We start from the raw sequence: 57671 nt of genomic DNA, 5'->3' as shown, positions 1-57671 counted from the left end.
GCCGAAGAGCAGTCCACCCAGCGCGGGCGGCAGGCACTGATCGAATCGGTGGCCGGGCTCACCGGGATCACCGTCGACCACTACGCCGAGGTCTCCCTGCTCGGTTTCGTCCTGCTCACCGACGCGGTCGGCGGGGTGGACGTCTGCCTGCGCCATGCGGTCGACGAACCGCTCTCGGGGGCGTATTTCCCGGGCGGGCGGCAGAAGCTCGACGGGCCCCAGGCGCTGAGCTTCGTGCGGCAACGCCACAATCTCGAACGCGGCGACCTGGACCGCATCGTGCGGCAGCAGGTGTTCATGGCCCAGCTGGTCCATCAGGTCGTGAGCGCCGACACGCTGAGCAATCCGAGCCGGTTGCGCGAACTCAGCGACGCCGTGGGGCGCACCGTGGTACTCGACGAGGGCTGGGATCTGATCGGTTTCCTGAACCAGCTCCAGGACCTGGCCGCCGGGGAGGTCACCTTCGAGACGGTTCCGGTCGCCGATCTCAACGGCACCACCACCAACGGAGAATCGGTGGTCCGCGTCGATCCCGACGAGGTGCACGACTATGTCGCCGCCCTGGTCGGCGAGGAACCGACCCGCCGGCCCGAGACCGAGACCACCACCCCCGCGGTGAACCCGGGCAACGTCGAGGTCTCGGTGTACAACTCCAGCACGATCTCGGGCCTGGCGAACGCGGTCGCCCAGGAACTCCTCGGTCTCGGTTACACCCAGGGGTCGGTGGGTAACTATTCCGGTGGGCCGGTGTCGCAGAGCCAGGTGCGCGCCCCCTCGGCGTCGGATCCGGGCGCGAAGGCGGTCGCGGCCGCGCTGGGCGGGGTGCCCGTCGTCTCGGATCCGTCGATTGCGACGGGAGCGGTGAGCGTGGTGCTGACGAGCGACTACGCTGGCCCCGGATCCGGTAGCGGAGACGTGATCGATTTCGGCTCTACGTCGACCTCGGCCACTCCGGTGCCGCCCGCGCCGCCGATCGCGGCGGCCGAAGACGGACCCACCTGTGTGAATTGAGCGCCGAAAGCAGACGATGCGTGACATAGACCAGGCAACAACCCTTCCCGAAGCGGTGCTCGAGCCGATTCTGGACCGCGAACCGGCCGCCCCCCGCGTCACCTGGTACGACGACGCGACCGGCGCCCGGATCGAGCTGTCCGGGCTCACCCTCGCCAACTGGGCCGCCAAAACCGGCAATCTGATCCGCGACGAGTTCGGGCTCACCCCGGGCGCCCGGGTCGCGGTGCTGCTGCCCGCGCACTGGCAGACCGCGGCGGTCCTGCTCGGCTGCTGGTGGGCGGGAACCGAAGTGGTACTGCACGCCGACCCCGACGCGGAACTCGTTTTCGCCGCGGCGGACCGGCTGGCCGAAACCGAGGACGCGCCCGAGGTGGCGGCGTTGTCGCTGGACCCGATGGGTGGGCCGGTCCGGGATCTGCCGATCGGGGTCACCGACTACGCGACCGCGGTCCGCGTGCACGGAGATCAGTTCCTGCCCGGTGGCACCGGTGCGGCCCTCGACGGTATGCCGGTATCGGAGGTGCTCGCCGAGGCCCGGAAATCCGCTGCCCGGCAAGGTTTCGCCGAAGGTGACCGGGTGCTCTCCAGCGCCTCCTGGGATACGCCCGCCGAATTGATCGACGGTTACCTCGCGGTGCTCACCGCGGGCGCCTCCCTGGTTCAGGTGGCCAATCCCGATCCGGCGCTGCGGGAGCGGCGGGTGGAAAGCGAACGGGTCACCTGCGTTCTGTGAGAGGTCCTCTCCTACCACGGTAGGGCCGAGGTTTCCGACTCCGGCAGGTTCCCCGGCCGCCGCGCGTTCCGTAGCGTTCGTAGCGGTGGTCCTCCGGTGCCGGTGGACGAGCAACGCGACCGGGCCGACCAGGCCACCGTGCGCGCCGCCCGGGCCGCCGGGCGGGCCAGGCACGCAGGACGCGGTCGGCACGACAGGAGTGGGTGGGAATGAAACCGGAATACGTGTTCCGCTGGGTGAATCAGCACGGGCTGATCCGCGTCGCGAAGAAGGCGCAGCTGCGCCGGGGGGATCTGTTCGCCCGCCTCAACGGCGGCCCCGAGGGGATCACGAACCCGTACCCGTTGCTCGAGGAACTACGCGGGGAGGGCGGAGTGCATCGCGCCGGACCCCTGTGGATCACCATGGATCATGCGGTGGTCCGGGAAGTCCTGCGGGACAACCGCTTCGGAGTGGGCATGCCCGCGCTCGTCCGCCTGCCCGGGTTCGCCCGCCGTGCGCTGGCGCGGCGCCCGATCCCGGCCAATCCCGTCGATCCGCCCTCCATGTTGATGATCGACCAGCCCGAACACACCCGGATGCGCAAACCGGTCGCCGCGGCCTTCACCCCGCGGGCCATCGGCCGCCTCCGGGACCGGGTCGTCACGGTCACCGACGAACTGCTCGCCGCCCTGCCCGAGGACGCTCCCGCCGACCTGGTCGGCCAGTTCGCGTCGCAGGTGCCGATCGCCATCATCTCCGAAATGCTCGGGTTTCCCGACCGCGATCGGCAGATGTTCCTGAGCTGGGGTGATGCCATCAGCCCGCTGCTGGATATCGGCATCTCCTGGCGCGCCCACGACCGCGCCATGCGCTCCTCGGAAGCGGTACAGGACTATCTGCTCGACCATATCGACCGGCTGCGCGCCGAACCCGGCGACGATATCCTCAGCAGCCTGGTCCGCCAGGGAGAACTGTCCACCTACGAACTCTGCGCCTCGGCGACCCTGCTGATGGGTGCGGGTTTCGAGACCACCGTCAACCTCATCTCCAAGGGGATCGTGCTGCTGCTCGAACATCCCGAGCAGCTCGCCCGCCTCCGGGCCGAGCCGGAGCTGTGGCCCGGCGCGGTGGAGGAGATCCTGCGTTTCGATCCCCCGGTGCAGACCACCGCGCGGCTGGCGCACACCGAGGTGGACATCGCGGGCCGCCGGTTGCGCAAAGGCGCGACCCTGGTGCTGTCGCTGGCCGGCGCCAACCGCGACCCGGCGATGTTCCCCGACCCGGCCCGCTTCGACATCACCCGCCCCAACGCCAAGGAACACCTCGGCTTCAGCAGCGGTATCCACGCCTGTCTCGGCGCCAGCCTCGCCCGGATGGAGGCGGCCCACGCGTTGCGCGCTCTCTTCGAACAGTTCCCCGACCTCCGGCTCGGCGGCACGCCGCGGCGACGGCAGCTGTACACCCTGCACGGCTACGAGACCCTGCCGGTCCACACCGGTCCCCGCGCCCGGGCCAGGCAGCCCATCGCCTGATCCGCGGTGGTGATGTCACAGTCGGCGCGCACGAATCGTCGGATCACTGTCGACAGTCAGCACACCGAGGAGATCTGGTATGTCCATCGAGATAAGCAACCCGCCGGCTCTGCACGATCCGGTCCCGTTCGGCTACAGCCATGTGGCCGTCACCCGTGGTGAACTGGTCTTCATAGCCGGTCAATACGATTCCGACGCAGCGGGCGCCACCACAACCGACGATTTCGCCGGTCAGGTGGAGCGGGCGTTCGCCAACCTGGGCGTCGCGTTGCGTTCGGCGAGCCTGGATTTCGCCGATATCGCCCAGTTGCGCACCCATATCGTCGACCACGGCCCGGAAAAACTGGCCGTGGTCGGCGCGAAGATCGCCGAGATCTGGGGTGATCGGCCACCGGTCCAGACGCTGATCGGCGTCGCGGCCCTCGCGCTACCGGCAATGCAGTTCGAGGTGGATGCGGTGGCTGTCCGACCCTGAACCGTCCGAGAAGGCAGAATCGGGGGATGGCGGATGTCGTAGTGGTAGGTTCCGGCCCCAACGGCCTCGCGGCGGCGGTGACCATGGCCGCCGCGGGCCTCGAGGTCGAGGTGTACGAGGCCGCGGACACTCTGGGCGGCGGTTGCCGGACCGCGGAAACGACCCTGCCCGGGTTCCGGCACGACGAATGCGCGGGCGCCCATCCCATGGCCCTGGCCTCCCCCTTCTTCCAGGCGTTCGATCTCGCCGCGCACGGGGTCGAACTGCTCACCCCGGTGGCCTCCTACGCCCATCCGCTGGACGGCGGCACTGCCGGGATCGCATGGCGGGACCTGGAACAGACAGCCGACGGCCTGGGGGCCGACGGCAAGGCCTGGCGCTCGCTGTTCGGACCGCTGGTCCGGGACTGGCAGCACGTCGTACGCACGGCGATGTCGGATATGCGGCGCATCCCCTTCAGTTCCGCCACCATCCGGTTCGGCCTGCGCATGCTCGAACAGGGCTCCCCGCTGTGGAACACCCGTTTCCGCGGCGGGGTCGCGCCCGCGTTGTTCACCGGGGTCGCCGAACACGTCATCATCCCGCCCCGGCAGCTCCCCGCGGTGGGCGCCGGACTGCTGCTGGCCACCCTCGCCCACGCGGGCGGCTGGCCCGTGCCGCGCGGCGGCAGCCAGGCGATCATGGACGCGCTGGCCGCCGACCTGCGCCGGCGCGGCGGGCGGCTGCACACCGGTCACCGGGTGGACTCCTTGGCGGAATTCCCGGACGCGCGCGCGGTGCTCTGCGATATCGCGCCGGCCGAACTGGTCCGGATCGCCGGCGACCGGCTACCCGCCGGATATCGCCGCCGGCTCGACCGATACCGCTACGGCGGCGGCTCCTGCAAAGTGGATTTCGCGCTATCGGGACCGGTGCCATGGCAGGCGCCCGGATGCGCCGAAGCCGGCACCCTGCACCTGGTCGGCAGCCGGGCCGAAGCGATGGCCGCCGAACACGCGGTAGCCGCCGGAATCCACACCGACCGCCCCTTCACCATGGTCATCCAGCCCGGCGTGGTCGACCCGACCCGGGCCCCCGCCGGACAGCACACTCTCTACACCTACGCCCACGTACCGCACGGCTCCGACCGGGACGTCAGTGAACTCGTCGCCGACCAGATCGAACGATTCGCCCCCGGCTTCCGCGACCTCGTCCTCGCGAAACATGTGCGGACGGCCGCCGAAATGCCCGCCTACAACGCGAACTATGTCGGCGGCGATATCAACGCGGGAGCGATGACCCTCGCGCAGACCGTTTTCCGCCCGGTACCGCGCTGGAATCCGTACAGCACCGGGCTGCCCGGCGTCTACCTGTGCTCCTCGGCCACCCCGCCCGGCGGCGGTGTCCACGGAATGAGCGGTGTACACGCCGCCCGGCACGTACTGCGCACGGTCTTCGGCAACCGCGCCGATCCCTACCGGCTGCTCACCGCGGACACCGCACCGGACCCGGCACCCTAGGCTTCGCGCGCGGTCTCGCGATACAGGTCCGGTTCCAGATAGATGATCCGCGCGGCCGGGACCGCCGCCCGCACCCGGCTCTCCGCCGCATCGATACCCGCCGCGATCCGGTCGATATCCAGCCCCGGCGTCACCGCGACCTTCGCCGCCACCAGCAGCTCCTCCGGGCCCAGATACTGGGTCTTGATATGGATCAGGCGGTCGATCGTGATCCCGTCCACCAGGTTCTCGCGAATCGCCCGGTCCTCCGCGGGAGTCGCACCCTCACCGATCAGCAGACTCTGCATCTCGATGATCAACACGATCGCGATCACGCCCAGCAGGCCACCGATCGCCAGCGTGCCCACCCCGTCCCACACCGGATCGCCGGTCACCATCGTGAGCCCCACACCACCGAGCGCGAAAACCAGACCGATCAACGCGCCGGTGTCCTCCAGCAGCACCACCGGCAATTCCGGACTCCGCGAATTACGAATGAACTGCCACCAGCTCGCCCGCCCCTTCAGCGGCGCCGACTCCTTCACCGCGGTGCGGAAACTGTAGCTCTCCAACCCGATAGCGATCACCAGGATCACCACGGCCACGATCGGCGAACTCAACTCCTCGGGATGCTGGATCTTGTGCACACCCTCGTACAGCGCATACACCGAACCCAGTGTGAACAGCACCAGCGCCACCACGAACGAATAGAAATAACGGCTACGCCCGTACCCGAACGGATGCAGTTCATCGGCCTGCTGCTCGGCCCGATTCTGCCCGAACAACAACAAACCCTGGTTGGCGGTATCGGCCACCGAGTGCACACCCTCCGCCAGCATCGACGCCGACCCGGTGATCGCCGCACCGACGAACTTGGCCACCGCGATCCCGGCATTCGCCGACAACGCGGCAAGAATCGCCCTCTTACTTCCACCAGCCGACATCCGCCACCCTCCTGCTACTCCGATGCCCGAACCATTGGTCCGATGCGACAGCCGCGCAACAGCCTATGCTGTGTTGGATGGCGCCGCCTCCGGCGGCGCGGGGTCGAGGCCCCGTGACGCCGGAAACGCCGCCAATTAGACAGCGCCGACGCAGGCGCAGAACAGCGTGGCCGGTTCGCCCGTGGCCTGGGCGCGGATGTCCTTGTCCGCCGCCGAAATCCACGCGGCCGAGCCGCGGGTCAGCGTGACCTTCGAGTCGCCATCGAGTAAGCGGGCCGAACCGGCTGTGCAGAGCACGATGCCCGGGCCCGCGTCGGTCAGGGGTACCAGGGCGGATCCGGCGGTGAGGTCGAAGCGGCGCAGCGCGAATTCGGGAGCGGGGGTGGGGTAGCGGACGGAGCCGTCGCCGGCGGGCCGGGGGAGGACCAGGGGCAGGTCGATCGGTTCGAAATCCAGCACTTTCAGCAGTTCCGGGACATCGACGTGTTTGGGCGTGAGACCGCCGCGCAGCACGTTGTCGGAGTTGGCCATGATCTCCACGGCCACGCCGTGCAGGTAGGCGTGCAGATTCCCGGCGGCGAGGAACAGTCCTTGACCGGGTTGCAGGGTGATCCGGTTCAGCAGCATCGCGGCCAGCACACCGGCGTCACCGGGATAGGCTTCGGCCAGTTCCAGGGTGGTGCGGGCTTCGGCGGCGAATTCGCGTTCGGAACCGGACAGATACCGCACGCAGCCGTCCAGCACGGTCGGCAGCAGGGTGTCCAATACGGTCGGCGGGAGGGTGATCCAGCTGGTGAACAGAGTTCGCAGGCCGTCGGAATCGGGTTGCGCGGCAAGTAGGCCGGCATACTGGGCGAGTTCGGCGACATCCAGAGCCCGGAACAGGTCCACAGTGCGCAACGGGTCACGGAAACCGGCGAGTGCCTCGAACCTCTCCAGCGCGACCACCAGTTCGGGTTTGTGGCTGTCGTCGCGGTAATTGCGCATCGGGGAATCGAGCGGCACCTGGGTGCGGTTCTCCCGGGCGAAACCGGACCGTGCCTGTTCCGCGCTCGGATGGGCCTGCAGCGACAGCGGTTCCTCGGCGGCCAAAATCTTCAACAGGAACGGCAGCCGGTCACCGAACCGCGTGGCGGCGGCACCGAGTTCCTCGCCCGGATTCTCCGACACCACCTCCAGCAACGACCGGGTGCCGTCGTCGGTGCGCAGGTAGGCGGGGTCGGCGGGATGGGCACCGAACCACAATTCCGCTTCCGGATGCGCCGACGGGACCTGGCGTCCGCAGAGTTCGGCGAGCGCGGTGCGTGAGCCCCAGGCATACGAGCGCAGCGCACCCACGAGTTCGTGCACTAGTAGTGTCCCCCGTCGTAGCTGTCCGGATCGCTCGCCGCGACCGCCCGGCCACCGATGAGCCGCAGATAGGCCGCTGCCATCTCCCAGCGCAGCGCGAGTACCGCCAGACGTTCCAGTTCACCGCCGATCGGTGCGGTTACCGGTTGGGGCTCCGCCGATCCGGCGCGGGCGGGGTCGGCGGGGATCGCTTCGAGCTCCGCGGTGACCAGGTCGGCGTCCACGGTGCCGCCACCCGCCCCACCGAATACCGCGATCCGGCGGCGCGCCGCGACGAGATCGGAGTCGGTACTGCACACGAAGATCCGCTTCTTCTCCACCGGCGGCGGTCCGTCGAGTTGCTCGTCGTGGAACAGCGGATCGTAGTCCGGCGCGGCCGCGGTGGCGGCGTTCACCAGACGGGGTAGCGCCGTCACGGCGACGGTGAGGTCCACCGCGGTCGCGGTGCGGCCCGCCGATTGCAGCAGCACCTCGGCCGCGTGCACCGCCAGCCCGGTGGTGGCTTCGGTGTCACCGGCGAGGATGAGTCCGCGCTGCTGGGTCCGCGCGGCCAGATTCTTGGCGGGATTGTGGAAGACCTCGTGCTGCGGACCGTCGCGCAGGGCCTCGGTGTCGAGCACATCGGCCAGTTCGGCCAGTTCGGGCAGGAAGGTGGCGCTGCGGTGCCCGTCGATGGTTCGCAGCACCGCGATGCCGATGCCGAGGTAGCGCAGCAGCCGGTTCTCGTCGAGTACCGGGATGCGGGGCGCGAGCAGCGCGGCCCGCCCGGCCGCGGCGGCACGCAGCGGACCTTCGTCCGGTGCCGCCACGACCACCTCCGCGCCGCGGCGCAGCGCGCGGTCGACCGCATCGATGAGCCGTGGATCGCCGGCGTCGTCGCCGGCCACCAGCACCACGTCCAGCGGACCGGCCCACGAGGGCACGGTGGTGACCTGGACCAGCGGCAGACCGGTCCGGTCACCGAGCGCCGCGACGAGCAGCGCGGCGGCCCGGGCGGCCCGCCCGGCGCCGGAGACCAGCAGCAGACTTCGCGGGCGCAAACCGTCGAGCCGGGTGAGTGCGCCTTCTGCCACGGCTGCCGCGGTGGCACGCACCTGGGCACCACCGGACGCAGCCGAACGGAGGGCGCCGCCGGTATCGGCGGCTTCGAGCATTGCGGCATCGTCCAGATCGAGTACCGGGGTGTCAGCGATCATCGGGCGTGGCACCTCCCCTCATCGCGCTGTTGTCGGTCTCGGCCGCGACCGCCCGCGTTGTGGACACCGGGTCTGGAACGGGCGAATCCACGGTGTGTATTTCCACTATTCCAGTCAGGCGCGGACGATGCGCAGGATCTCGGTCACGAGTGCGTCTACTTCCTCCTGCGACCTGGCTTCGACGTTGAGTCGTAGCAGCGGTTCGGTATTGGAAGCGCGCAGGTTGAACCAGGCATGGTCCGGTAGTTGCACGGTGACGCCGTCGAGACGGTCCACCGAGACCGCGCGCCCGCCGAACGCGTCGAGCACGGCGCCGGTGCGCGCGGCCGCGTCGTCGACGGTCGAGTTGATCTCGCCGGAGGCGGCGTAGGCGGTGTAGGAGGACATGAGTTCCGAAACGGGCCGCTTGTCCTCGCCCAGGGCCGCGAGTACGTGCAGAGCGGCCAGCATGCCGGAATCGGCGCCCCAGAAGTCCCGGAAATAATAGTGCGCGGAGTGCTCCCCGCCGAAGACGGCGCCGGAACTGGCCATCAATTGTTTGATGAACGAATGACCCACCCGCGACCGCACCGGGTTACCGCCCAGTTCGGTCACCAGCTCCGGTACCGACCGGGAAGTGATCAGATTATGGATGATGGTGGCCCCGGGTTCCTTGGCGAGCTCCCGTTCGGCGACCAGCGCCGTGATGGCCGACGGCGAGACGGGATCGCCCAGTTCGTCGACCACGAAACAGCGGTCGGCGTCGCCGTCGAAGGCCAGGCCGATATCGGCCCCCGAGTCGCGGACCAGCGCCTGCAGATCCACCAGATTCTTCGGATCGAGCGGGTTGGCCTCGTGGTTGGGGAAGCTGCCGTCCAGCTCGAAGTACAGCGGCACGACCGTGACCTGCGGCAGCGCGCCGAGGACGGCGGGGACGGTATGCCCGCCCATCCCGTTTCCGGCGTCCACCGCCACGGTCAGCGGCCGGATACCGCCCAGATCCACCAGGTCGCGCAGGAAGGCGGCGTAATCGTCGAGCAGATCGACCTCGGTGGCGGTACCGGGCTCGCCGTCGTAACCCGGCACTCCTGTCACCAGCTCCTCGGCGATGGCCGCCAGACCGGTGTCCTGACCGACCGGCAGCGCTCGCGGACGGCAGAGCTTGATGCCGTTGTAGCGGGCCGGATTGTGGCTGGCGGTGAACATGGCGCCCGGGCAGTCGAGCCGGCCGGAGGCGAAGTACAGCTCATCGGTGGACGCGAGCCCGATATGGACCACATCCAGCCCCTGCGCGAGCACGCCCTCGGCGAAAGCCGCCACCAGCTCGGGGGACGAGGCGCGCATATCGTGCCCGACGACGATGCGCCGTGCCTGCTCACCTCGCATCAACCGGGCGAACGCGGCACCGGTGTCCCGGACGAAATCGGCGTCGAGCTGGTCGGAGACCACACCGCGAATGTCGTAGGCCTTGATCACCGCATTCACGGACTCGGCAGGGCGGGCGACTGTCATGGCGACTACCCTACTTTTCGGCGCCGACTTCGTCGGCCTCGACCCCGCGGCGCCGGAGGCGCCGCAAATAAGCACAGTTCAGCTGGGCGGATCGGGGAGTACCCGGAGGTGGCCGCGGCGACCGGTGCGGGTGGGCCGGGCCGGCGGGTTGTGGTCGCGGTAGCCGCGCTGATCGGGTTCCGGTGGGCGGCGGCGTAGCCCGGCCTCGCGGACGGCCTCGGCGAGCGCGGTCAGATCGTCGTCGTCGGGGCTGGTGGAGAAGCCGCCTTCGTGCCGGACCATATCCCAGCCCTTGGGGGCGGTGATCCGGGAGGCGTGGGTTCCGCAGAGGTCCCAGGAATGAGGTTCGGCCACCGTCGCCAGCGGGCCCACCACCGCGGTCGAGTCCGAGTAGACATAGGTGAGCGTCGCGACGGCCGGATTCTTGCAGCCGGGTCGGCAGCAACGACGCATGGAGATCACGCCGATGAGCGTAACCCGCCGCACCGACGCGAGTGGGGTAGACACGCTCATGGATCTGCTCGCATACGGCGCGTCGCAGTGTGATTCGTGTCTATTGGCGGCGCCTCCGGCGCCGCGGGACGGGCCTCGACCCTTTGTGGGCCTCGCTGAACTCGGCACCGAAAGGGCGCCCCTTATTCCGGTTCCGGGTCTATGACGTCGGGGTCGACACCGAGGTAGGTTGCTATCTGCTGGACCAGGACTTCGCGGAGGAGTTCGACCAGATCGTCCGGATCGCCGGCGCGGAGTTCGAGAGGTTTGCGGAACAGCACGACCCGGGCGCGGATCGGGGTGCCGTGCCGGTCGACGCCGGCGGGGATGAGCCGCGACAGCGGGACCGGGCCGTCGGCGACGACCTCGTCCGGCCAGGTCACCGAATCCGGGTGCAGCGGGCGAATTTTGGGCACGTCGTCGACGGCGATATCGAGTTTGGTGAGCCGATCGTGCCAGCGGGTGTCCAGGGGTGCGAAGGCTTCCAGCACCAGCCGGTCGAATTTCTGGCCCCGGGTGCGCCAGGCCGGGACGGTCGGCGGCAGCATCGGTCCGCGGACACCGCGGCCGCGACGGCTGACCGACCGGGCGGTCGGGGGTCTGCGGTTGCGGGATCGTGCCATGACCGTCAACGTTAGTCAGTGATCGCCGATCGCGACGGCCCGCCCCGGCCACATGCTCCGGGGCGCACCGACGCGAGCGGTGTCGTCAGCCGATACCGCGCTTGAGGCGCCGGCGCTCCCGCTCCGACAGGCCGCCCCAGATTCCGAAGCGCTCATCGTGCGCGAGCGCGTATTCCAGGCATTCGTCACGGACCTCGCATCCCAGGCAGATGCGTTTGGCCTCGCGGGTGGAGCCGCCCTTCTCCGGGAAGAAGGCCTCCGGGTCTGTCTCCGCGCAGAGTGCGCGTTCTTGCCACTGTTCTTCGATGGAGCCGAACATCTCGTCGAAACCGGTCACGATCAGGCTGAGCCGGGGTGTCGATTCACGCTCACTCCGATCAGGGCCGGACCAGCCGTTGTCAACAGCGACGCCTCGTGCTGCGCCTGCTGTGGAATCGGTTCGCGATACACCCACCGGAATGCCGGCCGGGGCCAGATCATCGGCCATCGCTCCGCCTCCTCACTGTGTGTTAGCGCAGAAAGAATTCATTTCCGTCGATCAACGCGCATACCGACGGCCAAACTCCGCGACGTTGTCTCGCGGACTTCCCCGAGCCTGCCATTCCAATTCGAACATCCGTTCGAGTTTCCGTACGCGCCTTGCACTTCCCGCGCGACCCGGAATGACATGTCTGTGATTAGACACGCCGCCTGTAGTGATGGTCAAGCCACCGTCACTATTCCGTTACTATCCCGCGCGGCATTCCGAGTCGATCTTGTGATCCGAATAGCAAATGAGCGGCAAATATAGCGGAAGGCGCACCATTTTCCGCGCGGCATAGTGTGTACAGATGTGACTTCACAACAAGCGGACAGCGCACCCGCCAATGGTCCCCGTATCGTCGTCTTGGTCGGCGGAGTCGGTGGCGCGCGGTTCCTGCTGGGCGTCCGGGAGCTACTGCCCGAGGCGGAGGTTTCCGCCATCGTCAATGTGGGCGACGATGTCTGGATGCACGGGCTCAGAATCTGTCCCGACCTCGATACCTGCATGTATACGCTCGGTGGCGGAATCGACCCGGAGCGCGGCTGGGGCCGGCTGGGGGAAACGTGGCACGCCAAGGAGGAGCTCGCGAAATATCATGCCCAGCCCGACTGGTTCGGACTGGGGGACCGAGATATCGCGACGCACCTGGTTCGGACCGAAATGCTGCGCGCCGGGTATCCGCTCTCGGCGGTTACCGAAGCCCTCTGCAATCGATGGCAACCGGGTGTGAAACTCCTCCCGGCAACCGATGATCGCTGTGAAACGCATGTTGTTATCAGCGACCCGGAGAGCCCTGGCGAACGCCGCGCGATCCATTTCCAGGAGTGGTGGGTTCGCCACCGCGCCGCCGTCGAAACCCACGGATTCGCCACAATCGGGGCGGATGACGCCAAACCGGCACCGAATGTGACCGAACTCATAGCCGATGCGGATGTAGTATTACTCGCTCCCTCGAACCCGGTGGTGAGCGTCGGATCGATCCTCGCGGTGCCCGGAATTCGGGGCGCGCTGCGCACCACGAAGGCCCCGGTGATCGGGGTATCGCCGGTGATCGACGGCAAACCGTTGCGCGGGATGGCCGACGAGTGCCTGTCGGTGATCGGGGTGGAGACGACGGCGGAGGCGGTCGGGCGCCACTACGGATCCCGTTCGGCCACCGGCATTCTCGACGGCTGGCTGATCCATACGACCGATACCGCCGAGGTCCCGGATGTCCAGGTGCGCAGCGTTCCCCTTTTGATGACCGACCCGCCCACCACCGCCGAAATGGTGCGTGAGGCCCTCGATTTGGCAGGAGTGAAGCCGTGACCAGCGCAAACCCGTTGGCCGAGACAGTGGCTGCGGACCATGCCGCCGCGCAATTACAGATTTTGCCGATCACCGGACTGCCGGAATTCCGGCCCGGTGACGATCTGGCCGAACATATCGCCGCCCGGGCGCCGTGGCTGACCGACGGTGATGTCCTCGTGGTCACCAGCAAGATCGTCGCCAAGGCCGAGGGCCGGATCGTGCCGGCCCCGACCGATCCGGAGGAGCGCGACGCCGCGCGGCGGCGGCTGGTCGAGCAGGAGGCGGTGCGGGTGGTGGCGCGCCGCGGCCGGACGCTGATCACCGAGAACCGTCTCGGCATCGTGCAGGCCGCGTCCGGCGTGGACGGATCCAATGTGGAGCACGGTGAATTGGTGCTGCTGCCCGCCGATCCCGACGGCAGCGCGAAAGGATTGCGTTCGGCGCTGGGCGCACGGCTCGGCGTGGATATCGCGGTGGTCGTCACCGACACCATGGGCCGCGCCTGGCGTAACGGGCAGACCGATGTCGCGATCGGTTCGGCGGGACTGCCGGTGCTGCACGACTACGCGGGGGCCGTCGACGGACAGGGCAACGAACTTCAGGTCACCCAGGTGGCGATCGCGGACGAACTGGCCGCCGCCGCGGACCTGGTGAAGGGCAAACTGGGCGGGGTCCCGATCGCGGTGGTGCGCGGCCTGCCCGTCACCGACAACGGTTCCAGCGCAGCCGATCTGGTGCGTTCGGGTACCGACGACCTGTTCTGGCTCGGCACCGCCGAGGCGATCGCGCGCGGCCGCGGGGAGGCGGTGCTGATGCGCCGCTCGGTCCGCAGTTTCGCGCCCGACCCCGTCGACCCCGGGCAGATCCGCGCCGCGGTCGCGGTGGCGCTCACCGCGCCCGCTCCGCACCACACCCACCCGGTGCGTTTCGTCTGGGTGCGCGACCGGGACCGGCGGCAACAGTTGCTCGAAGCGATGGCCGGCAAGTGGCGGGCCGACCTCACGGCGGACGGCCTGGATCCCGAGCGGATCGAACGGCGGGTGAACCGCGGCCGCATCCTGTTCGATGCCCCCGAGGTGATCATCCCGTTCTGCGTTCCCGACGGCGCCCACGACTATCCGGACGGTCGCCGCCGCGACGCCGAACGGACCATGTTCACCGTCGCGGTCGGGGCCGCGGTCCAGGGACTGCTGGTCGCGCTGGCGACCGAGGGGCTGGGCAGCTGCTGGATCGGATCGACCATCTTCGCCCCGGAGACGACCCGGGAAGTGCTCGGCCTGGACGAGGAATGGATTCCGCTGGGGGCCATCGCGATCGGGCACCCGGTCGAGGAACTCCTGCCGCGTCCCCCGCGCGACCCGGCCGCGGGTCTGGTGGAACTGTGACCGCCGAATCGCTGCACGCGTCGGCGACCGGACTACTGACCGCGTGGCAGCCGGATTCGGGCGCCGACGCCTCGCTGCGGGAGGCGATACTGGCCTTCCTCGGCTCGGCGCCGCGCGGGTGCCTGCGTGAGCACGCACCTGGACATATCACCGCCTCGGCCGTGGTGTTCTCCGACGACGGCCGCGACGTACTGCTGACCCTGCATCCGCGGGTCGGGCGCTGGATCCAGCTGGGCGGGCACTGCGAGCCCGGTGACGACACCGTGGCCGCCGCCGCGCTGCGCGAGGCCACCGAGGAATCGGGGATACCCGGGCTCCGGCTGGAGCCCGACCTCTACGGTGCCCAGGCGCATCCGATCACCTGTTCGCTCGGTGCCCCGACCCGGCATCTGGATCTGCTGTTCCGGATCACCGCACCCCCGGGAGCTGTCCCGGTGCGCAGCGCGGAGTCCGCCGACCTGCGGTGGTGGCCCATCGACGGACTGCCCGCGGATGCCGATGTGCTGATCCGCTGAGGTCGTCGCTGCTCGGCCGGTCACGGCCGAGCAGCGATTTCGCTCGCGGACGGCCTCGGGGGCCGGGTCGCTACATCACGTATGTGTGAACCCGAATCCCTTCTTTACCGAACTCATAAACGTCTCCGCTTCGAGCCTTCTTCGCGCTTACCGTGTCAGGAGTGAGTGTGGTGCGCCCCGTGCGCCCGGCGTGAGGAAGTCGGACAGCAGGCCGAGCCTGCCATGCCCCTATCAGAAGTGAGACGGAGATGTCTGCCGAGCCCTTCGAATCCACTCCACCCGAATCCTGGCGCGACCCCAAGCGCTACCTGTGGCTGTGGGGTCTGCTGGCGCCCACCGGGCTGTTCGTCATCGGCGTCCCGGCCGTCTGGGCCATGGCGGCCGTGGGCCGTCCCGGTCTGATCCATATCATCTTCTGGCTCGGGCCCATCCTGCTCTATCTGATCATCCCGATAGCCGATCGAATGGTCGGGACGGACGGATCCAACCCACCCGATGCGATCGTGGCCGCGCTGGAGCGGGACAGGTACTACCGCTATCTCACCTACCTGTATCTGCCGTGCCAGTACGCGACCCTGCTCGCGGGTGCCTACCTGATCACCGCCGACGGTCGGTATCTGCCGGTGGAGGGCGGACTGCACCTGGTCGACAAGATCGGCCTGGCCGTCACGATGGGGGTGATCGGCGGCATCGGCATCAATACCGCGCACGAGCTCGGGCACAAGAAAGTGGGTCTGGAGCGGCGGCTGTCCAGGATCGCGCTCGCGCAGAGCGCGTACGGCCATTTCTACATCGAACACAATCGTGGACATCATGTGCGGGTAGCGACCCCCGAGGACCCGGCCAGCGCCCGGTTCGGCGAGAGTTTCTGGGCGTTCCTCCCCCGGTCGGTCCGGGGCGGCCTGCGCTCGGCGTGGTCGCTCGAACGCACCCGGTTGCAACGGCTCGGGTTCGGGCCGTGGAACCTGCGCAACGACGTGTTGACGGCCTGGCTGCTGACCGTGGTGCTGTTCACCGCGCTCGTTCTCGTGTTCGGGCTCGAGCTGCTGCCGTATCTACTCCTGCAGGCAGTGGTGGGATTCGGCTTGCTGGAGGCGGTGAACTACACGGAGCACTACGGGCTGGCGCGGCAGCGTACTTCTTCCGGGCGTTATGAGCGCCCCACCCCCGCACACAGCTGGAACAGCGATTATCTGGTCACCAATATCTTCCTGTACCACCTGCAGCGGCACAGTGATCACCACGCGTTCCCGACCCGGCGATACCAGGCGCTGCGCACCTGGCAGCAGGCCCCGGCGCTACCCGCCGGGTACGCGGGAATGATCACACTCGCCTACGTGCCACCGCTGTGGCGGCGCGTGATGGACAAACGGGTTCTCGCGCACTACGGCGGCGATATCACCCGCGCGAATATCCATCCTCCGGTGCGGGACCGGGTTCTCGCGCGCTACGGCACGAGCGCGATGGAGGCGCCGGAATGAGCGAATACCGCTGCCCGGTGTGCGACTACGTCTACGATGAGCGCGCGGGCGCCCCGCGTGAGGGTTTCCCGCCGGGTACGCCCTGGTCGGAGGTGCCCGACGACTGGTGCTGCCCGGACTGCGCGGTCCGGGAGAAGATCGATTTCGAGCCGTTGCCCACCGGGCCCCGCGGCCGGTGGTAGCCCGATCGACCGAAAGGCCGGTGTGCTCCATGACCGATTACAAGCTGTATCAGTGCGCTCAATGCGGCTTCGAATACGACGAGGCCCTCGGATGGCCGGAGGACGGGATCGCGGCCGGTACCCGCTGGGACGATATTCCCGAGGATTGGACGTGTCCGGACTGCGGTGCCGCGAAGTCGGATTTCTTCATGATCGAAATCGAGCGAACTTGAAACTTTGACTCACATGGTGAGTTCGTGCCAGTGTCGCTGATATGCCGAGCACCGGAGCCCGGAACATCGCCCAGGGGTCTGCGCGTGAGCTGCTGCGCACCACCATCCTCGACGCGATGCGAGACCTGCTGGTGCAGCGTGACTGGTCCAAGATCACGCTCACCGATGTGGCGGCCGGCGCCGGGGTGAGCCGGCAGACCCTCTACAACGAATTCGGCTCGCGCGGTGGGCTCGCCGAGGCCTACGCCGTCCGGCTCGCCGATCACCTCGTGGACCATGTGGAGACGGCGCTGGCCGCCAATGTGGGCGACGCCCAGGCGTCGATCCGGGACGGTTTGGCGAGTTATTTCCACGATTCGGCCCAGGACCCGCTCGTGCAGTCGCTGCTGCTGGGTGAGGTGAAACTCGATCTGCTCCGGCTCATCACCCTCGACGCCGGGACGTTGATCGCCCATGCCACCGAGCGGCTGTCGACGGTGATGCAGCGCAGCTGGATCGCGCTGACGCAGGCACAGGCCCGTACCTTCGCGCACGCGCTGGTGCGGCTGGCGATCAGCTATATCCCCACCCCGCCGCCGCCCGGTCACGATGCGCCGGCCGAGCTCGGGCGAGTCTTCAGTCCCTACGTCGCCGCCGTGCTCGCCGAGCGCGGATTGCGATGAATGCGCTACCTCGACTGAAACGATCCCTGCACGCGTACTGTCGGCTGCTACCTCGATAGCGGAAGGTATGCGGGACCCGCCGGATGCGGGGCTGTCCGGGTGCCGGTACGGTACCCGCTGTGTAACAGCGCCCACGTTCGGAGCGAACAAGGACGCATCAGTGGCGCGGGTTCTGTCAATATGTAGGCCGCTGTCGGTACGGGTTCTCAATAGCGGGGCAAAAAGTGCAATTGGTTGGTAAGTCGGCTGGATCGGCCGATCCCAAACGCCATCTGTGGATTCTCGGACTGATCGCTCCGGCCTGTGCGCTGCTGCCGTCGCAGCTGGTGCTGCACACCGGTCTCGAGGTGTTCTGGTGGCTCGGGCCGATCGTGGTACTGGTGATCATTCCGTTGCTCGATGTGCTCGTCGGCGACGACGGCACCAACCCGCGCGACGAGGATTACGAAACTCTTTCCAACGATCGCTTCTACCGGTGGTGCACCTATCTCTTCCTGCCTTTCCAGTTGATCGGCCTCACCCTGGCCGGCTATCTGTGGGCCGGTTCCGAGCTGAGCGTCCTCGACAAGATCGGTCTCGCCACCACCCTGGGACTGGTCTCGGGGATCGGTATCAACGCCGCCCACGAACTCGGGCACCGGGTGGAACACCTGGAACGCTGGCTGGCCAAGGTCGCCCTGGCGCAATCCGGATACGGGCATTTCTTCGTCGAACACAACCGTGGCCACCATGCCCGGGTCGCGACCCCCGAGGATCCGGCCAGTGCCCGGCTCGGCGAGAGCCTGTGGACCTTCCTGCCGCGCAGTGTGGTCGGTGGATTCCGCTCCGCGATCACCCTCGAGCGGGAACGGTTGCAGCGGGCCGGCCGCGGCTGGTGGAGCCCGCGCAACCACATCCTGCAGGCCTGGTCGATGACCGTGGCGCTTTTCGGCGCCCTGATGCTGGTCTTCGGCTGGGAGATCCTGCCCTACCTGCTCTTGCAGGCGGCGCTCGGCGCCGGACTGCTGGAAACCGTGAACTACATCGAGCACTACGGGCTGCTCCGGGAACGCCGGCCCAACGGCCGCTACCGCCGGTGCACCCCGCGTGACAGCTGGAACAGTGACCGGCTGGTCACCAATATCTTCCTGTTCCACCTCCAGCGACACAGCGACCATCACGCCAACCCGGGGCGCCGGTACCAGACCCTGCGCAGTTCGGACGAGGCCCCGCAACTGCCCGCCGGTTACGCGGCGATGGTGGTGCTGGCCGTCGTACCGCCGGTGTGGCGGCGAGTGATGGACAAACGGGTCCTCGCCCACTACGACGGCGATATCACCCGCGCCAATCTGTCTCCCGGTCGGCGGCGCCGGCTCCCGGCGGTGGCCCAGGGGCCTGTCGCGGCCTGATCACCGGACCCGCCGAGAGCGTTACCGATCGGCTATCGCGCCGACCGGCACACCCGCACCACAGTGCGGGCCAACCGACTAGCCTTGCGGTCGAGACCGTGTTTATCGGGCATGAGCGAGGGCCCTGCGTGGTGACGCTCCGCTACCGCCTCCGGGCCTGACTCGCTCATGCCCTAACCGAGAGAAGGCTGATCCACGCTGATGACGACCTCCGAACTGCCTCGAACCTCGCTGAGCACCGATACCCGCAACGGTGTCGAATACAAGGTCGCGGATCTGGCGCTGGCCGATTTCGGCCGCAAGGAGATCCGGCTGGCCGAGCACGAGATGCCCGGATTGATGGCCCTGCGCCGCGAGTACGCCGATGTCGCCCCACTGAAGGGCGCTCGGATCTCCGGTTCGCTGCATATGACGGTGCAGACGGCTGTGCTGATCGAGACCCTCACCGCGCTGGGCGCGCAGGTGCGGTGGGCCTCCTGCAATATCTTCTCCACCCAGGACCACGCGGCCGCGGCCGTGGTGGTGGGCCCGCACGGCACGGTCGACGCGCCGCAGGGCATTCCCGTTTTCGCCTGGAAGGGCGAAACGCTGGAAGAGTACTGGTGGGCGGCCGAGCAGATGCTCACCTGGCCTGGTGAGCCGGCCAATATGATCCTCGACGACGGCGGCGATGCCACCATGCTCGTTCTGCGCGGGGCCCAGTTCGAGAAGGCGGGTGTGGTTCCGCCGGCGGACGAAGAGCATTCCGCCGAGTACACCGTTTTCCTGAATCTGCTGCGTGAGCGCCTCGAAAGCGACAAGGGCAAGTGGGGCGCGATCGCCGAGAGCGTCAAGGGCGTCACCGAGGAGACCACCACGGGCGTCCTGCGGCTCTACCAGTTCGCCGCCGCCGGCGAGCTGACCTTCCCCGCGATCAACGTCAACGATTCGGTCACCAAGTCGAAGTTCGACAACAAGTACGGCACCCGGCATTCGCTGATCGACGGCATCAACCGCGGCACCGATGTCCTCATCGGCGGTAAGAAGGTGCTGATCTGCGGGTACGGCGATGTGGGCAAGGGCTGCGCGGAATCGCTGGCCGGCCAGGGAGCCCGCGTCCAGGTCACCGAGATCGACCCGATCAATGCCCTGCAGGCGCTGATGGACGGCTTCGACGTGGTCACCGTGGAACAGGCCATCGCCGACGCCGATATCGTCGTCACCTCCACCGGCAACAAGGACATCATCACCCTCGACCATATGAAGGCGATGAAGGACCAGGCCATTCTCGGCAATATCGGCCATTTCGACAACGAAATCGATATGGCGGGCCTGGAGCGTTCCGGCGCGACGAAGTTGAATATCAAACCTCAGGTCGATCTGTGGACGTTCGGTGATTCCGGTAAGTCCATCATCGTGCTGTCGGAGGGGCGTCTGCTCAACCTCGGCAACGCCACCGGCCACCCCTCGTTCGTGATGAGCAACAGCTTCTCCAACCAGGTGATCGCGCAGATCGAACTGTGGACCAAGCCGGAGGAGTACGACAACGAGGTCTACCGCCTGCCCAAGGTGCTCGACGAAAAGGTCGCCCGCATCCACGTGGAGGCGCTCGGCGGCACCCTGACCAAGCTCACCAAGGATCAGGCCGAGTACATCAATGTCGATGTCGAGGGTCCGTTCAAACCCGAGCACTACCGGTACTGATCCCGGTTGTCCGCAGGAGGCCGCCGGTGCCGTGAGGTGTCGGCGGCCCCTGCGGGACGACTACGGCCGCACACGGCGAGTCGCCTGCGCATAGGCGCGTAGGCCCGGCCGTCGCAGGCGAGTGCGGTTTCGGTCCACCTGTCCGGCCGTTTCGAGGACGGATGAGTCGTCAGGGGTAGTCCGTTCCGGCCGAGCAGGGCCCGGCCGGAACCTGTGCGGTGGTCGGTGCCGGCGTGATCCTCGCCTCCGCCCGGGCAGTGCATCCGCGGAGAACCGGCGCGAGGATCCCGCGTACGACCGGGGTATCCTGCCTGGATATGGGAGTGTTGATAGCCATCGAGGGGCTCGATGGCGCGGGTAAGCGGACGCTGATCGCCGGGCTGGCGGCCGCGCTCGACCGTCGCGGGCTCCGCGTCGCGACCCTCGCCTTCCCGCGTTACGGCCGGTCGGTACACGCGGACCTGGCCGCCGAGGCATTGCGCGGTGCCCACGGTGATCTGGCGGCGTCGGTGAACGCCATGGCCGTCCTGTTCGCGCTCGACCGGGCCGGGGCCGCCGACGAACTGGCGAAATTGCTCGTCGACAACGATATCGTCGTGCTGGACCGATACGTGGCCTCCAATGCCGCCTACAACGCGGCCCGGCTGGGCCAGTCCGCCGACGGGGAAATCGTGCGGTGGGTGGGGGAATTGGAATTCGGGCGGTTCGAACTCCCGGTACCGCGGGTGCAGGTGCTGCTCGATGTTCCGGTCGATGTCGCGGCCGCACGCGCGCGCCGTCGCGGTGAACTCGATGCGGCGCGCGACCTGGACGCCTACGAACGCGACGGCGGATTACAGGAACGTACCGCAGAGGTGTACCGTGATCTTGCTCGGCGTGATTGGTATGGAACCTGGTGGGTTTTCCGATCCACCGAAGAAGACGGTTCCGGCCGGCTCGCCGGGGAAATGAACTCATTGGCCGCGCGGCTCGCCGCATTGGCCGCGAATTAGTGTTGGATATCCGGCGGGAACGCGCCACTGTGTGGCGTGGCGGCCCGTTACGAGCGCGGGAGATGACAACATAGTAACTATGAAGCCGAAGATTCTGGTCGTCGACGACGATATGGCGCTCGCGGAGATGCTCACCATCGTCCTGCGGGGCGAGGGTTTCGATCCGCACGTGGTCGGCGACGGCACCCAGGCGCTGTCGGCGGTTCGTGAGATCCGGCCCGATCTGGTGCTGCTCGATCTCATGCTGCCGGGGATGAACGGCATCGATGTGTGCCGGGTGCTGCGCGCCGACTCGGGTGTGCCGATTGTGATGCTCACCGCCAAGACGGACACCGTCGATGTGGTGCTCGGCCTCGAATCCGGAGCCGACGACTACATCGTCAAGCCGTTCAAACCGAAGGAACTGGTGGCCCGGGTCCGGGCCCGGCTGCGTCGCACCGAGGAAGAACCGGCCGAACTGCTGAACATCGCCGATATCGTGATCGATGTTCCGGCACACAAGGTCACCCGCGAGGGCGGGCAGATCTCGCTCACGCCGCTGGAGTTCGATCTGCTGGTGGCTCTGGCCCGCAAACCCCGCCAGGTGTTCACCCGGGAGGTACTGCTGGAACAGGTCTGGGGTTACCGGCACGCCGCCGATACCCGCCTGGTGAACGTCCATGTGCAGCGACTACGAGCGAAGGTCGAGAAGGATCCGGAGAATCCCGAGATCGTGCTGACCGTCCGCGGTGTGGGGTACAAGGCCGGTCCGCCGTGATCCGGCTCGCGTACCCGGGTCCGGAGGCGCTACCTTGCGTGACCACGTAGGGTCGGACGCCGGTCGGAAAGTCGGACAGAACGGGCGTCTCGCCGACGTGCGGGAGGCGTTGACACCGGTCAACGAATGGTTCCAGCATGTCGGCAGATCACTGGGCCTGCTGTGGCGGCGGTCGCTGCAGTTGCGCGTCATCGTCTCGACGCTCACCCTGTCGCTGATCGTCATCACGGTGCTGGGTGTCGTGCTGACCAGCCAGATCACCGACCGGCTGCTCGACGCGAAGATCAATGCCGGGGTCGAGGAGATGGACCGGGTCCGGAATACGGTCGAAACCCAGCTGGCCGGTGTCCACGACATCACCAGTCAGGAGCAGCGGCTGTCCGATGCCCGGGATTCGCTGTCCAACCGGCGCGATTCGCGGACCGGCGGCGCGGCGGGCAGTTTCGATTCGGCGCTGAGCATGATCGGCGGGACTCCCCAGCAGGTGATCACCGCCGGACCCATCAAAGAGGTGCCCGACGCGCTGCGCCGGTTCGTCCAGCGCAATCAGGTCAGCTACCAGTTCGCCACGGTCTCGGACCCGGACGGCTACCACGGTCGGGCGCTCATCATCGGCAGCCCCAGCGCCGAGGTGCCCACCCTGGAGATCTATCTGATCTTCCCGCTGGCCAACGAGGAACGCAGTCTGGCGCTGATGCGCGGGACCATGCTGGTCGGCGGCGTGGTGCTGCTGATCCTGCTGGCCGCCATCACGGCGCTGGTGACCCGGCAGGTGGTTTTGCCGATCCGGTCGGCCGCCCGGATCGCCGGCCGGTTCGCCGACGGCCGGCTCAAGGAACGCATGCTGGTGCGCGGCGACGACGATATCGCCCGGCTGGCGAAAGCGTTCAACGAAATGGCCGAGAGCCTGTCGAACCAGATCAACCAGCTGGAGGAATTCGGCAATCTGCAGCGGCGCTTCACCTCCGATGTCAGCCACGAATTGCGTACCCCGCTGACCACGGTGCGGATGGCCGCCGATCTCATCCACGGCAGCAGCGACGATCTCGATCCCGCACTGGCCCGCAGCGCCGAACTACTGGTCACCGAACTGGACCGGTTCGAAGGCCTGCTCAACGATCTGCTGGAGATCTCGCGCCACGATGCCGGTGTCGCCGAGCTCCAGGTGGAATCGCTGGATGTGCGGATGTGCGTCCGCGCGGCCATCTCCACGGTGCGGCATCTGGCCCGTGATGCCGGGATCGAGGTGGTCATCGATCTGCCCGAGGAGCCGGTGGTCGCCGAGGTCGATCCGCGCCGGGTGGAGCGAGTACTGCGCAATCTGCTCGCCAACGCGATCGACCACAGTGAGGGCAAACCCGTCCTGATCCGGATGCGCGGCGATACCGAAGCCAACGCCCTGGCAGTGGTGGTGCGGGACCAGGGTGTCGGTCTGCGGCCGGGGGAGGAGAAACTGGTGTTCAGCAGGTTCTGGCGGTCCGATCCTTCGCGGATGCGCCGGTCCGGTGGGACCGGGCTCGGCTTGTCGATCAGCGTCGAGGACGCCAACCTGCACGACGGCAAACTCGAGGCGTGGGGACGGCCCGGGGTCGGCGCGAGTTTCCGGCTGACCCTGCCGCTGATCCGCGGCCAGAAGCTGGGCAAGAGCCCGCTGCCGCTGGAGCCCGGTATGCGCCGGGCGCCGCGGCGGCCGCACTCGGAGAGCGAGCGGGCCGGCGGCGAACGGGTGGAACTCGGCCCGCCGGTCACCGAAACCGAACCGTGGGCGCCCCTGCCCGCGGCACCCGCCGAGCCGGAGACGGGCAGTCCGGAACCGGAAACCCCGGCGCCGGCAGGTGCGGCGACCGGCACGCAGGGCACCGGTCCGGATTCCGCGCCGTCCGCCCAGGATCCGGATGCCCGACCGGGCGACGCAGCGCACCCGGAGCCACCCGGCCGGGTCGGTGGTCCGGTGCCCACCGACCGCGGAGACCAGAAGTCATGAGCGCACGCAGGCGGTGGTTCCGGCAGTTGGTGGTGGCGGCCGCGGTGGTCGGCCTGGCCGCCACGGGCGGTTGCGCGAATCTGCCCGATTCCTCGCAACCCCAGGCGCTCGGCACGATCAATCAGGAACCGACCGCCGAAGGCCCTCCCGCTCCGACCCAGGGGCGGGACCCGGATCTGCTGCTCCGCGATTTCCTACAGGCCACCGCCGATCCCGCCGACGGCCATCTCGCCGCCCGTCAGTACATGACCCCCGCCGCGTCGACCCAGTGGAACGATGCCGACTCGACCGTGATCGTGGAGCGCGCGGATACGCTGCGCGAATCGCGTACCGAGAACGAAGCGACCTACGTACTGCGCGCGCGCAAGGTCGGCGAGCTCTCCGCGGACGGGTCGTACCACGCGGTGGACGGGATCATCGAGAACAAGATCGAGATGACGCGGATCGACGGCGAATGGCGTATCGACGAACTGCCCGACGGCGTGGTGATGGAGTACAGCGCCTTCACCCAGTCCTATCGGCGGCACGCCCTGTACTTCGTCACCGCCGACGGCCAGCATGTGGCGCCGGATCTGCGCTGGGTCGCGGGGCGCCCGGACGAGCTGGCGCAGCAACTGGTGACCAAGCTGATCTCGGGCCCGCAGCCGTATATCGCTCCGGTTGTCCGCAATTACCTGGCCCCGCCCGTCGCGGTGCGCGGGACCGTCACCAAGGCCAACGGTGATCCCGTGGGCGTCGGCGTGGGCCTGGGCGGGGTACGGATCGACTTCACCGGAATAGGCGAGCTGAACCCGCGCGACCGTGAATTGTTCGCGGCCCAGGTGGTGCTCACCCTCGCGGGCGCCGATGTGCTCGGCCCCTACATGCTGCTCGACGACGGCCGGCCGCTGGACGAGCGGTTCGCCGGGAACGGCTGGTCGCTCGACGATCTGGGGCCGCTCGCCGATTCCGTGCAACCGGACGCCCTGATCGGACTGCACGCGCTGCGGGAGGGCAAGCTGGTCAAGGTCGAGGACAATCGCGCCCCGGCCCCTGCCCCGGGCTACTTCGGTGATGTGCAGAACCTGCAGTCGGTGGGTCTGTCACCGGACGGGAAGCTGGTGGCCGCCGTCGCCGACGCCGGCCGTCAGCCGCCGCAGCCGCAACGCACGCTGATGGTGGGCAGCTACGGAGGTAACGCGTTCCCGGTCGCGGAGGGCGGGGCCATCACCCGCCCGTCCTGGACCGCCGACGGCAGCGCGGCCTGGGCGGTCATCGACGGAAATCGGGTGATCCGCGCGGTCACCAACCGAGATACCGGCACTGTCTCGGTCCAGGAGGTGGACACCGCCCAGCTGTTCGCCCCGGATTCCGGGCCTACCTTCGAACTGCCCATCACCGAACTGCGAATCTCCCGTAACGGCGTCGGCGCGGTGTTGATCGCCGACGGCAAGGTGTACGTCGCCATGGTGCTGCGCCGGCCGGACGGGACCTTCGCGCTCACCGCACCGCGGCAGATCGCCATGGAACTCAGTACCGCCGCGACCTCGGTCGACTGGTTCAGCGACGATACGGTCATCCTGGCCACCGCGGGCAATGTGGATCCGGTCCGGACGGTGAAGATCGACGGCTCCGGAATGGCCTCGCTGGGCGGCCGCAACCTCACTCCGCCGGTCCGCCAGGTCACCGCCTCCATCGAACGCCAGTACGTCGCCGATTCCCGCGCGGTACTGGAATTCACCCGCACACCCGAAGGCGGCGACCCGTACTGGCGCGAGGTTCCCGGTCTCGGCGCGGACGCCGTCCCGGTGCTCCCCGGCTGACTCCCGGCGCCGTGTCGGTGCCCACCGGCACACTGCGCGCATGCGGACACTGCTGGATCTGGTCGTACCACCGGAATGCGGCGGTTGCCGCCGGCCCGGGACACCGTGGTGCGCCGAATGCGCGCGCAGCCTCTCCGGCCCGCCGATCCGGGTGTATCCCAGAGCCGATCCGGGAGTGCCGTGCTGGGCGCTGAGCCGCTATCGCGGCCCGGCGCGGCAGGCCGTCCTGGCGGCCAAGGAACGCAACCGGCGTGATCTCGCCGAGCCGCTGGGGCTCGCCCTCGCCGCGGGACTCGCCGAGTTGCGGGCCCCGGACCGGCCCTTGATACTTGTACCCTCGCCGAGCCGGCGGGCCGCGGCGCGGCGGCGCGGCGGCGACCCGGTGCTGCGATGCGCGCGGATCGCGGCCCGATCGCTGAGCGGTTGCCAGGTTCTGCCGTGTCTGCGAGTCTGGTGGGGAGTCCGCGATTCGGCCGGTCTGTCGGCGCGCGAGCGCGACCGCAATCTACGCGGGCGGGTGAGTGCTGCGCCGCTACCGTCCGACGCGGCGAACGCGCAGGTCGTCCTGGTCGACGACGTATTGACGACAGGTGCCACGGTATCCGCGTGCACCCGGGCCCTCGTTGCCGCAGGAACACACGCGGATGGCGTATTCGTGACGTGTGCCGGCTGAATCCGGGAAATTTGCGTGAATAGTGGCGAACCTCCGATCCTCGTACTAGCGTCGCGTGCACACACCCGATCCGGGAGTTTGGAGGTGGGCCTCGTACATCACGTGCCGGCCGACTGGATCCGACATGGCCGGCACCGTTTCATCCCGCCGCATGCGACGACAAGTGTGCGGCCGAATCCGGGAGGTACGCGTGACGACTACTTCACGACCTTCAGTTCAGGACACAGCCCAGACGCAGCTGGACGACCAGCTGGACCGACCGCGGGACACCCGGGCGGATATCGTCGTCAAGGGCCGCAATGTCGAGGTTCCCGACCATTTCCGAATCTATGTGTCGGAGAAGCTGTCCCGGCTGGAACGCTTCGATCCATCGATTTTCCTCTTCGACGTGGAACTCTTCCACGAGCGCAACCGTCGTCAACGCAAAAACTGCCAGCGGGTGGAGATCACCGCGCGCGGCAAGGGCCCGATCGTCCGCGCCGAGGCCTGCGCGGACAGTTTCTACGCCGCATTCGAGGCCGTGACCGCCAAACTGGAGAGCCGGCTGCGCCGCACGAAGGACCGCCGCCGCGTCCACTACGGCGAGAAGACTCCGGTCTCGGTACACGACGCCACCGCCGATCTGGCGGATGACGCGCAGCTCGGCGACCTCTCCGGAATTCCGCACGATCACTCTCCGCACAGCCGGAAGCGGTCCGATTTCGCGGCCGATTACCCCGAATACGAGGGGCCCGGGCATATCGTGCGCACCAAGGTGCACTCGGCGATCCCGATGACGGTCGACGACGCCCTCTACCAAATGGAATTGGTGGGCCACGATTTCTTCCTGTTCCAGGACAAGGAAACCGATCGGCCGTCGGTGGTCTATCGCCGGCATGCCTTCGATTACGGCCTGATCCGGCTCGCCTAGCCGACAGCTCGGCCGACCGGTCCGCACCATGGGCCGGTCGGCTTCATTGTTCCCGGCCCGCGGGGGTGTACCGCTCTTCGTGGATCGCGGCGTGTAGCGGACGCCGGTCACGCCAGCCGAATCGCTCCAGGTCCGGCGCCTGCTGGAATTCGGCCACCGGGCCGATACAGAGCCAGGCGACCGGCCGGACGCCCGCGGGCAGGTCCATGAGATCGGTGAGGAAGGCCTCGTCGTAGAACGACACCCATCCCACCCCCACCCGCTCGGCGGTAGCCGCCAGCCAAAGGTTCTGGACCGCGAGAATCGTGGAGTACAGGCCGGTTTCGGGTACCGTCGCCCGGCCCAGTACCTGTGGCCCTCCCCGCGCGTCGTCGTGGACGACCACGATGCCGGTGCCGCTCTCCTCGATCCCCTCGATCTTGATGGGCGCGAACGTCCGGGCCCGGTCGGCGGGCAGCGAACGCGCGAAGTCGCGCCGCCGCTCGGCCACATGGGCAGCGAACGTCCGCAATGTCGCCCGATTGCGGATGATCACGAAATCCCAGGGCTGCGAATTACCGACGCTGGGGGCGCAGTGCGCCGCCCCGAGGATCCGCCACAGTGTGGTGTCGTCGATGGGTTCCCCGGTGAACTCCGCCCGCACATCCCGGCGGGTCCGGATGGCTTCGTAAACGCTCATCTCCGCTGCACACACGACACTATTGTGCTATCCGGGGCAGGGAGGTGTGTATTGGCGCCCCTGCGACGCGCGGTGGGTCGTCCATAGAGTGCGACCGTTGAGCACCTTCGGCCACGAGACGCGACAGGCCGACCGAATGCCGACCCACCTCGAAGGGTTGAGGCCCGTCTCGCCGTTTCGGCCTCGAAAGCGCATGAGCCGAAGGCTCGAGTCTCGAGGCCGAAACGGCGAGACCAAGGGGGCCTCGACCCCGCGGCGCCGGAGGCGCCGCCAAAAACACAGATCAGCCCGCCAGGGCGACCGAGCGGCGGCGGAGCCGCCGCCGGCCTTCGGCGATCGCCGTGCGCAGGCCCCGGCGCTTTCCGGTGACGGGATCGAACGTGGACACCGCCTGCCCGTCGAATTTCCGTTCCGAGGCCGTTTCGGGGGCGTCGTCGGCGGTGTGGCGAAGGTATTTGTTGGGCAGCGCCAGTTTCAGGATGGTGCGCCAAGCCTTGAAGTACTGCACCGGCAGCGAGCCGGTGGTGTACGGCAGGTCGTATTTGTCGCACAGCTCGCGCACCCGGACCGCGACCTCGGCGTAGCGGTTACTGGGCAGATCGGGGAAGAGGTGATGCTCGATCTGGTGGCTGAGATTGCCGGTCATGAAGTGGATGAGCTTGCCGCCGGAGATATTGGCGCTGCCCAGCATCTGCCGCAGGTACCACTGGGCCTGGGTTTCGTTGTCGATATCGGCCTTGGTGAATTTCTCGGCACCGTCGGGGAAGTGTCCGCAGAAGATGACCGCGTTGGACCAGACATTGCGGATCACGTTAGCCGTGAGATTGGCGGTGAGGGTGTGGAAGAACGAGGGCCCGGTCAGCAACGGGTAGACGACGTAGTCCTTGAGTGCCTGTTTCTTGACCTTGGCCAGGACCTCGTCGACCTTGCGGTCGAATTCCGCCCGTTCCTGGCTGCCCGGCGCGAACTTTCCGGCGGCCAGTTTCCCGAGTTCGAGGTGCTGGATCGCGACGCCGTATTCGAACAGCGACTGCAGCACCAGGTTGTAGACCGGGTTACCGATATTGAACGGCTTCCAGCGCTGATCGCGCGTGACCCGGAGCAGGCCGTAGCCGATATCGTCGTCCATGCCCAGGACGTTGGTGTACTTGTGGTGCAGATAGTTGTGGGTGTGCTTCCAGTGCTTGGACGGGCCCGCGTTGTCCCATTCCCAGTGGGTGGAGTGGATCTCCGGATCGTTCATCCAGTCCCACTGACCGTGCATCACATTGTGCCCGATCTCCATGTTCTCGATGATCTTGGCGGTGCCCAGCAACGCCACGCCGGCCAACCAGGCCGGGGGCAGGAAACTGGCGAACAGGACCGTCCGGCCGCTGATCTCGAGCGCGCGCTGGAGCCTGATGACATTGCGAATGTATCGGGCATCGCGCTCGCCCCGGGTCGATTCGATGTCCCGGCGAATCGCGTCGAATTCGGCTCCGAGAGCCTCCACATCCGCCTCGGTGAGATGCGCGTATTCCTTGACATCCGAGATAGCCATGGCGGCTACCCTACCGTAAGTTACGACACCGTAGGTTTGGGGATATGCGTAAAAAATGTGGTGTGCGCCCTATTGCGCGTCCCAAAGCCGAATGATAGGCCGGGCGAAACAGCGCAAGCGTGCGTCACACTCGGGCCCCGGTGTGGATAATCGTCCGCTGTGGCGGCCGTGTTACACCCGCCACGCGATGATTTCTACGGAATCGGACGCGTCGCTCAGGCCGAGTAGGAGCGCTGCGATTTTCGCAGTGCGTGCCGGGCCCGCCGGAGCAGATCCTTCTCCTGCCGGGCCTTGGCCCGCAGGCTGCGCTCGGCGCTGCGCAGCATTTCCTTTTCCTGCTCGGCTTTGGCGCGCAGCGCGATTTTTGCCTCGTGCAACGCCCATCGCAGGCCGCGGCGCTTACCGGTGGCCGGGTCGATACTCCACGGCCGGTTCTCCGGCCCCGCGTGCACAGTGACTCCGGCGAACTTGCGTTCGGAGGAGGTCTCCGGCGCATCGTCGGCGGTACGCCGCAGGAATCGGTCGGGCAGGGCGAGCTTGTGAATGGTGCGGAAGGCGAGCAGATATTGCTTGCCCAGCGATCCGGTGGTGTAGGGCAGATCGTATTTCTCGCAGAGGTCGCGCACGCCGGCCGCGACCTCGGGGTAGCGGTTGCTGGGCAGATCCGGGAAGAGATGGTGTTCGATCTGGTAGCTCAGATTGCCGCTCATGAAACCCATGACCGGACCGGCGGAGAAGTTCGCGCTGCCGAGCATCTGCCGCAGATACCATTCACCGGGCGTCTCGCCCTCGAGTTGTTCCTCGGTGAACTTCTCCGCGCCGTCGGGGAAATGGCCGCAGAAGATCACCGCATAGGCCCACAGATTGCGGACCAGGTTCGCGGTGGCGTTCGCCTTCAAGGTCGACATGAAGGCGGGCCCGGTGACCGCAGGATAGAGCAGGAAATCCTTGGCCACCTGCCGGGCGATCTTGCGGCCGAACATTTTGTTCGGTTCGGAGAAGACCTGGGTACGCGGTGTTCCGGACAGCTCCTTCTCGATCGCCCAATCGTGCAGGGCGATGCCCCATTCGAACGCCGCGGCCAAGATGATATTGGCGATCGGCTGCACCAGGTGCACCGGCCGCCACGGTTCGTCTCGGGTCATCCGCAAGATGCCGAAACCGAGATCCTCATCCTTGCCCAGCACGTTGGTGTAGGTGTGATGGGAGTAATTGTGCGCCCGCCGCCATTGCGCCGACGGGCCGGTCATATCCCATTCCCAGTTCGTGGAGTGGATCTCCGGATCGTTCATCCAGTCCCACTGACCGTGGCTGATGTTGTGGCCCAGCTCCATATTCTCGATGATCTTGGCGACCGACAGCATGGCGGTGCCGGTTACCCAGGCCCAGCGGTTGCGGCTACCGAACAGTACGGCGCGGGCGGCCAGTTCCAGCCCGCGCTGCGCGGCGATGGTGCGCCGGATGTAGCGCGCGTCCCGCTCGCCCAGGGATTGCTCGACCGACCGGCGGATCGTGTCGAGCTCTTGCCCCAGCATCTCCACATCTTCGGCCGTCAGGTGGGCAAAGGCTCTGATGTCGGTGATGGCCACCGGCGTCCCTTCTGTAAGCGCTGTCTGCGAAGACGAGATCGGAACAGGCGTACCTCCGCCATCGCTCCGGCTGTGCGTTCTTATGTGGACACTCCGCCCACAAGACCGGTCCGTGTCGGACCCGGGCAGAAACCGGACGAGGGTTTCGGAAATCTTCCCGGAATGGGAAGCAACCTGTGTTCACCTCGAGCGTACCGCTAGGTGCCGATTGCCGGGTGAACGTCTCCGGTCACACTTCCAGTGTGCAATCACCCGCCGCGGCGGAGATGCACGTCTGTACCTTCTCTCCTTCGAACCGCTCCGTGCCGTTGCGCAGATCGCGGGCATGTCCCGAGCTCAAGGTGACCACGCAGGTCTGGCAGATACCCATCCGGCAGCCGAACGGCAGCTGAACACCGGCGGATTCACCGGCCTCCAGCAGGGTGGTGGCGCCGTCCACGGTGACCGTGCGGCCGCTCTTGCCGAAGGTGACGGTGCCGCCCTCGGTGGTCGCCGACCGCTCCACCTCGAACCGTTCCACGTGCAGCGCCGATTCGAGACCGGCCTCCTGCCAGTGTTTCTCGACCTCGTCGAGCATGCCCAGGGGACCGCAGGCCCAGGCCTGGCGCTCCCGCCAATCGGGATAGAGCTCGTCCAGGGCGGCGGTGGCGAACTTGCCCTTCTCGCCGGTGAGGTGGATATGGGAGACGAATCCGGGATGCCGCGCGTGCAAGGCGTCGAGTTCGGCGGCGAACATCACGTCCTCGGCGGTCCGCGCCGAATGGATGTGCACCACGTCGGTCACCGCGGCGCGGCGATCGAGGGCGCGCAGCATCGACATGACCGGGGTGATGCCCGACCCGGCGGTCAGGAACAGCACCTTCGGCGGCGGCGGGGACGGCAGTACGAACGCGCCCTGCGGGGCGGCCAGCCGGACGATCGTCCCGGCCGACACCCCGTTGACCAGGTGGCTGGACAAGAAACCCTCCGGCATGGCCTTCACCGTGATGGCGATGACCTTCTTGCCGTAGCGGGGGTCGTCCCAGTCGGGCGGGCTGGTGAGCGAATAGGACCGCCAGTGCCAGCGACCCTCCACCAGGATCCCGATACCGATGTACTGCCCGGGTTCGTACCGGAAGTCGAAACCCCAGCCGGGTTTGATCACCAGCGTCGCCGAATCGGCGGTCTCCTTGCGGACGTCGACGACCCGGCCGCGCAGTTCCCGCGCCGACCACAGCGGGTTGGCCAGATGTAGATAGTCGTCGGGCAGCAGGGGCGTGGTGACCCGCGCCACCGCCCCTCGCAGCAGATTCAGTTTGCCGCCGCGTTCGGCGATACCGGCCGCCGGTGCCTCCAGCCAGTTCTTGACACCGCGCACCGTCATCGCGTTCGGTTTCCTGCCCATTTGCGCTGTTCTTCTCCTGTGGTCTCCGCGCCCGGGGCGCGCCGTGGCACCAGGTTACGGCATCGTAGGTTGTCGCGGGAGCCCAGGTGAACGGCGTCGGCGGACCCGGTTGCGGCTCACAGCGAGCGACCGCGCCGGCGGTCCCCGGTCACAAGCGCGGGCTCAGAGCAGCTCGACGAGGAACGGCAGCTCCTGGGTGGCGTACCAGGCCAGTTGATGGTCCTCGGCGTCGCCCAGGATGAACTCGGCGTCCTCGTCGCCGAGGTCGGCGGCATCGACATTGTCGACCGCCTCGGCCACCGCCGGTTCGGCCTCGGCGAGGTCCAGATGAACCGACGCGATCCGCTCGTACTCGATCGGCCCGTCCAGTTTCACCACCGCGTCGTCCAGGTCCGGGCGCAGGGTCGCGCCCTCCACATCCACCGCGATGACCGCGCGGCGGTACATCGGGGTGGTGGAACCGTGGACCTCCTCGGCCAGCAGCCGCAGTGCCGCGCGCGCGGCCTCGGCCATGGCGACCTCGGCCAGTTCTTCGTCGTCGCCCGAGGCATACGCCTCGCGGAGCGCGGGCGTGAGCGCGAAAGCCGTCCCGCCGACCGCGTGCAGCACGCGTTTGTCCACGAGCTCGCGCAGCATCGGCACGGTGGCCGGCACGTACACGCGCATGGTCTTGCGGTCAGAGGCAGGCACCGAGTAACTCCTCCATCGATTCGGGCACCGACGCGGCCAGCACTCCGATATCGGCCATCGCCTCGCGGTCGGCGTTGAGTCCGTAGCAGACCCGCCCGTCATAGGACGTGATCCCGATACTCGTCGCCTGGTTGCGCAGCAGTGGCGAAACCGGGTACATCTCCAGCATCCGCGCGCCGCCGATGAACATAGGCGTCTGCGGGCCCGGCGCGTTGGTGATCACCAGATTGAACGTATGGTCTGCGAACGTACTCGCCGCCCGCACACTCATCGCGTGCAGGCTGGCCGGAGCGAACCCGGCGAGGTGTACCAGGGTCGAGGCCCGCACGCCGTGCCGGCCGCGGGCGTCCTCGGCGGTGGCATGGGCGATATGGGACAGCCGCATGACCGGACTGGGCTCACCGACCGGCAGGTCGATCAGGAACGGGGTGATCCCGCTGGGCAGTGTGCGCCCGGTGCCCGGCTCCCCGCTGTAGCCCGACATGGGCACGACCGCGCGCAGCACGCTCGATTCGGTCAGGCCCTTGTTCCGCGACAGCAGCCAGTTGCGCAGCGCGCCGGTGACCACGGCCAGCACGGCATCGTTGATCGTGCAGCCGGCCTGCTGGTGCACCCGTTTGTAGCCGTCGAGCTCGGTGACCGCGACGGTGAACCTGCGCTGCCGGGAGGTGCGCGCGTTGATGGGGCTGTTCGGCATGCTGCTGGTCGCGGACCGCACCGCCGACACCGCGCCGCCGAGTGTGCGGCTCGCCGTGCCGATCAGCCCGGCGGTACCCGCCGCGACCTCCTGTAGGACCTCCACTGCCGAACCGGGCTGGGCCGCCAGATGCCCGAGTGCGCCCAGCAGAAGATTCGCATCGCTGGGTTCTCGGCCCGGTAACCAGGCGTCGTCGGCGACTTCTCGCGGGGACTCGGCATCGTCCGCGATGACGTGCCCTATCTCCAGCGCGGCCTGACCGTCCACCAGGGCGGCGTGGGATTTGGTGTAGATCGCGCACCGCCCGCCGCCCAATCCCTCGATCAGGTACATCTCCCACAGTGGGCGGCCGGGGTCCAGCTGCCGCGAACCGAGCCGGGCGACCAGTTCGAAGAGTTGCTCGTCGCTGCCCGGCGACGGTAGCGCGGAACGCCGTATGTGGTAGGTGATGTCGAAATGACTGTGCTCGACCCAGACCGGGCGCCCCAGCGACAGCGGGATCTCGCGCACTTTGCGGCGATACCGGGGCACCAGCGGCAGGCGTGACTCGACCAGATCGACCAGCGCCTGGTAGTCGAGGATCGGCTCGCCGTCGTCGCCGGTGTTGTCGAGAACGGCCAGTGACCCGATGTGTACCGGGTGGGTGGTCGATTCCAGCCGGAAGAAGTCCGCGTCCTGCGGTGTCAGCTTCGCTATCACCCTGGTGTCTGCCCCTTCGGAGTCAGGAATCCGGTCTCCATTGTGACCAGGTAGTACCTGTTCCCGCACCATTGTGTGTGATATTCCGATATGTAATTCGAAGGCTTGCGCACGGGCTCGAGGTGATATACCCGGCGCGGGCCCGGCCGGCCGGCGAATGTCGAACGAGGCACACTGGCCGGGTACACGGCGGCGCCTACCATGGGAGCCGCATTACCATGAAGCAAGCTGCGGCTTCGTGGCCCGTCGCCGGGCCGTGCGCCGCCGACATCGGAGCCGAAACCGACCCAGAGGACTGACGAGACCCGTGCCTGCGCTGACACTGACGAGGTTGCTACGTTTTGGTGAGGGTCGCATGGTCAAGCGCCTCTCCCATCTCGCCGACGAGGTGATCGGACTCGAGGGCGACTACGAGGACCTCACCGATACCGAGCTGCGTGCCAAGACCGATGAATTCCGCGAGCGCTATGCTGACGGAGAATCGCTGGACGACCTGCTGCTCGAGGCTTTCGCGGTGGCGCGTGAGGCCTCGTGGCGGGTGCTGCAGCAGAAGCACTACAAAGTGCAGATCATGGGTGGCGCGGCGCTGCATCTGGGCAATATCGCCGAGATGAAGACCGGTGAGGGCAAAACCCTGACCTCGGTGCTACCGGCCTATCTGAACGCGATCGGCGGCGATGGCGTCCACATCGTCACCACCAACGACTACCTGGCCAAACGTGACTCCGAGTGGATGGGCCGGGTACACCGCTTCCTGGGGCTCGAGGTGGGCGCGATCCTGTCCGGGATGACGCCGCCGCAGCGGCGCGCGGCCTACGGCGCCGATATCACCTACGGCACCAACAACGAATTCGGTTTCGACTACCTGCGCGACAATATGACGCATTCGCTGGACGATCTGGTTCAGCGCGGCCACAATTTCGCCGTGGTCGACGAGGTCGACTCGATTCTGATCGACGAGGCGCGTACTCCGCTCATCATCTCCGGCCCCGCGGACGCCTCCAGCAAGTGGTATGCCGAATTCGCCCGAATTGCACCGCTTCTCAAAAAGGATCTCCACTACGAGGTCGATATCAAGAAACGCACCATCGGCGTGCACGAAGCCGGTGTGGAATTCGTCGAGGACCAGCTCGGTATCGACAATCTCTACGAGGCCGCCAACTCCCCCCTGGTGAGCTACCTGAACAACTCCGTGAAAGCCAAGGAGCTCTACACCAAGGACAAGGACTACATCGTCCGCGACGGTGAGGTGATCATCGTCGACGAGTTCACCGGGCGCATCCTGGTCGGCCGCCGCTACAACGAGGGCATGCACCAGGCGATCGAGGCCAAGGAAGGCGTCGAGATCCAGCCGGAGAACCAGACCCTGGCCACCATCACGCTGCAGAACTACTTCCGCCTCTACGACAAGCTCTCCGGGATGACCGGTACCGCCGAGACCGAGGCGGCCGAGCTGCACCAGATCTACAGCCTGGGCGTCATCCCGATCCCGACCAACAAGCCGCCGATCCGTATCGACCAGGCCGATCTGATCTACAAGACCGAAGAGGCCAAGTTCAACGCCGTGGTCGACGACGTGGTGGAACGTCACCAGGCGGGCCAGCCGGTGTTGATCGGTACCACCAGCGTGGACCGTTCGGAGTATCTGTCCAAGCAGCTCACCAAGCGCGGTGTCCCGCACAATGTGCTGAACGCGAAGTTCCACGAGAAGGAAGCGCAGATCATCGCGGAGGCGGGCCGCCCCGGCACGGTGACCGTCGCGACGAATATGGCCGGCCGCGGTACCGATATCGTGCTCGGCGGCAACCCCGACATCATCACCGACACCCTGCTGCGCCAGCAGGGCCTGGATCCGGTGAACACCCCCGAGGAATATCAGGCCAACTGGTTCCACGCGCTGGAGAAGGTGAAGAAGCAGGTCGCCGAGGACGCCGAGGCGGTGAAGGAGGCCGGCGGTCTCTACGTGCTCGGTACCGAGCGCCACGACTCCCGGCGTATCGACAACCAGCTGCGCGGCCGGTCCGGCCGCCAGGGCGACCCGGGTGAATCGCGGTTCTACCTGTCGCTCGGCGACGAGCTCATGCGCCGTTTCAACGGCGCGGCGCTGGAGTCGATCATGACCCGGCTCAACCTCCCCGACGATGTGCCGATCGAGGCGAAGATGGTCTCCAAGGCCATCAAGAGCGCGCAGACCCAGGTCGAGCAGCAGAACTTCGAGATCCGCAAGAACGTGCTCAAGTACGACGAGGTGATGAACCAGCAGCGCACCGTCATCTACGAGGAGCGCAACCAGATCCTGCGCGGCGAGGATATGGAGGGCCAGGTCCAGAGCATGATCACCGATGTGATCACCGCCTACGTGGACGGCGCCACCGCCGAGGGCTATGTGGAGGACTGGGATCTCGACAAGCTGTGGGGCGCGCTGAAGACGCTCTATCCGGTGAGCCTGAACCACCGCGACATCACCGGTGAGACCGAGGTCGGCGAGGCCGGGGAGATCACCCGCGAGGATCTGCTCGAAACCCTCCTCGACGACGCGCACGCCGCCTACGAGCAGCGCGAGTCCGAGATCGACGGCCTGGCCGGCGAGGGCAGTATGCGCACCCTGGAACGTCAGGTGCTGCTGTCGGTGCTGGACCGGAAGTGGCGCGAGCATCTCTACGAGATGGACTACCTGAAGGAAGGCATCGGCCTGCGCGCGATGGCCCAGCGCGATCCGCTGGTGGAATACCAGCGCGAGGGTTTCGATATGTTCGCCAACATGCTCGAGGGGTTGAAGGAGGACGCCGTCGGCATCCTGTTCAACGTCCAGGTGGAGGTTCAGCAGCCGCAACCCGACGGTGTCCAGGTGGGCCAGGGTCTGCGTTCCCCGATCGGCTCGCAGCCGGTGCCGCCGGAGAGCCAGTACCCCACCGAGAAGCTGCCGATCATCAACGGTGCGCCGCCCGCGCTGCGTGCCCGCGGTATCGACGATTCGGGCCCGCGGGGTCTGAGCTACTCGGGGCCGGACGAGGGCGGTCGCGCCGCGGTGCACAGCGATGCGGAGGAGTACGGCTCCGATGGGCCGACCCAGGGCACCCGGCGGGAACGCCGGGAGGCGGCCCGGGCGCAGACGAAACAGGGCCGGGGTCCCAAGACCCGTCGTAAGCACTGAGTTCGAAAACAGGCGGCGCCGCTCCCGGATACCGGGAGCGGCGCCGTCGTGTCGGCGGGGTATCGGAAATGCCGTGCGGGTTGCCGCTCAGCCCAGCACGGTGTGCTGCGGGCAGTAGGTACCGACCGCGGCTTCCAGGAACAAGTAGGGGTACTCCACGAACGGCCGTGCTTCCTCGGCGAGATAGGTGCGGTTCGCCGGGGTGTTGCCGGAGGTGCCGAGGTAATCGCACTGGGCGTGCGCGAGGGCGATCGCCGCGTCCTGGAGTTGGCGGGTTTCGTCGTCGAACGCACTGGCGCGGAGGAATTCTCGGTCGGTGAAGGGTAGCTGCGCGACGGAATCGTCCTTGCCCGCCGGGCTGTGCACACCCGCCGAGCCCGGCCGCGAGACGCCGGGAGGGTGTGCCGAGGCACTGGAGAAGCTGCCGAACACGAGCGCGGCCGTGACCGCGCCGATGGCCAGAATTTTGAGCATCGTTCCTTCTGTGTTCGTTGGTGCGGGACGGGATGGTGGAGCAGCGGGGCCCGCCACGACGGCTCGGGCCCGGACGGTCGCGCCGACGTCTCGGCGTCGTCTCGGCCGAATAACTTCGGTGCGCGCCGCATATTAACGCGGCGCGAAGCCGGCGGATTGCTGATTCGCCGTGCGTCGCCGAACATCCCATCAATTTGCGTGATCGCGTTACGGGAATATGCGTTGACCAGGTGCGTTCCGATGTACGCGTGGGTCCCCGGGCCGGGCCGGACGAGGTGCATGTTTGTACTCGGCTCGAGGCAAAGGGTTCGCAGCCGCGTTCGCGGACCGCACGATATCCGGGCAGCGCAACCACATCACAAGGGACAGAACCCATGCCAGTACGCCCGGATACGACACGGAGTCACCGACGGCCGCGGGCCGTCGCGTGCGTTGCGGCGGTCACCGCCCTGCTGATGATGCTGTGTGCGTGTGGAGCGGGCGGCGAGGCCGCGCGCACGGCCGACGGGAAGACCATCCTGCGCTATCAGGGCTGGGCCGGGAAGGTGGGGTTCCACGAACTGGCCGCCGACCTCGGCTACTTCGACAAGATCCAGCTGGAGTGGGTCGGCGATACCACCAGCGGTCCGCAGGATATCCAGTCGGCGGCCACCGGCGAGATCGAATTCGGGTCGGCGTTCAACGGTGCCGTCGTCAAGCTCAACGCGGCCGGCGCGCCCATCACCTCGGTGCTCAGCTCCTACGGTGCCGACGCGCACGAGTACACCGGGTACTACGTGCTGGAGAACAGCCCGATCCGGTCGGCCCGCGACCTGATCGGCAAGAAGATCGGGATGAACACCCTCGGTGCGCATCACGAATTCCTCACCCGGGAATGGCTGGCCCAGCAGGGACTCACCCCGGACGAGCTCGAGTCGGTGCAGCTGGTGGTGGTACCGCCGGTGAACACCGAGCAGGCGCTGCGCGAGGGGCAGATCGATGTCGCCACGTTGAATTCGATCCAGCGGGAGAGCGCCCTCGAACGGGGCGGTATCCGGGCCCTGTTCACCGACCGGGACCTGTTCGGCGCGTTCGGTTACGGCACGTACGTGATGCGCGACGATTTCATCGCCGCCAACCCCGAGGCGGTGCGCGATTTCGTCCAGGGCACCGCGCGGGCCATCCGCTGGACCCAGGTCCATCCGCGGGAAGAGGTGGTGGCCCGCTTCCTGGACATCATCCACAAGCGGGGTCGCACGGAGAGCGCCGAACCCGTGAAGTACTGGCGCAGTTCCGGGATCCCGGTACCGGGCGCGGTGATCGCCGAACGCGAACTACAGATCTGGATCGACTGGCTGGTCCGCAACGGCGAACTCGACGAGGGCAAGCTCGCGGCCCGCGACCTCTACACCAACGAGTACAACCCGTACGCCAACGGCACCTATCCCGCCGACAGCGACCCCGACGGACAAGCTCTGGCCGGTACGAAATGAGCACCGGGCCCGGGGTCCGCCCGGATCGGGTGACCGAGAGTTCCCGATTCGCGGCCGGTGGGCCGAACGCCCTGGTCGACAACCGCACCCAAGACCTCGCCGACGGCGAGGCCCTGGGTGCCGGTCTGTCCCAGGGACGGCAGATCCGCCGCGCGCGCTACTCCTCGTGTTCCAGGTTCCGGTCCAACCGCAGGAGCACCTCGGCGACCTGGTCCTGGGTCCATTCGATCATTCGTTTGGTGCCCATCCCGGTCGCTACCTCCACGTCCTGGTTCATCGGGATCACATAGCGTCCGTCGTCGGGCAGATCCCGCCAGCGCATCCCCATATCGACCCGACCGCGCGGACCGAACATGGAGCGGCCTTGGAAGACCTGGATCTTCCCGGCCGCGGTCGCGGGTGCGGCGAGAAAGGCCGCGCCACGGTAGGCCTCGTCGTCCTCGGCTTCGTCATCGTCGGAGATCAGCGGGACATACGGCCGGGTATCCGGTGCGGTCGCCGGATCGACCAGCGTGATCTGCGGCATCCGGCCGGCCGTGGCCTCCGGCAGCTCGGCCAGCACCGATTCGGCAAGGGCATGCGGATCGCAGGCGGTCACATCGAAACCGCTGCTGTGCCAGACGGTTTCACCGGGACGTTGGGAGATCACGAAACCCCGCGCCCGCTGCCGGACCGCGTGCACCCGGATCCAGCCGGTGGGCTCCTCGGGGTCCTGATCGTTCCAGGCCTTCGCCGTGATGGTGACATCCGGACGCGAGATGGCATCGGCCATCGCGTAGAGATCGGAATCGTCGCGGTCGTGCAGCGCGCGCAGCGTTGCGGCCTTCTCGATGCGGTAATCCGCGGCGAGCCTGGTCCGGCTGGTGTAGGTGAACGGTTCAGGTAACCCGCCCTGGCGGAATTCCTCACACAGCACGACGAATTCCAGGTCGGTCAATTCCCAGGTACGGATCACTGTTCGATCACCGGGCGCACCTTGGACGGCGTGTCCTCGAAGACCTCGTCCAGATTCTCGCGGGAGGTGAGGAACTCGGCCGGGGTGTGGTTACCGGTCTGCCCGGGCGTGGTGGCGGCGCCGGCTCCCGCACCCGGCGCGCCCATCATCGGCATACCCGGTGTTCCGCCCGGATTCGCGCCACCCGCGGACCCCGAGTATCCGGCGAGTTCGAGTCCCGGGCTGGGGAGGGAGGCCCGGGGGAAGGTGCTGTGGCCGGGTTCGGTCCCCGGATACGGGGCAAGGGCCGGGGGCCCTGGATCGCCGGTCGGCAGACCGGCTCCGCCGGGGACCCCGCCCGCCGGCTGGGTCGGCTCCGGCTCCAGCATCCCGCTCAAATGCTCCTGTAGCTGAGCCGGATCGAGCATCTGCGCGAACTCCGCCATGCCCGGCATCGTGCCGGCGCCGCTCAGGGAGAATGCCTGGATTCCCTGGGTCAGCATATTGATCAGCCGGTCCAGGGCGTTCTGGCTCTGGCCGGTGGGATCCCCGGCCGGTAGCGCGCCGGTATCCGTGCCGAGCAGGGCGGACAGCGCCGATTCCGGATCGGTTCCGGTCTCGTCCCCGGCGGGCAGCAAGCCTTCGGTTCCGGAGGGCACTGCCTCGTCGCCGAACAGTGTGGAGTCCGATCCGTACGGCGAGTCCTCGGAGTACAACTCCTCCAGCAGCGTGTCCTGCAATTCCTGCGGCATCTCCTCGACGGGGATGCCGGTGATCTTCGACAAGGCGTCTGCGAGGGTCGGGGGCTTGCCGTTCTGGCCGGTGATCGGGATGTTCTTCAGGGCGTCGGGCAGTAGCGATTTGGGAATGCCGGTGAGCTTGCCGAGTACATCGGCCGCTGTGGGGTTCTTCGGCATGGTGGTGCCGGCGCCCGGCGCCGGGACGCCCGTGATGGGTTCTCCACCGCTTTCGCCCTCGGTGGGTTGCTGGGAGGTATCCCCGGCCGGCTGGTCGCCGGAGCCGTACTCGGCCTGGTCGTAGCTGGGCACCCGGGGCGTCTCCTCGCCACCGCCCTGGTTGCCGCCTTGACCACTGCCCGCGCCCTGGCCTCGACTCCCGCCCTGGCCTTGACCGCTGCCTTGTCCTTGACCGCTGCCTTGACCCTGACCTTCGCCTTGACCGCTGCCCTGGCCTTGACCCTGACCGGCGCCCTGACCCTGACCTTGGCCACTGCCTGCGCCCTGGCCCTCACCCTCGCCCTGCCGGGAAGCGTCCTCGAAGCCTTGCTCGTACCCGTCGTCGTAGCCCTCGTCGTACGCCTCTTCGGGGGTCTGTCCGCTGCCGCTTCCGTGCCCGCTGCCGTTCCCGCTGCCGTTCCCGCTGCCGTTCCCGCTGCCGTTCCCGCTGCCGTTCCCGCTGCTGCCCTCGCCGCTTCCGCTTCCGCTTCCGCTGCCGTCACCGTTGCCGTCGCCATTATTCGGTGGCGGTCCGGGTTCGGCGATCGGCCCTTCGATCACCGGCATCTCCGCCAGGGTGTTCGTCATGCCGTTCGCGTAGTGCTTGACCCATTCCTCGCGATACCGCGTGAGCACCGTCTGCTCGACCGACAGACTGCGGAAGGTGAAATCGTGCCGTGGCATCGACAGTTGGGTGCGACGCAGCCATTCCGAGGTGTAGTGCAGGTTCTCGCTCATCGAGAACATCGAATTCCACAGTGGGCCGATGGAATTCACATAGTTCTTGGTCGCCGTCCGCGCCCGGTCCGCGGCCAGGCCGAGCCATTTGTCCTGGATTCCCTCGATCGCGCCGTCGAACTTCTCCAGTTCGGATTTCACATGGCCGGCCAGCCGCCACCACGCGAGGGCCGCGTTGTACGTATTCGTCACATCGCCGGGCAGATCACGGGCGAGTCCCCGGAAAGTGGTGAAGCCGAGCGAGGTGCTCTCCTCCAACCCGACGGTGTCCGGTGAGATCGACTCCTGGCGGCCCTCGTAGTTCGTGAGCTCGCTGGGCAGGCCGTAAGCGGGCTGCACATGGATATCGTCGTCTGTTCCTTCCCGGCCCGCGTCCTGCAATTTACCTATGGGCCGGGAAAGATCGTCGTATCGGGTATCGCCGGTGTCCAGGCTCAGATCCGGCGATGTGGGTTCGTAGGGAATGTGGAAGTCGGCGAGCTCGTCGAGCGCGAGGTTGTCCGCGTTCTCCGACTCCGTTCTGCGGTAGTACAGGCCGGCCTGAACGAACGCCTCACCCATTTCCCGGGCGATATTGACGTGATCCTGTAGCACCGTGTACAGGCGTTCGGCGCGCTGTTCGTATATTCCGGTGAGGTTGATACCCGAGGTCAGGAAATTCCCGGCGATGTTCACCATATCGTCGAGCTTCTCGTTCTGGATCGCCTCTCGCGCCCGCAGCAACTGGTCGACCAGGCGTTTGGCGGCTTTGGCGCCGGTAACCGCGGCGGTGGGGTCGAAATACAGCAGGTCTTGGGATGCCTCCTGTTTCAGACCGGCCCAGGTGCCGGGCTCTTGAACCATCGGAACTGACCTTCCCTCGGAAACCGGACCGCCGCGAAGCGCTCCACGCGTGCGTCCGGCGAGCGCGCCGAACACACCTCCGTATTACATCGGGGGACCGTAAATATCCCATGGCGCACAGGTGAATTCGATGCCATCTTGCCCTCGCGGCCCCGGCGGTGATCGGGGCCGGGCGGTACCGGCGGCGCACCGGGCGCCGGCCGGCGTGTTCGACTCGCGCTGACGCAAATGGTTCAGACTTCGGAGCCACGGCCGCACCATTGCGGGAGCCCCAGCACCTGACGGACAACCATTGGCCGGTGACAAATGAGCAGCACACCCAAACTTCGCCTGGCTCAGGTGAGCAAGAGATTCCCGATCCGGGGTCAGCAGACCGAGCTGTCCGCCATCGAGGACATCACCCTCGATCTCGCCGCGGGTGAGTTCCTGGTTCTCGTCGGCCCCAGTGGTTGCGGCAAATCCACGTTGCTCGACCTGCTGGGCGGCCTGAGCACCCCCACCTCCGGGCAGATCCTGCTCGACGGCAGGCCGATCACCGGGCCCGGCCTGGACCGCGGGATCGTCTTCCAGCAGTACGCGTTGCTGCCCTGGCGCAGCGCCCGCCGCAATATCGAATTCGGGCTCGAGGCCAAAGGGGTGCCGCGCGCGGAGCGGCGCGAGCGTGCCGAGCACTACCTCGAACTCGTCGGCCTGGCCGGTTTCGCCGACCGCTACCCGCACGAATTGTCCGGCGGTATGAAACAGCGCGTGGCGATCGCCCGCAGCCTGGCCTTCGATCCCGAAGTACTGCTGATGGACGAGCCGTTCGCGGCGCTGGACGCGCAGACCCGGGAATCGCTGCAGGACGAACTGCTGCGTATCTGGGAGCGCACCGGTAAGACGATCCTGTTCATCACCCACGGCATCGACGAAGCGATCTACCTGGGTCAGCGGGTCGCGGTGCTCACCTCCCGGCCCGGCCGGATCAAAACGGTGGTCGACGTCGACATCGACCGCACCGCCGAGGACGTCCGCTCCGGCGCGGAGTTCCGTGCGCTGCGCCACCGGATCTGGTCCCTGCTGCACGACGAGGTCGAACGCGCCCACTCGCTCGAACTCGCCGATATCTCGACGACCGAAGAGGTTCAGCATGTCTAGCGCACTCGCCACCGGCACTCTCGACGCGCCGCGGGCCGCCGGGCCCGAGCCCGCACTCGCCCGGACCACCGCACCGGTGAGGTCCCCGGCCCGCCGGCCGGTGCAGCGGCTGGCCGGGCTGGCCTGGCGGGTGACGAAGCCGTCGGTCGCGATCCTGGCCTTCCTGGCGCTCTGGGAGATCGCGCCCCGGGTGGGTCTGGTCGACAAGGTCTTTCTGCCGCCGTTCAGCGAGGTCGCCGCGACATTCTTCGAGCTGATCGGTAATGGGCAGCTCTGGGAGCATGTATCGACCAGCCTGTCCCGCGCGCTCACCGGGTTCGTGATCGCGGTGGCGATCGCGGTTCCGCTGGGGGTCGCGATCGCCTGGTACCGGCCGGTGGCCGATTTCCTCAACCCGGTCCTCGAACTGTTCCGCAATACCGCCGCGCTGGCGCTGCTGCCGGTCTTCATTCTCATCCTGGGTATCGGCGAGACCTCGAAGGTGGCGCTGGTGATCTACGCCTGCACCTTCCCGATCCTGCTCAACACCATCTCCGGGGTGCGCACGGTCGACCCGTTGCTCGTGAAATCCGCGCGTTCGCTGGGCTTCTCCCAGATCGCGCTGGTGTACAAGGTGGTGCTGCCGGCGGCGGTACCGACCATCTTCACCGGCCTGCGGATGGCCGCGGCGTCCTCGATCCTGGTGCTCATCGCGGCCGAGATGGTCGGGGCGAAGGCCGGGCTCGGGTACCTGATCACCGCCGCGCAGCTGAACTTCCAGATCCCCGATATGTACGCGGGGATCATCGCCATCGCGCTGGTCGGCCTGATCTTCAACGCGGTCCTCGTGTTCGTCGAGCGTCGGCTGTCCCGCTGGCGCGTAGCTCTCTAGACAGGTAGTGATGTCGCACCAACTCCATCTCAACGCGTTCCTCATGGGTGTCGGCCACCACGAAGCGGCCTGGCGGCATCCGCGGACCGAGGCGCGCAATGTGCTGCGGGTCGGCCATTTCCAGGAACTCGCGCGGATCGCCGAACGCGGCAAACTCGATTCGGTGTTCTTCGCCGACGGCCTCGCGGTGGGCCCGCGGATCGAGCGCAACACCCAGGCGGTGTTCGAACCGATCACCCTGCTGTCGGCGATGGCGGTGGTGACCGAGCGGGTCGGACTCATCGCCACCGCCTCCACCGGTTACAACGAGCCCTACAATCTCGCCCGGAAATTCGCCTCACTCGATCAGATCAGTGGTGGGCGGGCCGGATGGAACATAGTCACCTCCGGGACCGCCGACGAAGCGGCCAATTTCGGCTACGACCAGGTGCCCGACCACGACGGCCGGTATGTGCGGGCAGCGGAGTTCGTCGATGCCGCGACGGCGCTGTGGGACTCCTGGGAGGACGACGCCGTCGTGCTCGACGCCGAGACAGGGGTATTCGCCGATCCGTCGAAGGTACACACGATCGACCACCACGGGGACCGCTTCAAGGTACGCGGCCCGCTCAATGTGCCCCGGTCGGCGCAGGGACGCCCACTGCTCGTACAGGCCGGTTCCTCGACCAGCGGTAAGGATTTCGCCGGTCGCTACGCGGAGGCCGTTTTCACCGCTCAACGTTCCATCCCGGAAGGCCGGGAGTTCTACCGCGAGGTGAAGGCGCTGGCCGCCGGCCACGGTCGCGATCCCGGCGACGTACTGATCCTGCCCGGGATCGTGCCGTTCATCGCCGAGACCGAGGAGGCCGCGAAGCGGCTCGAGCAGGAGTTCACCGATCTGATCTCCCCGGAGTACGCGCTGCGCCAGCTCTCCCAGATGCTCGGCCTGGACCTGACCGGCCATCCGCTCGACGCGCCGCTGCCGCCGTTACCCCCGATCGAGCGGATCCAGGGCAACAAGAGCCGATACCAGTTGGTCAAGGATCTGGCCGGCCGGGAGTCGCTGACCGTGCGCGCACTTATCGCCGCGCTCGGCGGTGGCCGCGGACATCGCACCATCGCCGGAACCCCCGAACAGATCGCCGACGATCTGCAGGCGTGGTTCGAGGCGGGCGCCGCGGACGGGTTCAATGTGATGCCTCCGTACCTGCCCGGCGGCCTGATCGATTTCGTCGACCAGGTGGTCCCGATCCTGCAGGCGCGAGGTCTGTTCCGGACGGACTACACCGAGCGCACGCTGCGCGGGCACTATGGGCTCGGCCCCCATACGGGCCGGTTCGCCCCGGTCGCGGCCGCGGCGGGCGCCTAGCAACACGGCGGCGCGGGCGGGCCCGGTAGCGTCGCGGGGGGCGTGCGGGGACGCGACCGACACCCACGGCGTCACCCTCGTCAATTTCGGATTGTTCGACCTGCTCGGGATGCAGCTCTCGCCCCGAATCCGGGACCTGGGCCGCATCACCCTCTACCGGCCGGAACCGCGCGCCGACGCTGAGGCGCGGTTCCCGCGCACGGGCCCGTTGATGACGCGCAAGCTGAACACCGAGTTGATCGCCGAGCACTGGGACGACCTGCTCCGGATCCGACTGGTGAGCCCGACATACGCAGAAGTCAGGACTTACTGCGTGCGAAAAGAATCGCTTGCTGAGCTTCCGCGTCCGGGTCGAGCAGCATCTGAGCCTCGACCATGAATCCGGCATCGCGCAGCCAGGATGCCACCTGGTCGGGCTGACGGCGGTGGACATGGACATTCATCGGGTGACCGCCGTAGCCGTCCGTCTTCAACAACGACTCGTCGCCGACGTGAAACAGCAGCTGCAGCGGTCCGCCGGGACGCAATGTTCGGTGGAAGTGCCCGAACACGGTCGGCACCTCGCCGTCAGGGATGTGGATCAACGACTGCCAGGCGAGCAGGCCTCCCACCGAAGCGTCGGGGAGGTCCAGGTCCGTCATCGAGCCCACCTCGAACCGCAGGCCGGGGTGGTCGCGCCGGGCCACGTCGATCATCGCCGGGGAGAGGTCGACACCGAAGGCGTCGACACCGAGCTCATGTAGGTGGGCGGTGACTTCACCGGGGCCGCAGCCGACGTCCGCGACCGGCCCGCCGCCGGCGACCCGCACGCTATCGGCGAACAACGCCAGAGCCGCGCGAAGGTACTGGTGTCCGGCGAGGGCGCCGCGCACTTGGTCGGCATAGCTGACCGCGACCGTATCGTAAGAGGTTCGGGTGTCGGCCAACCAGTCATTCGTGGTCATGACCGGCACGATATCCATGATCACGACCTCGTGGACGGCCGACGCACCTCACCGCCCACACCGCCGACCTCGGCGAAACCGAACGCCACGCCCTACGCGACGGCCGGCAGATACGGCGAGGCCAGGGCTACAGCCTGCACGTCACCGCCCCACCACACATCCACCAGGCACTGCTGGCCGCCGCCGAACCCCTCGCACACAGCACCGGGGCCGCCGACCGCAAGGCATATCGGATCTACCGCGACCGCCTCACCCAACAACCCCCGGCCTGACCGGCACCCAGCGCGCAGAACCCGCCATCTACCAGCGGGTTACGCCATATCCGCCCGAAATTCGGCCGATACTACGGCGACCCCGCACCGATGGCGCTCGCCGGCGCCATCCACATCGGATCCGGACCGAAACTCACCCTGTTCAACGGCGATCGCGCCTGGGACTTCAGCGGCGGGCTACCGATTTCGCACAGCCTCCACGGTCAGCGCGCGGCGGCGCGGACGAGTTCGAGCAATTCGGTTTCGTCGAGGTCGATGCGACGGGCGGCCGCCACGAGTTGCCGGGCGAGTTCGATCACCGCCGCCCGCCCATCCGGTGTCCCGGCACGGACGGTGGCGCCGCGCCCGCGGCGGAGTTCGATCAGACCTTCGTCGCGTAACCGCTGATAACCCGCGAGCACGGTATGGATACTCACGTCCAGTGACGCCGCGAGTTCCCGGGCGCCGGGCAGCCGGGTACCGGCGGGCGCGTCACCGTCGGCGATCGCCCGCCGGACACAGGCCGCGATCTGGTCGGCCAGCGGTTCGGGCCGCGCCGGGTCGACACGGATCAGCACCGGATTCAATCCGTCCGTGCGACGACACCGGCCAGGACACCGGCACCCGTGCCGGCGTCGTCGACCGACACCACGAACCGGCGCCCCGAGCGGCGGGTCACCACGATGCCGGGTCCGGCGCGGAGCACCACGGCCGTGGCGCCCGGGATCACCCGGATGCCGTACCCGCCGTACTGGAGGGGGGAGATGTCGTCGGCCGATACCTCCGTGATGTCGCCGGGCCGCAGCCGCCATCGGGGCCAGCCCAGTAAGCCGGTCCCCACGGTGAGGCCGCGCTGGTCCACGACCACCCGCAGCAGCGCCAGTTGCGCGAGCAGCAGCCCGGTCAGCGCCAGCAGGACCCCGGTCAGCGGCTGGGCGACGAATCCGACGACCACTCCCATGAGTACGGCGACCACACCGGCCAGCAGCATCCACGGTGACACCGCCCGCCGTGACCAGCTGACGCGTTCGGTGCGGCCGAGAGCGAGGGGTTCGGTCGGTGCCGGACCCGGCGTCACCGGGCTCGCCGGTGCGGCGAGCCAGCCCGCCGCCCCGAACAGCAACCCGGCGGCCGCCGCGGCCGCGAACGCCCAGCCCGAGAGCGTGACCTGCGCGGGATCGGCGGCGTCCAGATTGGCGATGGTGCCCGCCAGCATGATCGCGCCGACGAATCCGCCCACGCCCCAGGCCGTGGCGACCAGTGACCGGATCGGGTCCAGGGGAGTATCGGCCCGGCGTGCGCCGGTGCGTGCCCCCACCGCGAGGATCGCGGCGAACAGGACTCCCAGGCCGAGGCCCAGGCCGGCCGAGACGAACATCGTCGGTACCCGTCCGGTGAACCCGTCGGCGCCGTCGGCGGCGAAATGGGTGGCCAGCGGATCGGGCAGCCGGTCGGCCGCCGCGGCGAGCAACACGATGTCGGGCACGGCGGACAGGATCGGCGGGAGTCCGGCGAGTAGGCAGAGCCGGAGCGAGTTCAGGGTGGTCATGGGCACCTCCTTGTTATGATTAAACCATAACAAACGGTGTAATTGGCGCCGTGGGTGGCCCTGCCCAAGTCAGCGCGCGGCCGGCCGGTGCACGCCCGGCCGCCGGCGGAAGGCCGAGCCGCCGAAGTGTTGCGCAGCGACTCACCGAGGGGCCGAGGTATGCGTGGGCGTGGTGGATTGTGCACCGCCGGCCCGGCCGAGAGCCGGCGGCCGCCGTGGCCGGGGGCGTGGGCGAGCGGGCCGATCGCCGGAATCAGCGCCGGTGCCCGACCGCGGGAAGAATGGCCTGGTCGACGATATCGGCGAGAACCCGATCGCCGGGGAGTTCGCCCGAGTCGAGGGAGAACTTCAGGACGAGGGCCTCGCCGATATCGACGACAACGGGGGTGAGCAGGCCCGGGTCGATACGGCCGGCGTCCGCGTAGTGCCGCAACACGGTACTGGTGAAGCGCCCGCCCTTCGGCTCGAAGACCTGGGCGTAAATGGATTCGGCCAGTTCCGGATAGCGCTCGCGTTCGGCGAGAATCGCGCCGGTGGCGCGCGCGGTGGGGGTCGCCAGCCAGGAGACCATCAGCCGGAGGGCCTCGATCAGGTCGTGCCGCAGATCGTCGGTCGGGGAGGGTGCGGGCCGCTCCTGCGGGAATTCGTTGCGCAGCGCGTCCAGCAGTACCGTCTGCGGGCTGTCCCAGCGCCGGTACAGCGAGGTTTTCGCGATACCGGCGCGCTGCGCGATCCCGTCCATGGTGAGCTTGCCCAGGCCGACATCGATCAGTTCCTCGACGACCGCGGCACGCACTGCCGCCACCACTTCGGCGTCGCTTCGGCGGCCACGTGTGCCGGGCATGGAACCTGTCTTTCCGGTGATCGCGCGGGACCTGTCCCGTGCAGACTAGTCGGCGGCGGTATCGACGACCGCGACGGCGGTGGCGAACGGGCCGAGCTCGACCTCCCCGTTCGTCACCTGTTTCCGCAGCGCCGGACCGGATCCGGTCGTGGTGTCGACCGTATCGATCGCGGCCACCGGGTCGGTGAAGTTCACCAGGACCGGGTGCGGATTCTTGTTCACGAGCAGGATGCGGCGCCGGCCGTCCGGGGACGCGAAGGCCTGGCCGTGCACCGTGGTTTCCGGGGCGTCCGGCACGGGAGAGGTCGTGGCCCGGTGCACGGTGTCGCCCGGGCCGAAATTATCGAGCAGCAGCTGCAGCGCACGATAGCGGGCATTGGGCTCGCCGGTGTTCCAGTCGAGCAGCGAGGCGCCGTGGATCATCCCGGGATAGTCGATGAATTCGGCCACGCCCACCAGGTCGATGCCCAGTGCGGTCAGTCGCGACCACAGGTACGCGACGACGGCTCCGCTGAGCGCCCAGTAATCCTCGGGTGCCTCGGGTTCCGGATTCATCACATCCGGGGTGAAGGTGCCGAGTTCGTTGATATGTGTCTCGGTCCCGGGGGACAGGCGATGCTTGATGGATTCGACCAGCTGCACCTGGCGAAGGAAACCGTCCGCCTGGGCGAAGAACAGGCCGGGCCACTCCTCGAATGGTGCGTTCCCGGCCGGCGACATCGGGTTGACGATCTGCGGGGTCGCGTAGAAATGGTACGAGAACGCGTCCAGGGGGATGCCGTCCTTGTGGTTGGCGGGGTCCAGGAAGTGCCAGAAGTACTCCGGATCGGTGGTGATCGGGCTGAGCGAGAGCCCGATGAACTTCATCTCCGGATCGAGCGGGCGCAGTCGCTCGACGACCGCGTCGTAAAGCCTGGTGTAGACCTCGGGTGAGAGCTGGTGGCCGATATCGGGTTCGCACAGCACCTCCCAGTAGGCGAAGCGGTGGTCGCGGCCGGATTCGTGCCGCACGCCGAACTGGTCGGTGAATCCACCGTCGATGTACCAGCGGCCGATCCGCTCGAAATGCTCGGCCACTTCGGCGAGGGTGGGGTCCCGGAATTGCGTGCCCTGTTCGTAGTCCCAATGGATCGCGGCCGGATCGTCCTGCACCACCACCGGCTCCGGTGTGTCGAACATCCAGGTGGGGATGGTGGCGAAATTCGCGACCACCGGCCGGCCGGCGGTGGCGTCCAGGAAGTCGTCCACGAACTCGTCGAGCCGCCGGAAATCCCATGAGGTCCGGCCGCCGGCGGGCGCCTCGAGTTCGGGTACGGCCAATTTCGGAGAGGACCACCAGGGCAGGAAGCGGGTGTAGTCGGTCCCGAGCGCACGCAGGGCGTCGAAGGCCTTGTCGTGGATCTGCGAACCACGCCGCAGCGGCGGCGCGGTCCACAGATGGGTGGTCAGCGTGGTTTTCGACGTGATGGTCGGTGTCGTCCAGTCGACCGTGACGGGCAGCGAGAAGTTCATGGGCGCTTCTTTCGTCGTAGCTAGGTTCGCAACTGTAGCTACACTGTAATAGCTACGCAAGTGTATCTATTTTGTTGGTGATGCCTGAGCTGCGGGTCGGCGAGGTGGCCGGTAACGGGGAATTCGCCTGGCCGTCGGCGAAGGCGTCAGGGGGTCGGCCGGTCTTCCGATGCCGGACGGGGAATCGGTTCGGAGGGGCCCCGCGGTACTACGTCTGCGACGCGTTCACCGGGCGAAAGCGCCGTGGTCCGGCCGGGGTCGGCGCAGCACGAATACTCCCGGATCGAGCCACCGGGTCCGCTGTGTCCTGCCCGCGCCGGGAGAATCTGTCGGCCCGGGGGCGGACACTGATCCCATGGCATACGACGAAGAGCTGGCGGAGCGGGTCCGGGCGGTGGTGGAGGCCGGCGCCGACGTGTCCGAGCGGCGCATGTTCGGCGGACTGGCCTTCCTGATCGGCGGCCATATGGGGGTCGCGGTCAGCCGGGAGGGCGGGCTGATGGTGCGCATGGAGCCCGCGGCGGCCGCCGCGCTGGTCGACGACGTCTCGGTGACCCCCATGGTGATGCAGGGCCGGGAACTGGACGGGTGGCTACGGGTGACGGCGGCGGCGATCCGCGACGACCGTGACCTCACCACCTGGGTCGAACGCGGCGTCCGGTTCGCCGGAGCGCTACCGCCCAAGACACCGAAACCCCCGGCACCGAGGCGGAAGAATGCCCGGCTGCGGTAACCGGCATGCTCACCACTGGTCGTTGGAGTTCAGCGCGACCAGCAGGCGGCGGATCGCGGCCACTCGCCGCGCTTTGCCCGGAATCTCGTCCAGCGCGCATTCCGGATCGGCGGGCGGACCCAGATGCGTACAACCGCGTGGGCAGTCCTCGATCGCCGCGGCGAGATCGGTGAAGGCCGCGATCACATCGTCGGGCGTGATGTGGGCGAGGCCGAACGACCGGATGCCCGGAGTGTCGATGACCCAGCCGCCACCCGGCAGCGCCAGCGCGACCGACTGCGTGGAGGTGTGTTTGCCCTTGCCGACCCCGGACACCTCGCCGACCGCCCGCTCGGCGTCGGGAACCAGCCGGTTGACCAGGGTGGACTTCCCCACCCCGGAATGTCCCAGGAAGCAGGTGAGATGGCCGGTGAGCAGGGTCAGTGTCGCGTCGAGCGGATCATCGATTCCCGCATAGACGATGGTCAGGTCCAGGTCGTCGAATGCGGCCGCGAATTCCGAGTCCCCGGCCAGGTCGTGTTTGGTGAGACACAGGACCGGTTCCAGACCGCCCGCGTAGGCGGCCACCATGGCCCGCTCCACGAAACCGGTGCGCGGCGGCGGATCGGCCAGTGCCACCACGATGAACAATTTCTCGGCATTACCGACCACCACCCGCTCGAACGGATCGGTGTCGTCCGCGGTGCGCCGCAGCACGGTGGTGCGCTCGGTGACCCGGACGATCCGCGCGAGGGTGTCGGGCCGGCCGGACAGGTCGCCGACCACCTCGACCCGATCGCCGACCACGATGGGGGTGCGTCCCAGTTCCCGGGCCCGCATGGCCACCAGCGGACGCTGCGGATCGCCGTCGAGCACACACCCCCAGCGTCCCCGGTCCACCGAGACGACCATGGCCGGCTGCGCGTCCCGGTGTTCCGGGCGGGTCTTGGTTCGCGGCCGCGAACTCCGCCCGGGACGCACCCGGACATCGGATTCGTCGTACGAGGCGGTGGTGCGGCCGCGCCGGCTCAGTGAGCCGCTCCCGGTTCGGCCGACTGCGGGTCGAGCATCGATTCCCACAGGGCGACGAAATCGGGCAGGGTCTTGGCGGTCGTCCCGATGTCCTCGATCTCGATCCCCGGTACGGCGAGCCCGAGAATCGCGCCGGCGGTGGCCATCCGGTGGTCGGCGTAGGAATGCCAGCGGCCGCCGTGCAGCGGGGCGGGGACGATCTCCAGGCCGTCCTCGGTTTCGGACACCTGCCCGCCGAGCCGGTTGATCTCGGTGGACAGCGCGGCCAGCCGATCGGTTTCGTGCCCGCGCAGATGGGCGATGCCCCGCAGCCGGGACTCCGAATCGGCGAGTGCCGCCAGCGCCGCGACGGTCGGGGTCAGCTCGCCCACATCGTGCAGATCGATATCGATACCGGCCAGCCGGTCCGGACCGGTCACGGTGAGCGCGCCGTCACGGAAACCGGCTTCGGCGCCCATCCGCACCAGGATCTCCCGGATCACATCGCCGGCCTGGGTGGTCAGCCGGGGCCAGTGCGGGATGCTGACGCTGCCGCCGGTGACCGCGGCCGCGGCCAGGAACGGGGTGGCATTGGACAGGTCCGGTTCGACCGTCCAGTCGACCGCGCGGATCGGGCCGGGCGATACGGTCCAGGTCTGTTCGCCCCGGACATCGGCGGGTGCCTCGACCGCGACATCGGCGCGGCGCAGCATCTCGACCGTCATCTCGATATGCGGCATGGAGGGCAGCGCGCTCCCGGAATGGCGTACCACCACGCCCTCGTCGAAACGCGCCCCCGACAGCAGCAGGCCCGAGACGAACTGTGAGGAACCGGAGGCGTCGATGGTGATGGCGCCGCCGCGCAGGGCACCGGTCCCGCGCACGGTGAACGGCAGGGCGTCGCCCTCGATATCCGCGCCGAGCCCACGCAGGGCGTCGAGGATGGTGCGCAGCGGGCGGACCCGGGCGGCGATATCGCCGTCGAAGGCGGTGTCGCCCTCCGCGAGGGTCGCCACCGGGGGCACGAAACGCATCACGGTTCCGGCCAGGCCGCAGTCGACCCGCCCGCCCCGTAGTGGCGCGGGGGTGACGGCAAGGGTGTCGGCGTCGCCGATGATCTGGGTGCCCAGGGCACGCAGCGCGGTGATCATCAGACCGGTGTCACGGCTGCGCAGGGCTCCGGTGATGGTCGAGGGGCCATCGGCGAGCGCGGCCAGGACCAGCGCTCTGTTCGTGATCGATTTGGAGCCGGGCAGGGTGACGGTCGCATGCACTGGGGCATCGACATGGGGCGCTGGCCAGAAACTCACCCAACCATCTTGGCGCATCGGGCCGACAGGCGTGTCGGTGGTGCTCGTCAGTGTGTCGCCGAGCACCACCGATCGCGTCCGCACCTCTGGTGGCCGGACTACTTGTTCCGGCCGTGCAGCAGCGGAACCATCTTGCGCAGCATCTTCATGTTCGCCTGGGTTCGGCGATAACTCTGCAATGCCATTCCGGGAATCGTGAAGCGCTGCACCGCGATCGAATGCGGCCGGGCGAATTCGCGCATACCCGGCTCACCGTGGATACGGCCGATACCGGAATCGGCGCTGCCACCGAAGGGCAGTCCGGGGATGGCGGCGAAGCCGAGTACCGAGTTCACCGAGGTCGCGCCGACCTTCAGCCGCCGGGCGATCTCGAGTCCCTGCTTCTTCGAGTACACCGCCGAGGCCAGGCCGAAGGTGGTGTTGTTGGCGAGATCCACGGCCTCGTCGATGCTGTTCACGGTGGTGACGGTGACGGTCGGACCGAAGGTCTCCTCCTTGACCGCCGCCGAGTCCTCGTCCACGTCCACCAGGACGACGGGTTCGATGAAGGGGCCCTTGATCGATTCCGGACCGCCCAGCAGCGCTTTGCCACCGCTGGCCAGGGCCGCGTCGATATGCTTCTTGACGATATCGATCTGGCTCGGCATGGTCATCGGGCCGTAGGCGGCGTCCTTGTCCGAGCCCGGTTTCACATCCTTCAGGATGCGAGTCAGCTCGGCGAGGAACTCGTCTTTGACCGACTTGTCCACGTAGACGCGTTCCACGCCGGCGCAGGTCTGACCGCTGTTCGAGGTGGCGCCCCAGGCGATGGCGTCGGCGGCGGCCTTCACATCCGCGTCCGCCGCCACGATCACGGGGTCTTTACCGCCGCACTCCAACAGCACCGGGGTGAGGTTCTCGGCGGCCGAGGCCATGATCTTGCGTCCAGTGGCGGCCGAACCGGTGAACGCGACCTTGTCGATTCCGGATTTCACCAGCGCGGCACCGGTCGCGCCGAAACCGTTGATCGCGACGAAAACGCCCTCGGGCAGTTCCGGGTTGGCCTCGGAGAAGGCCTCGGCGAGGAAATTGCCGATTCCGGTGGAGAATTCCGACGGCTTGAACACCACGGTGTTACCGGCGGCCAGTGCGTAGGCCAGCGACCCGTTAGGGGTGTAGACGGGATAGTTCCACGGTCCGATCACGCCGATGACACCCAGCGGCCGGTATTCGATACGGGCCGAGAAGTTCGCCATCAGTGGGCCCGCGGGGATCTTCTGGGGGGACAGGACCTTCTTGGCATGCTTGGCCGCCCACGCGATGTGCTCGAGCGCGAGCATCAGTTCCAGAAAAGCGTCGTCGAGCGGTTTACCGTTCTCGGCGTGGATGAGCGCGCAGAACTCGTCGGATTTGGCGACCAGCCGGCTGGACCAGCGCAGCAGGGCCTTCTTCCGGCCGTCGAAGCCCAGATCCTCCCAGACCGGAGCGGCGGCGCGCGCCTTCGCGACAGCTTCACCGACCGCCTTCTCGTCGGCGATCGGATACGTGGCCAGGGTCGCTCCTGTGGCCGGATCGACCGAGGTGAGCACCGATTCTTTCTCGGTAGCGTTTTCGGTGGTTGTCACAGGTTCTCCTCTGCGGAAGTAGGGCGGTAGCTGCGCGCGTGAACGGGCAGCCTGTGACCGCCGCGTCCTCGGTGAGAGAATGCTAAGACATAACTCTCAACACGTCACCAGGTACTGGCATCATTGTTGCGCACCGGCCCGGGATTGTCTTGATCTGTCGGTATTCGGTGTAAGTATCGGAATATGTGCGGACGGTATGCGACAACGACGGATCCCGGCCGGCTCGCGGTCGAGTTGGACGCCATCGACGAGACCGGGGGCTTCGGAGCACCGGGCGGTGGCGGGCCGACGGCCGGGGAGAACGCGGATACCCGCGGCGGCCGGGCGCCGGGGGTCAACTACAACGTCGCGCCGACGACGCAGATCGTCACGGTCGTCGACCGGCATACCCACGAACACCCCGACGACACACCGAGCCGCCGTATCCGGCGGATGCGCTGGGGACTGATTCCGCACTGGAGCAAAGCCGCCGAACCGGGAGTCCCGGTCAAGGGGAAACCACTGTTCAACGCCCGGGCAGACCGGGCGGCCACGCTCCCGTCCTTCCGGGACGCGGTGAAATACCGGCGCTGCCTGGTCCCGATGGACGGCTGGTACGAATGGCTCGTCGAACCCGATCCGGCGGGTCCGGGCAACGGGAAGAAGCCCAAGGTGGTCAAGCACCCGTACTTCATGTCCCGTCCGGACGGTGAGCGGCTGTACATGGCGGGGCTGTGGTCGGTCTGGCGGGACCGGTCGCTCGACGATCCGGAACCGCTGCTGTCGTGCACCATCCTCACCACCGACGCCGTCGGCGACCTCACCCGGATCCACGACCGGATGCCGCTGCCGATGCCCCGCGAACATTGGGACGCCTGGCTGGACCCCGATCACCGCGCCCCCGCGGACCTGCTCGGACCGCCCAGCGAGGCCCTGGTGGCCGAAATCGCGGCCCGGCCGGTGCCGACCCTGGTGAACAGTGTGAAGAACAACGGGCCGGA

The 57671-nt window shown here is 67.8% G+C and carries 51 protein-coding genes and 1 pseudogene (2 of these 52 running past the window's edge); 28 read left to right on the top strand and 24 right to left on the bottom strand.

Annotated elements, in window-relative coordinates:
- The 5 genes from IG75_RS0124035 to IG75_RS0124015 all read left to right on the top strand — a co-directional run.
- Positions 1 to 1011, top strand: partial view of an LCP family protein gene (locus IG75_RS0124035; RefSeq protein ID WP_081877061.1) — the 3' portion only. It extends 396 nt beyond the left edge of the window; only the last 1011 of its 1407 coding nucleotides appear in the window; its start codon lies beyond the left edge, outside the window; it ends in the stop codon at positions 1009 to 1011.
- A gap of 16 nt (positions 1012 to 1027) precedes the next feature.
- The gene (locus IG75_RS0124030; RefSeq protein WP_030523333.1) at positions 1028 to 1747 is read left to right on the top strand and encodes a TIGR03089 family protein; all 720 of its coding nucleotides are present in this window, start codon (positions 1028 to 1030) and stop codon (positions 1745 to 1747) included.
- A gap of 209 nt (positions 1748 to 1956) precedes the next feature.
- The gene (locus IG75_RS0124025; protein WP_030523334.1) at positions 1957 to 3261 is read left to right on the top strand and encodes a cytochrome P450; all 1305 of its coding nucleotides are present in this window, start codon (positions 1957 to 1959) and stop codon (positions 3259 to 3261) included.
- Positions 3262 to 3340: 79 nt separating this feature from the next.
- Positions 3341 to 3736, top strand: a complete 396-nt coding sequence (locus IG75_RS0124020; RefSeq protein ID WP_030523335.1) for a RidA family protein — start codon at positions 3341 to 3343, stop codon at positions 3734 to 3736.
- 26 nt (positions 3737 to 3762) lie between these two features.
- A complete protein-coding gene (locus tag IG75_RS0124015) occupies positions 3763 to 5235 on the top strand; it encodes a phytoene desaturase family protein (protein WP_030525961.1) in 1473 nt (490 codons plus the stop codon).
- Here the strand turns inward: IG75_RS0124015 and IG75_RS0124010 are convergent.
- From IG75_RS0124010 to IG75_RS39300, 7 genes are all read right to left on the bottom strand, one after another.
- The gene (locus tag IG75_RS0124010) at positions 5232 to 6158 is read right to left on the bottom strand and encodes a cation diffusion facilitator family transporter (RefSeq protein ID WP_030523337.1); all 927 of its coding nucleotides are present in this window, start codon (positions 6156 to 6158) and stop codon (positions 5232 to 5234) included. The two genes, IG75_RS0124015 and IG75_RS0124010, sit on opposite strands and share 4 nt — an antisense overlap.
- Before the next feature lie 135 nt (positions 6159 to 6293).
- Complete coding sequence (gene manA, locus IG75_RS0124005) at positions 6294 to 7508, bottom strand: mannose-6-phosphate isomerase, class I (RefSeq protein WP_030523338.1); 1215 nt, start codon at positions 7506 to 7508, stop codon at positions 6294 to 6296.
- Positions 7508 to 8704: a hypothetical protein gene (locus tag IG75_RS0124000; protein WP_030523339.1), complete on the bottom strand. Its 1197-nt coding sequence runs from the start codon at positions 8702 to 8704 to the stop codon at positions 7508 to 7510. Before IG75_RS0124000 ends, manA begins: the two co-directional genes overlap by 1 nt.
- Before the next feature lie 114 nt (positions 8705 to 8818).
- On the bottom strand, positions 8819 to 10195 hold the full coding sequence (locus tag IG75_RS0123995; RefSeq protein WP_030523340.1) for a phosphomannomutase/phosphoglucomutase: 1377 nt from the start codon (positions 10193 to 10195) through the stop codon (positions 8819 to 8821).
- Between the two features lie 78 nt (positions 10196 to 10273).
- On the bottom strand, positions 10274 to 10648 hold the full coding sequence (locus tag IG75_RS0123990) for a DUF3499 domain-containing protein (protein ID WP_081877062.1): 375 nt from the start codon (positions 10646 to 10648) through the stop codon (positions 10274 to 10276).
- Positions 10649 to 10830: 182 nt separating this feature from the next.
- Positions 10831 to 11310 carry a metallopeptidase family protein gene (locus tag IG75_RS0123985; protein WP_168165638.1) on the bottom strand — a complete coding sequence of 160 codons (480 nt, stop codon included), beginning with the start codon at positions 11308 to 11310 and terminating at the stop codon, positions 10831 to 10833.
- Positions 11311 to 11395: 85 nt separating this feature from the next.
- A complete protein-coding gene (locus IG75_RS39300) occupies positions 11396 to 11629 on the bottom strand; it encodes a WhiB family transcriptional regulator (RefSeq protein ID WP_030523343.1) in 234 nt (77 codons plus the stop codon).
- A gap of 513 nt (positions 11630 to 12142) precedes the next feature.
- Here IG75_RS39300 and cofD point away from each other — a divergent pair.
- The 15 genes from cofD (at position 12143) to hpf (ending at position 27749) form a co-directional block, all read left to right on the top strand.
- Entirely contained in the window at positions 12143 to 13141 is a 999-nt protein-coding gene (gene cofD / locus IG75_RS0123975; RefSeq protein WP_051714862.1) for a 2-phospho-L-lactate transferase, read from the top strand.
- A complete protein-coding gene (locus IG75_RS0123970) occupies positions 13138 to 14508 on the top strand; it encodes a coenzyme F420-0:L-glutamate ligase (RefSeq protein WP_051714861.1) in 1371 nt (456 codons plus the stop codon). Before cofD ends, IG75_RS0123970 begins: the two co-directional genes overlap by 4 nt.
- A complete protein-coding gene (locus IG75_RS0123965) occupies positions 14505 to 15023 on the top strand; it encodes an NUDIX hydrolase (RefSeq protein ID WP_030523346.1) in 519 nt (172 codons plus the stop codon). Before IG75_RS0123970 ends, IG75_RS0123965 begins: the two co-directional genes overlap by 4 nt.
- 248 nt (positions 15024 to 15271) lie before the next feature.
- On the top strand, positions 15272 to 16504 hold the full coding sequence (locus tag IG75_RS0123960) for an alkane 1-monooxygenase (protein WP_030523347.1): 1233 nt from the start codon (positions 15272 to 15274) through the stop codon (positions 16502 to 16504).
- The gene (locus IG75_RS0123955; RefSeq protein ID WP_030523348.1) at positions 16501 to 16686 is read left to right on the top strand and encodes a rubredoxin; all 186 of its coding nucleotides are present in this window, start codon (positions 16501 to 16503) and stop codon (positions 16684 to 16686) included. Before IG75_RS0123960 ends, IG75_RS0123955 begins: the two co-directional genes overlap by 4 nt.
- A 29-nt stretch (positions 16687 to 16715) precedes the next feature.
- Positions 16716 to 16898, top strand: a complete 183-nt coding sequence (locus IG75_RS0123950) for a rubredoxin (protein ID WP_030523349.1) — start codon at positions 16716 to 16718, stop codon at positions 16896 to 16898.
- A 41-nt stretch (positions 16899 to 16939) separates the two neighbouring features.
- Positions 16940 to 17560, top strand: coding sequence for a TetR/AcrR family transcriptional regulator (locus IG75_RS0123945; protein WP_030523350.1), 621 nt, complete (start codon positions 16940 to 16942; stop codon positions 17558 to 17560).
- A gap of 230 nt (positions 17561 to 17790) precedes the next feature.
- The gene (locus tag IG75_RS0123940) at positions 17791 to 18948 is read left to right on the top strand and encodes an alkane 1-monooxygenase (protein ID WP_245713263.1); all 1158 of its coding nucleotides are present in this window, start codon (positions 17791 to 17793) and stop codon (positions 18946 to 18948) included.
- A gap of 201 nt (positions 18949 to 19149) precedes the next feature.
- Positions 19150 to 20631, top strand: a complete 1482-nt coding sequence (gene ahcY / locus IG75_RS0123935; RefSeq protein ID WP_030523352.1) for an adenosylhomocysteinase — start codon at positions 19150 to 19152, stop codon at positions 20629 to 20631.
- A 317-nt stretch (positions 20632 to 20948) separates the two neighbouring features.
- Positions 20949 to 21623 (top strand): dTMP kinase, encoded by a 675-nt coding sequence (locus IG75_RS0123930; protein ID WP_030523353.1) that lies wholly within the window; start codon positions 20949 to 20951, stop codon positions 21621 to 21623.
- A 79-nt stretch (positions 21624 to 21702) separates the two neighbouring features.
- Complete coding sequence (mtrA, locus tag IG75_RS0123925; protein ID WP_036514973.1) at positions 21703 to 22380, top strand: MtrAB system response regulator MtrA; 678 nt, start codon at positions 21703 to 21705, stop codon at positions 22378 to 22380.
- Positions 22381 to 22477: 97 nt separating this feature from the next.
- On the top strand, positions 22478 to 24364 hold the full coding sequence (gene mtrB, locus IG75_RS0123920) for an MtrAB system histidine kinase MtrB (protein ID WP_081883043.1): 1887 nt from the start codon (positions 22478 to 22480) through the stop codon (positions 24362 to 24364).
- The gene (lpqB, locus tag IG75_RS0123915; RefSeq protein ID WP_030523356.1) at positions 24361 to 26166 is read left to right on the top strand and encodes an MtrAB system accessory lipoprotein LpqB; all 1806 of its coding nucleotides are present in this window, start codon (positions 24361 to 24363) and stop codon (positions 26164 to 26166) included. Before mtrB ends, lpqB begins: the two co-directional genes overlap by 4 nt.
- 40 nt (positions 26167 to 26206) lie before the next feature.
- On the top strand, positions 26207 to 26839 hold the full coding sequence (locus IG75_RS0123910) for a ComF family protein (RefSeq protein WP_030525957.1): 633 nt from the start codon (positions 26207 to 26209) through the stop codon (positions 26837 to 26839).
- 190 nt (positions 26840 to 27029) lie between these two features.
- The gene (hpf, locus tag IG75_RS0123905; RefSeq protein ID WP_030523358.1) at positions 27030 to 27749 is read left to right on the top strand and encodes a ribosome hibernation-promoting factor, HPF/YfiA family; all 720 of its coding nucleotides are present in this window, start codon (positions 27030 to 27032) and stop codon (positions 27747 to 27749) included.
- A 43-nt stretch (positions 27750 to 27792) separates the two neighbouring features.
- Here hpf and bluB read toward each other — a convergent pair whose 3' ends face one another.
- From bluB to IG75_RS0123875, 6 genes are all read right to left on the bottom strand, one after another.
- Positions 27793 to 28428, bottom strand: coding sequence for a 5,6-dimethylbenzimidazole synthase (bluB, locus tag IG75_RS0123900; RefSeq protein WP_030523359.1), 636 nt, complete (start codon positions 28426 to 28428; stop codon positions 27793 to 27795).
- A 283-nt stretch (positions 28429 to 28711) separates the two neighbouring features.
- Entirely contained in the window at positions 28712 to 29968 is a 1257-nt protein-coding gene (locus IG75_RS0123895; RefSeq protein WP_030525956.1) for a fatty acid desaturase family protein, read from the bottom strand.
- 215 nt (positions 29969 to 30183) lie between these two features.
- Positions 30184 to 31557: a fatty acid desaturase family protein gene (locus IG75_RS0123890; RefSeq protein ID WP_051714860.1), complete on the bottom strand. Its 1374-nt coding sequence runs from the start codon at positions 31555 to 31557 to the stop codon at positions 30184 to 30186.
- 229 nt (positions 31558 to 31786) lie between these two features.
- Positions 31787 to 32941: a ferredoxin reductase gene (locus tag IG75_RS0123885; protein WP_373863766.1), complete on the bottom strand. Its 1155-nt coding sequence runs from the start codon at positions 32939 to 32941 to the stop codon at positions 31787 to 31789.
- 162 nt (positions 32942 to 33103) lie between these two features.
- The gene (locus tag IG75_RS0123880) at positions 33104 to 33607 is read right to left on the bottom strand and encodes a DUF6912 family protein (RefSeq protein WP_030523363.1); all 504 of its coding nucleotides are present in this window, start codon (positions 33605 to 33607) and stop codon (positions 33104 to 33106) included.
- A 10-nt stretch (positions 33608 to 33617) separates the two neighbouring features.
- Positions 33618 to 35027: a WS/DGAT/MGAT family O-acyltransferase gene (locus IG75_RS0123875; RefSeq protein WP_030523364.1), complete on the bottom strand. Its 1410-nt coding sequence runs from the start codon at positions 35025 to 35027 to the stop codon at positions 33618 to 33620.
- 307 nt (positions 35028 to 35334) lie between these two features.
- Between IG75_RS0123875 and secA the strand changes: the two genes are divergently transcribed.
- Complete coding sequence (gene secA, locus IG75_RS0123870; protein WP_030523365.1) at positions 35335 to 38181, top strand: preprotein translocase subunit SecA; 2847 nt, start codon at positions 35335 to 35337, stop codon at positions 38179 to 38181.
- A gap of 87 nt (positions 38182 to 38268) precedes the next feature.
- Here the strand turns inward: secA and IG75_RS0123865 are convergent, their stop codons facing one another.
- Positions 38269 to 38655 carry a DUF732 domain-containing protein gene (locus IG75_RS0123865; RefSeq protein ID WP_030523366.1) on the bottom strand — a complete coding sequence of 129 codons (387 nt, stop codon included), beginning with the start codon at positions 38653 to 38655 and terminating at the stop codon, positions 38269 to 38271.
- A 374-nt stretch (positions 38656 to 39029) separates the two neighbouring features.
- Between IG75_RS0123865 and IG75_RS0123860 the strand changes: the two genes are divergently transcribed.
- On the top strand, positions 39030 to 40127 hold the full coding sequence (locus IG75_RS0123860; RefSeq protein WP_030523367.1) for an ABC transporter substrate-binding protein: 1098 nt from the start codon (positions 39030 to 39032) through the stop codon (positions 40125 to 40127).
- A 157-nt stretch (positions 40128 to 40284) separates the two neighbouring features.
- Here IG75_RS0123860 and IG75_RS0123855 read toward each other — a convergent pair whose 3' ends face one another.
- Together IG75_RS0123855 and IG75_RS39930 are read right to left on the bottom strand one after the other, a co-directional pair.
- Positions 40285 to 41082, bottom strand: coding sequence for an ESX secretion-associated protein EspG (locus tag IG75_RS0123855; protein ID WP_030523368.1), 798 nt, complete (start codon positions 41080 to 41082; stop codon positions 40285 to 40287).
- A complete protein-coding gene (locus IG75_RS39930; RefSeq protein WP_051714859.1) occupies positions 41079 to 43598 on the bottom strand; it encodes a hypothetical protein in 2520 nt (839 codons plus the stop codon). The genes IG75_RS0123855 and IG75_RS39930 overlap by 4 nt, the downstream gene beginning before the upstream one ends.
- A gap of 306 nt (positions 43599 to 43904) precedes the next feature.
- On the opposite strand from IG75_RS39930, the gene IG75_RS0123845 reads away from it, so the two are divergent.
- The 4 genes and pseudogenes from IG75_RS0123845 to IG75_RS40780 form a co-directional block, all read left to right on the top strand.
- Positions 43905 to 44735, top strand: coding sequence for an ABC transporter ATP-binding protein (locus IG75_RS0123845; protein ID WP_030523370.1), 831 nt, complete (start codon positions 43905 to 43907; stop codon positions 44733 to 44735).
- Positions 44728 to 45606, top strand: a complete 879-nt coding sequence (locus IG75_RS0123840) for an ABC transporter permease (RefSeq protein ID WP_030523371.1) — start codon at positions 44728 to 44730, stop codon at positions 45604 to 45606. Before IG75_RS0123845 ends, IG75_RS0123840 begins: the two co-directional genes overlap by 8 nt.
- A 10-nt stretch (positions 45607 to 45616) precedes the next feature.
- Positions 45617 to 46954: an LLM class flavin-dependent oxidoreductase gene (locus IG75_RS0123835; protein ID WP_030523372.1), complete on the top strand. Its 1338-nt coding sequence runs from the start codon at positions 45617 to 45619 to the stop codon at positions 46952 to 46954.
- 52 nt (positions 46955 to 47006) lie between these two features.
- Positions 47007 to 47225: pseudogene (locus IG75_RS40780) on the top strand (Tn3 family transposase); the annotation flags it as partial.
- A gap of 28 nt (positions 47226 to 47253) precedes the next feature.
- Here IG75_RS40780 and IG75_RS0123830 read toward each other — a convergent pair.
- The 5 genes from IG75_RS0123830 to IG75_RS0123805 form a co-directional block, all read right to left on the bottom strand.
- Positions 47254 to 47916, bottom strand: a complete 663-nt coding sequence (locus tag IG75_RS0123830; RefSeq protein ID WP_245713267.1) for a class I SAM-dependent methyltransferase — start codon at positions 47914 to 47916, stop codon at positions 47254 to 47256.
- Positions 47917 to 48373: 457 nt separating this feature from the next.
- Positions 48374 to 48727, bottom strand: coding sequence for a GntR family transcriptional regulator (locus IG75_RS0123820; RefSeq protein ID WP_030523374.1), 354 nt, complete (start codon positions 48725 to 48727; stop codon positions 48374 to 48376).
- Between the two features lie 5 nt (positions 48728 to 48732).
- Positions 48733 to 49698 carry a hypothetical protein gene (locus tag IG75_RS0123815; protein WP_030523375.1) on the bottom strand — a complete coding sequence of 322 codons (966 nt, stop codon included), beginning with the start codon at positions 49696 to 49698 and terminating at the stop codon, positions 48733 to 48735.
- Positions 49699 to 49951: 253 nt separating this feature from the next.
- Positions 49952 to 50542 carry a TetR/AcrR family transcriptional regulator gene (locus tag IG75_RS0123810; protein ID WP_030523376.1) on the bottom strand — a complete coding sequence of 197 codons (591 nt, stop codon included), beginning with the start codon at positions 50540 to 50542 and terminating at the stop codon, positions 49952 to 49954.
- A 45-nt stretch (positions 50543 to 50587) separates the two neighbouring features.
- Entirely contained in the window at positions 50588 to 52054 is a 1467-nt protein-coding gene (locus IG75_RS0123805) for a hypothetical protein (protein ID WP_036514977.1), read from the bottom strand.
- Positions 52055 to 52409: 355 nt separating this feature from the next.
- Here IG75_RS0123805 and IG75_RS0123800 point away from each other — a divergent pair, with 355 nt between their 5' ends.
- Positions 52410 to 52787 carry a TfoX/Sxy family protein gene (locus IG75_RS0123800; RefSeq protein WP_030523378.1) on the top strand — a complete coding sequence of 126 codons (378 nt, stop codon included), beginning with the start codon at positions 52410 to 52412 and terminating at the stop codon, positions 52785 to 52787.
- A 9-nt stretch (positions 52788 to 52796) separates the two neighbouring features.
- Here IG75_RS0123800 and rsgA read toward each other — a convergent pair whose 3' ends face one another.
- From rsgA to IG75_RS0123785, 3 genes are all read right to left on the bottom strand, one after another.
- Positions 52797 to 53798, bottom strand: coding sequence for a ribosome small subunit-dependent GTPase A (gene rsgA, locus IG75_RS0123795; RefSeq protein WP_051714884.1), 1002 nt, complete (start codon positions 53796 to 53798; stop codon positions 52797 to 52799).
- Positions 53795 to 55105 carry a 3-phosphoshikimate 1-carboxyvinyltransferase gene (gene aroA / locus IG75_RS0123790; RefSeq protein ID WP_030523380.1) on the bottom strand — a complete coding sequence of 437 codons (1311 nt, stop codon included), beginning with the start codon at positions 55103 to 55105 and terminating at the stop codon, positions 53795 to 53797. Before aroA ends, rsgA begins: the two co-directional genes overlap by 4 nt.
- A gap of 80 nt (positions 55106 to 55185) precedes the next feature.
- Positions 55186 to 56691, bottom strand: coding sequence for an aldehyde dehydrogenase family protein (locus IG75_RS0123785; RefSeq protein ID WP_030523381.1), 1506 nt, complete (start codon positions 56689 to 56691; stop codon positions 55186 to 55188).
- 183 nt (positions 56692 to 56874) lie between these two features.
- Here IG75_RS0123785 and IG75_RS0123780 point away from each other — a divergent pair, with 183 nt between their 5' ends.
- Positions 56875 to 57671: the 5' portion of an SOS response-associated peptidase gene (locus IG75_RS0123780; RefSeq protein WP_030523382.1), read on the top strand. Its footprint extends 49 nt past the window's final position; only the first 797 of its 846 coding nucleotides appear in the window; the start codon lies at positions 56875 to 56877; its stop codon lies beyond the right edge, outside the window.

Source organism: Nocardia rhamnosiphila NBRC 108938, assembly GCF_000720425.1.
GTDB classification, from domain to species: domain Bacteria; phylum Actinomycetota; class Actinomycetes; order Mycobacteriales; family Mycobacteriaceae; genus Nocardia; species Nocardia rhamnosiphila.
Note: the sequence above shows the minus strand (reverse complement) of the source record. Positions and strands in the feature narration are given on the sequence as shown.

What these genes read in the sequence shown, in the direction of transcription:
- IG75_RS0124030 (WP_030523333.1), top strand. Translation starts at nt 1,028, where the DNA reads ATGCGTGACATAGACCAGGCAACAACCCTTCCCGAAGCGGTGCTCGAG.
- IG75_RS0124025 (WP_030523334.1), top strand. Translation starts at nt 1,957, where the DNA reads ATGAAACCGGAATACGTGTTCCGCTGGGTGAATCAGCACGGGCTGATC.
- IG75_RS0124020 (WP_030523335.1), top strand. Translation starts at nt 3,341, where the DNA reads ATGTCCATCGAGATAAGCAACCCGCCGGCTCTGCACGATCCGGTCCCG.
- IG75_RS0124015 (WP_030525961.1), top strand. Translation starts at nt 3,763, where the DNA reads ATGGCGGATGTCGTAGTGGTAGGTTCCGGCCCCAACGGCCTCGCGGCG.
- IG75_RS0124010 (WP_030523337.1), bottom strand. Translation starts at nt 6,158, where the DNA reads ATGTCGGCTGGTGGAAGTAAGAGGGCGATTCTTGCCGCGTTGTCGGCG.
- IG75_RS0124000 (WP_030523339.1), bottom strand. Translation starts at nt 8,704, where the DNA reads ATGATCGCTGACACCCCGGTACTCGATCTGGACGATGCCGCAATGCTC.
- IG75_RS0123995 (WP_030523340.1), bottom strand. Translation starts at nt 10,195, where the DNA reads ATGACAGTCGCCCGCCCTGCCGAGTCCGTGAATGCGGTGATCAAGGCC.
- IG75_RS0123990 (WP_081877062.1), bottom strand. Translation starts at nt 10,648, where the DNA reads ATGCGTCGTTGCTGCCGACCCGGCTGCAAGAATCCGGCCGTCGCGACG.
- IG75_RS0123985 (WP_168165638.1), bottom strand. Translation starts at nt 11,310, where the DNA reads ATGGCACGATCCCGCAACCGCAGACCCCCGACCGCCCGGTCGGTCAGC.
- IG75_RS39300 (WP_030523343.1), bottom strand. Translation starts at nt 11,629, where the DNA reads ATGTTCGGCTCCATCGAAGAACAGTGGCAAGAACGCGCACTCTGCGCG.
- IG75_RS0123960 (WP_030523347.1), top strand. Translation starts at nt 15,272, where the DNA reads ATGTCTGCCGAGCCCTTCGAATCCACTCCACCCGAATCCTGGCGCGAC.
- IG75_RS0123955 (WP_030523348.1), top strand. Translation starts at nt 16,501, where the DNA reads ATGAGCGAATACCGCTGCCCGGTGTGCGACTACGTCTACGATGAGCGC.
- IG75_RS0123950 (WP_030523349.1), top strand. Translation starts at nt 16,716, where the DNA reads ATGACCGATTACAAGCTGTATCAGTGCGCTCAATGCGGCTTCGAATAC.
- IG75_RS0123945 (WP_030523350.1), top strand. Translation starts at nt 16,940, where the DNA reads ATGCCGAGCACCGGAGCCCGGAACATCGCCCAGGGGTCTGCGCGTGAG.
- ahcY (WP_030523352.1), top strand. Translation starts at nt 19,150, where the DNA reads ATGACGACCTCCGAACTGCCTCGAACCTCGCTGAGCACCGATACCCGC.
- IG75_RS0123930 (WP_030523353.1), top strand. Translation starts at nt 20,949, where the DNA reads ATGGGAGTGTTGATAGCCATCGAGGGGCTCGATGGCGCGGGTAAGCGG.
- mtrA (WP_036514973.1), top strand. Translation starts at nt 21,703, where the DNA reads ATGAAGCCGAAGATTCTGGTCGTCGACGACGATATGGCGCTCGCGGAG.
- lpqB (WP_030523356.1), top strand. Translation starts at nt 24,361, where the DNA reads ATGAGCGCACGCAGGCGGTGGTTCCGGCAGTTGGTGGTGGCGGCCGCG.
- IG75_RS0123910 (WP_030525957.1), top strand. Translation starts at nt 26,207, where the DNA reads ATGCGGACACTGCTGGATCTGGTCGTACCACCGGAATGCGGCGGTTGC.
- bluB (WP_030523359.1), bottom strand. Translation starts at nt 28,428, where the DNA reads ATGAGCGTTTACGAAGCCATCCGGACCCGCCGGGATGTGCGGGCGGAG.
- IG75_RS0123895 (WP_030525956.1), bottom strand. Translation starts at nt 29,968, where the DNA reads ATGGCTATCTCGGATGTCAAGGAATACGCGCATCTCACCGAGGCGGAT.
- IG75_RS0123885 (WP_373863766.1), bottom strand. Translation starts at nt 32,941, where the DNA reads ATGGGCAGGAAACCGAACGCGATGACGGTGCGCGGTGTCAAGAACTGG.
- IG75_RS0123880 (WP_030523363.1), bottom strand. Translation starts at nt 33,607, where the DNA reads ATGCGCGTGTACGTGCCGGCCACCGTGCCGATGCTGCGCGAGCTCGTG.
- IG75_RS0123865 (WP_030523366.1), bottom strand. Translation starts at nt 38,655, where the DNA reads ATGCTCAAAATTCTGGCCATCGGCGCGGTCACGGCCGCGCTCGTGTTC.
- IG75_RS0123860 (WP_030523367.1), top strand. Translation starts at nt 39,030, where the DNA reads ATGCCAGTACGCCCGGATACGACACGGAGTCACCGACGGCCGCGGGCC.
- IG75_RS39930 (WP_051714859.1), bottom strand. Translation starts at nt 43,598, where the DNA reads ATGGTTCAAGAGCCCGGCACCTGGGCCGGTCTGAAACAGGAGGCATCC.
- IG75_RS0123845 (WP_030523370.1), top strand. Translation starts at nt 43,905, where the DNA reads ATGAGCAGCACACCCAAACTTCGCCTGGCTCAGGTGAGCAAGAGATTC.
- IG75_RS0123840 (WP_030523371.1), top strand. Translation starts at nt 44,728, where the DNA reads ATGTCTAGCGCACTCGCCACCGGCACTCTCGACGCGCCGCGGGCCGCC.
- IG75_RS0123835 (WP_030523372.1), top strand. Translation starts at nt 45,617, where the DNA reads ATGTCGCACCAACTCCATCTCAACGCGTTCCTCATGGGTGTCGGCCAC.
- IG75_RS0123830 (WP_245713267.1), bottom strand. Translation starts at nt 47,916, where the DNA reads ATGGATATCGTGCCGGTCATGACCACGAATGACTGGTTGGCCGACACC.
- IG75_RS0123815 (WP_030523375.1), bottom strand. Translation starts at nt 49,698, where the DNA reads ATGACCACCCTGAACTCGCTCCGGCTCTGCCTACTCGCCGGACTCCCG.
- IG75_RS0123810 (WP_030523376.1), bottom strand. Translation starts at nt 50,542, where the DNA reads ATGCCCGGCACACGTGGCCGCCGAAGCGACGCCGAAGTGGTGGCGGCA.
- IG75_RS0123805 (WP_036514977.1), bottom strand. Translation starts at nt 52,054, where the DNA reads ATGAACTTCTCGCTGCCCGTCACGGTCGACTGGACGACACCGACCATC.
- IG75_RS0123800 (WP_030523378.1), top strand. Translation starts at nt 52,410, where the DNA reads ATGGCATACGACGAAGAGCTGGCGGAGCGGGTCCGGGCGGTGGTGGAG.
- aroA (WP_030523380.1), bottom strand. Translation starts at nt 55,105, where the DNA reads ATGCGCCAAGATGGTTGGGTGAGTTTCTGGCCAGCGCCCCATGTCGAT.